The following is a 55,887-nucleotide window of genomic DNA, read 5'->3' on the forward strand; positions in this document are numbered from 1 at the left end:
TCAAAACTAGAAAAAGGATAAGATCTTAAACCGACCTTATCCCTTTTTCATGAGTTGAAGCTTTTTGTCTCAGCCTCTTTTCCCAACTATAGAGCAGCAGGCTGCTTCTTAGTAAAGCAATTCGTAGATTTCCATGGCAATCAGGTCAATGCTGTCAAAAGTATAGGTTTCACGCGCTTCGACATCCCGCAGAGTAAAGACTGAGCCATTCTCTTCATCGTAACTGTAGGCAACTTCTGCTACAACTACTCCTTCACGTTCAAAATTACGTTTCAAATTTCCGCCGTCCTTAGCCATAGCCTCTAAGCGGTTAATAATTCTAACTAAATGTGATTCCATTTTGTTTCTCCTATTTACTTAGTTCCTTATCATTTTACCATAAATAGGAGCCGAAATACCACTAAAAGGGTATTTTTTGTAATTTTTCAAAGATTTATTTTCATCAGAATCGGTCTCAGGAATGATTTTGTAGCAAATTCTTGCAATGTTTGAGAATACTGATATAATGTAAGTATAAAATTTTGACTATTTTTGACCAATGCAAAAACAGTCAGATTCCACATGAAAGGAAAGAGGTAACTGCATGCTTTGCCAAAATTGTAAAATCAATGAATCAACCATCCATCTCTATACAAATGTCAATGGCCATAAACAGCAGGTGGATTTGTGTCAAAACTGCTATCAAATCATGAAAACCGACCCTGATCATTCTTTGTTTAACGGAATGGCCAACGCTAACAACCACGGAATTGACCCCATCGATGATTTCTTTAACAGCCTCAGCAATTTCCAGCAGCCGCAGGAACCGACTCCTCCACCGACTCAGTCGGGCGGAGCTTACGGGGGCGGCGGAGGCTATGGCTCCAATCAGCATAAAAACGACCAGCGTCAGCAAGCTCCGCAGAAACCCAAAGGACTCTTGGAAGAGTTCGGTATCAATGTGACGGAGTCTGCCCGCCGCGGTGACATCGACCCTGTGATCGGCCGTGATGAAGAAATTATCCGCGTCATTGAAATTCTCAATCGCCGAACCAAGAACAATCCTGTCCTCATCGGCGAGCCCGGTGTCGGTAAGACTGCCGTTGTGGAAGGACTGGCTCAAAAGATTGTTGACGGAGATGTGCCCCACAAACTCCAAGGCAAGGAAGTCATCCGTCTGGATGTGGTCAGCTTAGTTCAGGGCACCGGTATCCGCGGTCAGTTTGAAGAGCGCATGCAAAAGCTGATGGACGAAATCCGCTCCCGTCAGGACGTCATCCTCTTCATTGACGAAATCCATGAAATTGTCGGTGCCGGATCTGCCGGTGACGGCAATATGGATGCCGGTAATATTCTCAAACCGGCTCTGGCAAGAGGGGAGCTGCAGCTGGTCGGAGCAACCACCCTCAATGAATACCGCATCATCGAAAAAGATGCTGCTTTGGAGCGCCGCATGCAGCCCGTCAAGGTAGATGAGCCAACGGTAGAGGAAACGATTACGATTCTCAAAGGGATTCAAAAGAAATACGAAGACTACCATCATGTCAAGTATACAGATGCGGCCATCACAGCGGCCGCACTTCTCTCCAATCGCTACATCCAAGACCGCTTTCTGCCTGACAAGGCCATTGACCTCTTGGACGAGGCCGGCTCCAAGATGAACCTGACTCTCAACTTTGTTGATCCAAAGGTCATTGACCAGCGGCTGATTGAGGCGGAGAATCTCAAGGCTCAGGCCACCCGTGATGAAGACTACGAAAAGGCGGCCTACTTCCGCGACCAGATTGCCAAATACAAGGAACTGCAACAAACCAGCGTGCTGGATAAGGATACGCCTATTATCAGCGAAAAGACCATTGAGCATATCGTAGAGCAAAAAACCAATATTCCTGTCGGCGATCTCAAGGAAAAGGAACAATCTCAGCTGGTCAACCTAGCCAATGACTTGAAAGCCCATGTCATCGGCCAAGATGATGCAGTAGATAAGATTGCCAAAGCTATCCGCCGCAATCGGGTCGGACTGGGAAGTCCCAACCGCCCAATCGGCAGCTTCCTCTTTGTCGGACCGACCGGAGTCGGCAAGACCGAGCTGTCCAAACAGCTGGCTATTGAGCTCTTTGGCTCGGCTGACAGTATGATTCGCTTTGACATGAGTGAATACATGGAAAAGCACAGCGTGGCTAAATTGGTCGGAGCTCCTCCGGGCTATGTCGGCTATGATGAAGCCGGCCAGCTGACTGAGCGCGTCCGCCGCAATCCTTATTCTCTCATTCTGCTGGATGAGGTAGAAAAAGCCCATCCCGATGTCATGCACACCTTCCTGCAGGTACTGGATGACGGGCGTCTGACAGACGGTCAGGGCCGAACCGTCAGCTTCAAAGATACCATTATCATCATGACTTCCAATGCCGGAACCGGCAAGGCAGAAGCCAGTGTCGGCTTTGGAGCAGCGCGTGAAGGCCGGACCAACTCCGTCCTGGGAGAGCTGAGCAACTTCTTCAGCCCTGAGTTTATGAACCGCTTTGACGGTATTGTTGAATTCCAAGCCCTCAGCAAAGAAAATCTGCTGCAGATTGTAGATCTGATGCTGGACGATGTCAATGAACGCCTGTCCGGCAATGGCATTCATCTGGATGTCACTGACAAGGTCAAGGAAAAACTGGTTGACTTGGGCTATGATCCTAAGATGGGAGCCCGCCCGCTCCGCCGGACAATTCAAGAACAGATCGAAGACGCCATTACCGACTTTTATCTTGAAAACCCAAGCGAGAAGCACCTCAAGGCTGTCATGACCAGCAAGGGAAAAATTCTCATCAAGCCGGCCAAAAGAATGGAGGCTCAGACTGATAAAACAGTCCGTACGCTTGCGGATGACAAGGACGAATGAAAACCAAGAAACTGGGATTCCACCCAGTTTCTTTTTTTTGAGTATAAATATTAAAATTTTCAGAAAATTTTAATAAAACTATTTTCATTTTTCTTTTTTCGTGTTATAATAGCTTCAAGAAAAATAAAAAGGAGCTGAGCCATGTTATTATTGATTATCATTTTGTCCATTTCGACCAGTATGGATATACAGGCGCAGCTGTTGACGAATGAGAAGTCCGGAGGAACTCCATCCCTCTTTCTTGCTTGAGGGATGGACTCTTACTATCTTTTTTCTATTGTCGCCTGAACTTTGCAGCAGGTGATTTTTTATTTTTCAAAAAACAAAGGAGCTTACTGATGACTACAGAAAACACCAAACCACTGACCCCAAAAAGCTTTCTCCACAAGATTCTGAACGGAACGGCTATCGGGGTTATCGTTTCCCTCCTGCCCAATTCCATGTTCTCGGTCCTTTTTTCCTTGGACTTCTTTGCCAACAACGCTTTTTTCGCCACTTGGAACACAGCCAACGTCCTCTTTCAAAGCGCCTTGGCCGCCATTATCGGAACCCTGATTGCTTTTGAGTTTGGCTTCAAGGGAATGAAGGCTGCTCTGCTGACAGCTGTTGCCTTTGTTAGCTCCGGAGCCACCAGCCGGCTGGCAGGTGCTGGACAGATTCTGGCCGAGCTGCAAAAACAGCAGGCGCCCAAGGAGTTGATTGCTGCAGCCAAACAAATCAGCACTGGCTTTTACACCAGCGGGACCGGCGACATTATCAATGTGATGCTGATTTGCGCTGTCAGCGCTCTGGTCCTGCTCTGGCTGGAAGGAAAATTTGATTCCTTCAGCTTTGTCCTCATCCCTGTAATCGGTACTCTTCTGGCTAGTCTGGGCCTCTTCACCCTGCCTTATGTCAAAATGATTTCCACCTCTATCGGGCAAATCATTATGTACTTTACCGAGCTCCAGCCCTACCTCATGAGTGTCCTCATTTGCGTCACCTTTGCTATTATGATTGTAGCACCTATTTCCACCGTGGCCATCGGCCTTGCAATCGGTCTTAACGGCCTGTCTGCCGGAGCAGCAGCTATGGGGGTCGGTACGACCTGTATCGTCCTTGTCGTTCACTCCTTCTTTATCAATAAACCCGGTGTCACCACTGCTATTGCTCTGGGATCTATGAAGATGATGATGCCCAATGTTTTTGAACACCCTATTTCCTATCTGCCCATTGTTTCCACCTCTATCCTGACCGGGCTTCTGGTACCCTTCTTTGCCATTAGCGGAACGCCCGCCTCTGCCGGTTTCGGGCTGGTCGGTCTGACCGGTCTCTTTGCCTCCGTCACCGGCGGCCTCTCTGTCCCAACCGCTATTTTGGCCTGGCTCCTTCTGCCGACAGCAGCCGCTCTTCTTCTGCGCTTCCTTTGGGAAAAAATCCTCAAACTCTATCCCGTCAGCATTTTCAAATTTGAAGAATAGCTGCATCGGGGCGGAACAGCAGCATTGTTTTCAAGAAATTTTCAAAACCCTTGGTAAATCCTTGACAGCAGGTCTTTAGTTTTTTATGATAATAGTAGACTGACTAGAGATTGAGGAAAATAACATGACCCATCCAACTTTTGGAGAAAAAGAAGAAAATGTAGAATATGTGACCCGCTATGGAGTCTATGCTGTCATCCCCGATGAAGAGAAAGAGAAAATCATTCTCGTTCAGGCACCGAATGGAGCTTGGTTTCTGCCCGGCGGCCAGATTGAAGAGGGAGAAGACCATCAGACCGCTCTCGAACGCGAACTGATAGAAGAACTGGGCTTTACCGCTCAGATTGGCGCCTACTTCGGCCAGGCTGATGAATATTTTTACTCCCGCCACCGTGATACTTACTTCTACAACCCAGCCTATATTTATGAAGTAACGTCCTTCAAAAAAAGCCAGCAGCCGCTGGAAGATTTTAACAATTTAGCCTGGTTTCCCATTGATGAAGCGCTTGAAAAGCTCAAACGCGGCAGCCACAAATGGGGCATCGAAAAGTGGAGAAGTGTCCATAAAAACTAAAGAAATGTTTCACAATTAACTCCAAACATGTTATAATAATAGCAGGTAAAAAGCAGGAGGAAATCGCATGAAGCTTATCAATACAACAAACAGTCACGCTGAACTGGTCAAGAGTCAGCTGGCAAGCACCGACGCGATACTGGTAGAAGTCTATTCAGCAGGAAACAGCGATGTTGTTTTCACACAGGCTCCTCTGCACTATGAAATCCTGATTTCAAACAAGCACCGCGCCGTCCGTGAACAGGAAATCGAAAAGATTAGAGAGTTCTTTTTAAAAAGAAAAATCAATCCCAAATTGATTGATTCATCTGCTATCCGCACAATTTATGCCAATAATCTAATCGAAATCTCCATTCCAGTAAAACCATAAAAAATAAGGCGCCGGCCTTATTTTTTATTGGGGTTTAAAAATCATGGTGATGTGGGGCAGCACAGATATAAAGGATTGGCTGACTGGCTTACTTCCATATTTTATTTTTTATCGGCGGTGGGACAGATTATTGTAGACTCTGTCCTGCTCCACCACAAAGGTTTTCAGGCGCAGCCTTAGAAATTTATAAAATTCTAAGGCCGTTAATTGCTCAAAACTTTTTACCTGCCGCATACTTGTTTCCTCTCGATTTTTTCTGTATAATAAATGCAAATGCAACTAACAAGGAGTTCCTATGGATTACCGCCAACTTTTCCGACAGATGGGCCTGATTTCCAGACAAGCCATGCTGAAGATGAACCAGCAAGCCCATTCCTGCGGTCTGGACAATAATTTATTTTTACTGCTGACTCGCATTGTCGAAAATGAAGGCCTCAGTCAATCGCGATTGGCAGAAATGGTTCAGATTGACAAAACCACCCTTAGCCGCTCCCTCGGGAAGCTAGAGGAAAGAGGCTTGATTGTCAAAAAAACCAACGCTCAAAACAAGAAGTTCAAGGAACTCTATCCCAGCAGCCAAGCGCTCAAACTTTATGATCAGCTGATTGGTTTTGAAAATACCTGCGCCAGCCAAGCCTTGCAGCAGCTGACCTCCTCTGAGCTCTTTCAGCTGCAAAGCATTCTCGCTAAAATAGAAACAGCTAAGTTATAGTTTTTTAGTACGAGGCAGTGAGCCCGCAGACAGCTCAAAGCACTGCTTTGAGGTTGCGGATAGAGCTTCCGTGAGGAAGTCTCAAAAGCAGGGCAAGACGAGCTAACAAAGTAATAAAAGAGAAACTAAATGACGATATAAAAAGGCTCGCCATCAAGGGCAGAGCTTTTTTTATATTTTTGAAAATCAACCCTTACTTGCTTTCAAAGCCCTCTGCTACTGCCTGAGCAAAGTTTTCTTCCACAATTGCTGCACAGTTGTCACAGATCTGAGCGTGATAACTGCGCTCTCTGACCGTCTCGTCAACACGGCGGCAGCGGTCGCAGACCTGACCAGAGGCATGCTCCACTGTAAAGGCCACATCCTCAAAGGCCAGAGCAGTTTCCGGAGCAGGATCGTCCGCAATGGTCAGCTGAGACACGATAAGCAGCTGAGCGACATCGCTGTTGACTGCTTCCAGTAAGGTTTTGACAACTTCATTTGGATAAACCGTCAGGTGAGCTTCCAGAGACTTCCCGATGACTTTTTCATTGCGGGCTTCCTCCAGAGCTTTCTGGGCCTGGCTGCGGAAGTCCATGAAAGCAGACCAAGTATCCAAAATCTCCTCCTGATTAGGGAAACTTTGATGCTCTGGCAACTCAGCCAGCTGGACATAGTCTTCTTCCTCATGCTCCAGATAGGACCAGATTTCCTCGGCCGTATGCGGCAGGATTGGAGTCAAAAGCTTGGTAATTTTAACCAAAATATCATAGAAGACAGTCTGCATCTGGCGGCGTTCCAGCGATTTAGCCCCTTCGATGTAGACCACATCCTTGGCAAAGTCCAGATAGAAGGCAGACAGATCCACGGTGACAAAGTTGACAATGGCCTTGTAAATCGTCAGAAATTCAAAGTCAGCATAGGCTTTGCGGATGGTTGCTACCAGCTGATTGAAGCGGATGGTCATGTACTTATCAACCGAGCGGAGCTCTTCATAAGAAAGAGCATCTTGAGTCGGGTTAAAGTCAGAAGTATTGGCCAGCAGGAAGCGCAGGGTATTGCGGATCTTGCGGTAGGTTTCAGAGACTTGGCTGAGGATATCCATGGAAATGCGGACATCATTGCTGGAGTCCACACTGGTCACCCAAAGTCGGAGAATTTCTGCCCCGAACTGCTTTTCCACATCACTAGGCGCAATGGTATTGCCCAGAGACTTGGACATCTTCTCTCCCTTACCGTCCAAGGCAAAGCCCTGAGACAGGATTTGCTTGTAGGGAGCTACTCCATGATTGGCTACGGAGGTGATTAGAGAAGAGTTAAACCAGCCCCGGTATTGGTCGGAGCCTTCCAGATAGAGATCAGCTGGATAGGTCAGCTCAGGACGGTTGACCACCACACCATTCCAGGATGAACCTGAGTCAAACCACACGTCCATGATGTCTGTTTCCTTGGTAAATTCACCATTTGGAGATCCTGGGTGGGTAAAGCCGGCAGGAAGCAAATCTTTAGCGTCACGCTGCCACCAGATGATTGAGCCATGCTCCGCAAAGAGCTGTGCTACATGCTCGACAGTCTCTTCTGTCATGATTGGCGTGCCGTCTTCTGCATAGAAGATTGGCAGGGGCACACCCCAAGCCCTCTGACGGGAGATGACCCAATCGCCGCGATCGCGGATCATATTGTAGAGACGGACCTTGCCCCATTCGGAATGAAATTTGACCTTTTCAATCTCATCTAAAATTTCCTGACGGAATTTCGAGACGGAAGCAAACCACTGCGGTACTGCCCGCCAGATGATGGGCTTCTTGGTCCGCCAGTCAAAAGGATAGGAGTGAGAGATTTCTTCCTTGGCTAAGAGCAGATGGCCTAACTTTTCAATAACAGTCGGCACGACTTTGTCATAGAACTGGCCTGCAAAGTCTGGGCCGGCATTGTCCATCATGATGCCGCGTTCATTGACCGTCACGGCTACTTCCAGCCCGTTGGCTACACCGACACGGTAGTCATCCTCACCAAAGCCGGGCGCCGTATGGACGATACCCGTACCAGAATCCAGAGTCACGTGCTCCCCTAGGATGACCAATTCATCTACATCCGAATCCCAAGGATGCTCTGTCACGATATGATTGAGCTCAGCTCCGCGGTGACTGGCCACAACTTCCGCATCTTCCCAGCCAAATTTTTCAGAGAGAGTGTTCAGGAGATCAGCAGCCACGACAAATTTTCGGCTTTCTCCGGCCGGTCTCACCACCAAATAGTCAAAGTCCGCACCAACCGTCAGACCGCGAGAGGCTGTAATGGTAAAGGGCGTGGTCGTCCAGACGGTAATATAAGTATCTGTGTCCAGCACTCCCTTGCCGTCCTTGACCCGATTGGCATAGTAAAGAGAGGTAGAAACCAAATCATGGTATTCAATTTCGGCTTCTGCCAAGGCTGACTCAGAAGACCAAGACCAGTAGACCGGCTTAGCACCGCGGTAGATATAGCCCTTTTTGGCCATCTGGCCAAAGACACGGATTTGGGCCGCTTCATAGTCAGGGGTCAGTGTGATATAAGGATGGTCCCAGTCACCAGAAACGCCCAGCCGTTTGAAATCTTCCTTCTGCTTGTCTACCTGACTGAGAGCATAGTCCCGGCACATTCTCAGATACTCTGCCAAATCCAGCTCCTTACGCTTGACGCCCTTCTTGGCCAAAACCTGCTCAATGGGCAGACCGTGGGTATCCCAGCCTGGGATGTAGGGAGCCAAGTAGCCAGACATAGATTTAGAGCGAACGATGATGTCCTTGGAAATCTTATTCATAGCATGGCCGACATGGATATTGCCATTGGCATAGGGAGGCCCGTCATGCAGGATAAAATGCGGCTTGCCTGCATTCAGCTCCTGCCGGCGCTGATAAAGCTTAGCCTCATCCCATTCTTTCTGCCAGATTGGCTCCTTATTGGGCAGACCGGCCCGCATCGGAAAGGCTGTTTTCCCAAGATTGAGTGTTTCTTTGAGTTTCATTTTTTCTCCTCATGAATGATTGATTACAAAATAAAAGACCACAAATTTCTCCTAAGGACGAAAATTCGTGGTACCACCTTTGTTCAGACAGAAAAAGCTCCTGTCCCTCTTCGAATCTGCATCACAGATAAGCCTGCTAGACGAAGGCTTCTTTATAGACACAGAATCTTAGTCTGTAACGAAGACTGGCCGTCAAATCCTACTGATTTCAGATTTGAATCTGCAAAATGATAAGCCTGACAAAAGGGACTGCAGGTCTCTCACCCTCACCTGCTCGCTTTCAGTATTCTGTCAGCCTCGTGTTTCTGCAATCTTATAAAATATTTACTGGAATTTTTTGCTCGCCGTTTGAGTCATCCTGGTCATCTCCGCCCTCTGTGTCCTTTTCTGCTGCCTGATGCGCTTCTAAGTCTTCATCACTGAGCGGTGAAAAAGCCTGCGTCGCAGCCAGCTCACGGTTCGCTGCCTCGATGCGCTCCTGCAGCTCCGCCATTTCTTCCGGAGAGAACTGACGGGTCACATCCACTTCTTCCTCACGGATAAGGGCTTCCTCTCCAAGAACTTCGGCTACGACTTCCTTGAAAGCATCATCACTGGTCTGCAGATAAGTAGCTGTCGGACGCAAAATTTCTTCCCATTCCGATGAGTCGACAATGCTGAGCTGGCTTTCGATAGTGGACTTGAGGCGCTGATGGAAAACACGGGTTTTGTTTTTTAGTTCCTCTGTCTCAATCGCCACCTTCTTGGCATTGTCTGTCGCCTGACGCAGAATTTCATCTGCCTTGTACTTAGCTCCGTCCAAGAGATGCTGAGCATCTTGCTCAGCCTGACGAACAATATTGGTCGAACGCTCATTGGCCGCTACCTTGACCCGCTCAGCAGTATCCTGAGCAATCAGAACGGACTGGCTGAGAGAGTCTTTCATCTCATCGAAATAAGTCAGACGCTCTTCCAGATTGCGGATTTTTGCTTCCTTTTCATGATTTTCGCGGACCAAATCTTCATAATCCCGGACGATAATATCAAGAAACTCATCTACTTCCTCAACATCATAGCCTCTAAATTTGGTTCCGAACGATTTATCTTTAATTTCTAATGCTGTAAGTGCCATACTTCCTCCTCATTTACTAGCGAATAGTTCAACAGTTAACTTATATTTTCCGTTTTTGGAAAAGCCGTTTTCTCTTAAAACCTTAAATCTTCCAAATCTTCTAACACTGATTAAATCATCCAGCCCGACTTGCCGACTGGGATTGTCAGTAACAGCATAATTCATTTTCACATGCTTTCCTGAAATCAGCTGAGCAGCCTGACTCCGGGACAATCTGAAGGTGCTGGCCACCAGCTTATCCAGACGAAGGCTTGATGCCAAGATGTCTTTGGTGACAGCCTCCTGCTCAACCCTGAGCTGTTCGCCGGCAGCAACTTTTTTCAGTCTGACAGGTACTTTGGCAATTTTTGAAACATTGTCCATAAAGTACTGCGCCAAGCGGCTGTCCACAAATAACTGAGCCCGTTCTCCAACAACCAGAATATCGCCAAAAGTCCGCCTCTCAATGCCCAGCTGATTAAGCAGGGTTCCCATGATTTGGGCATGGCTGATTTTGCAAAATTTACTGGCATAGGAAATCTCCAGCAAGGTCAGTCCAAAATCCTCCCGGTCCAGCTCATAGTAAGAAGGGGCAACAAGCACCTTGGCCCATTCACTGGGATAATAATCCGAACTGGCGAAGACCTGTACATCATAGCCTTTGCCAATATTTTTCAGAATCAGTACCTGATGCGGATTCAGAAAAGAAGTTGCTTCAAAAGCATAGGTATTTTCTACCCTTTGAAAAAGCTCCAAGCTCCTGTCAATAAAGTCCCGATCCTCATGTGAAAAATGCTGATAGATGTCTTTTATCATAGTATCAAAACAAGAGAGCTACTAATAAGCTGAAAGACAAGCGATTTAAAAGGTGTAAAGCCAGAATAGCAATCCAAACTGTGAAATCAAGCCCTGCAAACTGCAAGGGCAGCTTCCGGAAAAGTTTTAAATAGGGTTCCGAAAGAGCCGTTATTAGCTGGCCAAACTTGGTCTGATAGGCCCCTGGAAACCAGGACAACAGCGCATAGATAAGCAAGACCGCTGAATAAAGGTTAAACAGATTCGATACGGCTTGAAGAATAAAAAATATCATATCTCTGTCTCTTATCTGCTGCGCTTCATGTCAAAGTCAAATTCGCTCAGCTCAACATCATTTGGCAGGCGAATATCTTCTACATTGACCACTACATTGATTGGAGTCAGCAAGTACATGGTACTGGCAACTTTTTTCAGGTTGCCGGCCAAGACATAGCGTGCACCGTCAAGGTAGTCCAAACAGCGTCGTGCCTGCACCTCTGTCATATACTGGAAATCAATCAGGATGCTTTCATTCGCCAAGAGCAAATCGACAATCTCTGTTGCTTCTTCGTATTTCCTCGGATAGCGCACATCAATGGTAATTTTCTCATCCGCATTGGCACGGTGCTGAGCCAGTTCCTGCTGGCGCGCATGCAGGCGCGTAATGTTTTCTGTCGGAGATTTCTGCTGCGGCGGCTGCGACGAGGCAGCTGAAGCAGCTGGACGGGCCGGCCGGTTTTCTTTGGCAGGCTTGGACTGTACCAGTGCAGGCTTCTGCTGCTGCTTGACAGGAGCAACAGGAGCAGCTGCGGTCCGTTCCTGTACGTCCGTCTCCTCTCCATCTTCCGTAAAGTAATCTATAAATTTATCAAATCTATCTTTTAATGACATAGTTCTTTCCTATTTAAAAAACGCGGTACCGATTCTGACATAGGTTGAGCCGTTGGCAATAGCCTGAGGATAGTCCCGGCTCATTCCCATGCTTAATTCAGAAAAAGGCATGTTTTTTAACTGTTTCTTTTTTAATTCTTTTTGAAGTTGGCGGGCTGTATCAAATATCTGATTCAGCTCCTCGTGACTAGCCTCAAATGGAGCCATTGTCATTAAGCCTACAATGCAAATATTTTTCAAGGATTCAAGCTGAGGCAGGACAGCATCCAGCTCTTCCAGTCGAAAACCGTGCTTGCTTTCTTCTTGAGAAATGTTTACCTGCAGGAAACATTTAATCACACGCTGAGCCCTTTTGTCAATCTCCTGAGCCAATTTGACAGAATCCAAAGCATGGAAGTAATCGACAAGATGAATCACATCTTTTACTTTTCTTCTCTGCAGGCTGCCGATTAGATGCCAAGTAAGATTTTCATCTTTCAGAGCTTCATATTTTTCCAGAAACTGATCCACCCGATTTTCGCCGATATGCGTCACTCCGGTGCGGACGAGTTCCTGAGCCGTTTGACAGTCAACATACTTGGTCACGGCAATAATCTTTACTGAATCTTTTGAACGATTGGCCCTTTCAGCCGCTTCTTCAACGGCCTGAAAAACGGCTTCCTTATTATTCTGCAAATCCATGGCTTAGATTAACGGTTTCTGAAAAATGGCGGTGTTTCAAGCTCATCATCATCTTCATTGGTCTCTGCATAGCGTTCAACACGAGCCGAAGAAGCCGGTTCTGCCTGACGGACAATCGCTTCGCGGCGCAGGTCCCAGTCGCCAAAGGCTGAGCCTTTGGGCGTATCCGTTCTTTGACGGTTCGGAGTCGGAACATCCACCGTTTCTGTCAAGTCAAAGTTCCGGTCAAAATGCGCTGAATGAGACTCGCGGTGGGCATCGGCCTGTGAGCGGCTGGCACTGCTGCCGGAAGCTGTTTGGCCAATTCCGCTGACGCGGTCTACCTTCTCCTGACGCACGCCGGTAGCTACAACCGTCACGCGGATTTCATCCTTCATGGACTCATCAATCGCTGTACCGAGCCAGATATTGACACCATGGCCGGCAGCCTGATTGACGATTTCTGAAGCTTCTTCCGCTTCAATCAGCGTCATGTCCAATCCGCCGGTGACATTGACAATCACATCTTCTGCACCGTCAATAGTTGTTTCCAGAAGCGGAGAGTAGATAGCCTTGCGGGCTGCTTCAATCACGCGCTCTTCACCGCTGCCGATACCGATTCCCATCAGGGCATTGCCCTTATCAGCCATAACGGTCTTCACATCCGCAAAGTCGAGATTGATCAGACCAGGACTGGTGATGAGGTCCGTAATCCCCTGCACCCCTTGGCGAAGGACATTATCCGCTTCGCTCAGCGCTTCTAAGAGCGGAGTCTTTTTATCAACGATTTCAAGCAGGTTGTTGTTGGAGATAATCAGCAGTGTATCCACATGCTCGCGGAGCTCGTTGATTCCTTCCACTGCAAAGTTGCCGCGCTTGCTGCCTTCAAAGCCGAAAGGCCGGGTTACAACCGCAACCGTCAGGGCACCGACAGCCTTGGCAATGCGCGCGATAACCGGTGCAGCACCAGTACCAGAGCCGCCGCCCATTCCTGCTGTGATGAAGACCATGTCCGCACCCTGGAGGGCTTCCGTCAGGACTTCTTCGCTTTCTTCCGCAGCCTTACGGCCAACCTCAGGCTGCCCTCCGGCACCCAGTCCGCGGGTCAGCTTAGGACCGAGCTGAATCACCGTTTCTGCCTTGGCGCTGCTCAGTGCTTGAACATCCGTATTTGCTGCGATAAATTCAACACCGGCAACACCTTCATCAATCATTCGGTTGATGGCGTTGCCGCCGCCTCCACCGACACCAATAACTTTAATGACTGCGCCTTGTGCGGCGGCAGCGTCAAATGAAAATGTCATAGTCTCTTTATTCTCCTTAATCAAACATATTACCAATCAGATTGCGCATGCGATCTGTAATACTTGGTTTTGCTTCTTGGTTTGGCACATCGCTGCTGGCTGCCGGAACCTCTTGAATCGGTTCTTCGGCCGGCTGTTCAGCAGGCTGACTGTTGAAACGCGGCACTGACTGAGCAGGACGTTCAAAGGACACCGGCTGATGGCGCAGCTGTTCATCGCCGCGAACAGCAATCTGAGCCAGCATGTCGACATCTGTTAAGTTTCCGGCATACTCTGACAGGCTGATGACGTGAGCAAAGGCTGGATTGCGGATCCCAATTTGATTTGGCACATAGAGTTTAACCGGTACGCCGAATACCTCCTGAGCCAGCTCAACAACCCCCGGAAGAATCGCTGCACCGCCGATAATAACAATGCCGCCCGGCAGTTCAAGAAGATGTCTTCTGTCTAAATCCCGTTTGATCTGATCAAAAATATGCCGGATGCGGGCGGAGATGATTTCAGCCAAATAGCTTTCTGTGATTTCAACTGGCTCTATCTCCCCAATTACTTCTACTTGGAAAGATTCTGAGCCGGCAGACGGTACATAGGCTTCTCCGTAGTTAAATTTAAGGCTTTCGGCTAATTTCTGCGATGTTTTCAGGACTTTTGAGATATCCTTGGTGACATAATCGCCGCCTTCTTGGTAGATATTTGTAAACTGCAGTTCCTGACCTTTGACAGAGGCTACCGTTGTTTGGCCGCCGCCCATATCAATGATGCTGGCACCAAATTCTCTTTCGCCTTCGTTCAGAATGGACTTGGTCATAGCCAAAGGTGAGATGATAACATTCTCCAGCTGCACTCCCGCCCGCTCTACAGTCTTGCGCAGATTGTGCAGGATGGTCCGCGGACCTGTGTAAAGAAGGCCGCGCATCTCCAGCCGGATGCCCATCATACCGCGCGGATCACGGATTCCCTGGAAGCCATCCACTACGAATTCTTCCGGTATAAAGGTAATGACTTCACGGTCAGGTGTCATACTCTTGGTCAGAGCCGATCTGACAACATTTTCAACATCCTCATCTGTAATCTCTTTGGAATCGCTGGTAACAGGAATCATCCCCTGTGTCGGTTCGATCTGCAGCAAGTTGGCAGGAAGACCGACATTGACTAAACCAATCGAAATCCCGGCCTTTTCTTCTGCTTGGGAAATAGCGGTTTTAATCGCAGTTGCAGCCGCTTCAATATCGACGATAATCCCATCTTTAACGCCAGCGCTTTTAGCATTGCTGACTCCAATAACATTCATTTCACCGTTGATGTGCTCTGCCACCAACACTTTAATTGAGCTAGTTCCTATATCTAATCCAGTAAAAAAGCCGTCTCTAGCCATTACACCAGTCCTCTCTATCTTCCATCTTTCCGGTCTATACTAATAACTCCCAAAAATAGAGTTACCCAAGCTTTATTATAACATAAAGAAAGTGAAAATGTGCAGTTTTTCTCCATATAATTTAGCGATTTTCGGTATTTCCCGTATTTTCTGCCGAATTTTGAGCTGCAGCTGCACCGTCTTCCTGACTTTCTTCTGCTGGCTGCTCCTCGCCCGCCGGCTGCTCCGTACCAGTATCAGTTGCACTGTCGGATGCCGTCTCTTCTCCCTGAGCTTCCGCACCTTCTGCATAGCTGAAGATTCCGGCCTCCATATCAACAACGCTCGGCGCCTCTAACTGCGGCTGAATCCCCTTATAATAAGGCAGTTTCTTGCTGATATGAGCAATAGGAACCAAGATTTTATTGCCATCGTACATGGTCAGCGTCAGCAAGTCGGATGTCACCTTGCTTGGAGTCAGCTGGACCGTCTTAATATTCTTCTTAATGACGTCCGAAATTTTTGCCATCTGCTGGGCAAATTCTTTTATCAGACCGCGGTCAGTAAACTCAACTGCAAGGTAAGTCTCAGGCAGCGAATCAGCTGCTGCTGCCTGCTCAATCACCTGACCGTTGGTCAGAATCGGATAATACTGGCCGCCGTCGTGGAGATAGGCTAAGACAGCATATTCCTTGACGGTCACCTGAAAGGTAACCGGAAACTGATAGGTCATGTCCACCTGTTCAATCCAAGGACTTGACGCCTTCATATTGCGGGCATAATTGGACTGATTGAGCAGGGTCGTCAAGGTATAATCCCGATCATCTATCCGGCTGCTCTGCAGCAAAGTCTCCTGATCAACGGCCTGATTGCCTGAAAATTCAAGAGTTTTCATCGTTGCCAGAGGTGTCAGAAAGTAAAGCGAGAGCAGAAAGAGGAGGGTGCTGCCCAAGAGGACCGGCAGGGCCCGATAGAGGTGAACCCTTGCTATCGGTGCCTTTGCTGTCGCTTTTTCTGCCTTTTTCTGCAGCTTTTCCAGCTTTTTGCGTTCTTTTTCGGTCAGCTCCGGTTCGGCCTCTGCTGCTTGAACAGCTTCATCAAACAGCTCTTCTATTTCCGCCTCTTCAGCAGCCGCTTCTGATTCTGCCTCATCCTCTTCCGCTTCCCGGTCAGCTTTTTCCATGCCTTCTTCCGCTTGAGCGGCAGCTTCTTCTCCTTCTTCGGCGGCAGCTTCTTCCGCTTCTTTCTGTTTTTCTGCTTCTGCCTGAGCTTTTTTCTCCAAATATTCTTTATTGCGTTTCTGCCATTCGGAGAGGTGTTCTGTCACCTCTTCCTTTGGCTCATCATGATTGTTTTTGCTCATTTCTTTCCTTTGTCAATATCTGCTCTCAGTAGGCTGTAAAATTCCTCCAAAGACTTGATTTCATGAGATTCTTCCATCGCCTGATGGTAAGCCTGCTGCTGCTCCAGTACATCCTCGACTGCCGCCTGCAGCTGTTCTAAATCCAGCTGACTTTCCTCCAGTTTCTTGGCATAGCCTTTTTTTACAAAGTAGTCTGCATTTTCAATCTGGTCGCCGCGGCTGGCTTCGCGCCCAAGGGGCACGATAATCTGAAGCTTCTTCATGGCCAGCAGTTCAAAAATCGTATTGGATCCGCCCCGGGTCACCACGACATCGGCCAATTCCAGCAAGGGCTGGTAAAGGTCCGTCGCATAGGCCTTTCGGTAGAGATGGGGAGCTGCTTCGTCCAGACTGGCATCGCCGGTCAGATTGATAATGTTATAGCGCTCTGTCAGAGCCGCCCGATGGCTGCTCACAAAGTCATTAAAGACCTTGGCGCCGGCTGAGCCCCCGACAAAGAGGAGGGTGGGCAGATCTTGATCAAACTGGCTGCGGATGTCTTCTAACTCCGCCGGATTTTCCACGGATTGACTGCCGACCTTGGTCACTGCTCCGACATGCTCTGCCTTGGTCAGGGCAGGCGCCTGCTCAAAAGTGGTATACATCTTGCTTGCGCACTTATAGGCGATTTTATTGGCCAGGCCAATCGATAAATCCGACTCATGCACATAAACCGGCACCCCGGACAGGCGGGCCGCAATGACCGGCGGCACCGATACAAAGCCCCCCTTAGAAAAGAGGGCCTGCGGCCGCAGTTTGATGAGGATACCCAGCGATTGGAAAACTCCCCAAACGACCTTAAAGCCGTCCAGCAGATTCTGCCAGGAAAAATAACGGCGGAGCTTGCCGGTGGCCACCGAGTGAAAGGTCACGTCCAAACCAGACTTTTGAATCTCTTGATACTCGATACCATGCTGATCACCGATATAGTGAACCTGCCAGCCTTCTTCGATAAACTTAGGAATCAGCAGCAGATTGAGGGTCACATGCCCTACCGTTCCGCCGCCTGTAAATACGATTTTTTTCATCTTACCCTTTTAATTCTTCAACTGTTGCCAAAAATTCCTCTCCGCGCACTTCAAAATTACTGTACATATCCCAGCTGGCATTGGCTGGACTGAGCAGAACAACGTCCCCAGGTGCTGCTTGGGCAAAGGCCTTACGGGCCGCATCTCGGACATCCGTCGCATCCAGATAAGGCACGCCTGCCTGATCCGCCGCTCTCTTCATACGTGCAGCCGACTGGCCCAGGATGACCATTTTTTTCAGCCCTTTCATGTCCGGCACCAGCTCATCAAATTCATTGCCCCGGTCCAGCCCGCCGGCAATCAGCACCACCTTGCTGTTGTCAAAGCCCGACAGCGCTTTCTGGGTCGCTAAAATATTGGTTGATTTGCTGTCATTGTAAAAAGCGACACCGTTGATTGTTCCTGCATACTGCAGCCGATGTTTGACCCCGCCAAAAGCGGACAGCGTTTCCCTGATGATAGGAGAAGCAATCCCGCTCAGCTTGGCCACAGCAATAGCTGCCAGAGCATTTTCGATATTGTGGCTGCCCGGAACCCCGATTTCATCTGCTTTCATGACAGCCTCGCCGCGGAAGTAAAGAGTGTCTCCTTCCAAGTATGCGCCGTCTACCTTTTCAGCCGTTGAAAAAGGCACAACCTGGGCTTCAGTCTGACCAGCCATCTCTTTGGCCCAGTCTTGATTGAAATTCAGGACCAAATAATCAGCAGCGGTCATATTTTTCTGGATGTTCCACTTGGCCGCCGCATAGTCTTCAAAAGAGCCATGATAGTCTAAATGGGTCGGCATCAGATTTGTGATGACAGCGATGTGCGGGTGAAAGGTCTCAATGCCCATCAGCTGAAAGGAGGACAGCTCCATCACCAAAGTATCGCTGCTGCTGGCTGTCTGGGCTACCTGACTGGCCGGAAAACCGATATTGCCGGACAAAAGGCCCTTGCGGCCGCCAGCCGTCAGCACTTGGGCAATCATCGTCGTCGTCGTGGTTTTGCCATTGGAACCTGTAATCCCAATAATCGGCGCTTCTGAGATCAGATAGGCCAGCTCCACCTCTGTCACAACCGGAATTTTTTTCTCCAAAGCCCGCACCACCATCGGGTTGTCATAGGGAATGCCGGGATTTTTCACCATCAACTCAAAGTCTTCATCCAAAAGCTCCAGAGGATGCCCTCCGGTCACTACCTTGATGCCTTCTTCCAGCAGAGACTGAGCTGCAGGATTTTCCTCGAAAGGCTTGCCGTCATTGACTGTCACAATGGCCCCCAAGCTGTCTAAGAGGCGGGCAGCCGACTCACCTGACTTGGCCAATCCCAAGACCAAGACTTTTTTATTGGCAAAATTTGCAATATGTTTCATAAACAACCTCTTCCATTCATACTTCACTCTATTTTACCCTTTTTTGCGGAAATAAAAAAGCCATAGCAGACTTTTATTTTCGACTGTTAAGAAGTTTTGAAAAAAATGAGATGTTTTCATCTGTTTGAAACACTTTGTAACATAAGTCTATTCTTTCTGTAAAGACAAAAACAGAAAAGGCTGCAGGCTTTTTCTTGTCTTTCCCTGGCCAAAGTGCTACAATAAAATTAGAAGAAAGTTACCAGTGGTAACATGAGAGAGCAAGAAAAAGATGGCACAAAAAGAACGGAATTTAAAGACTGAACTGGTCAGACTAGGAGCCCAGCAGATTGAAAAAGAGGGCTGGCAGAGCCTGTCTCTCCGCAAACTGACCGCACAATGCCAGGTCAGCCATGCAGCCAGCTACCGCCATTTCGAGAACAAGAACGCTCTCTTAAATGCTCTGATTCCAGTGATTTCAGACCATTTCGCAGCCTATCTTAAGAGCGGCAAGCAAGGGGATCAGACTCCCAGAGAAGAGCTGGTTCATCTGGGCTATCAGTTCATTGGCTATTGCCAAGACTATCCGCATCTCTTTGACTTTCTCTTCTTCAGCCCCTATGCCCTGACTACCCAGTTTGATGAAGCGGGCCATCTGCAGCTGGAGATGGATGTCGCCTCCTTTCGTTACAATCGGGAAGTCATCCAGCGCTTCATTGATTCTCTGAATGGACATTATGATTTTAACCTTGCCTTTATGCACCTGTGGAGCTTCATCTTGGGAATCAGCACGCTGATACGCCAGGGCATTTACTCGTCCCAAACGGCCGGTTTGTCTCACATTATCGAGACAACTTTTGCATTTTATCAATAGGAGGTATACTATGACAACCGCTATTATCTATGCGCATCCTTATGACAAGAGCTTCAACCACGCTATTTTAAATACGGTTCTTGACTCTCTTCGGAGCCAAAAGCAAGAGTATGAACTCTTAGACCTCTATGCCGACGGTTTCAATCCGGTTTACACAAAAGAAGAGCTGGCTCTCTTCAGCCAGGGTCAGGCGCTGGATCCGCTGGTTCAGCACTATCAGGAAGTGATGAAAAAGAGCAGCCGGCTCATCTTCATCTACCCTATCTGGTGGAATGATGTCCCCGCCATCGTCAAGGGCTTTTTTGATAAGGTCTTTCTGAAAGAATTTGCCTATCGGGATAAGCCGTCCGGTCTCCTAGAAGGTCTGCTGCCCAACCTGCAGGAAGCCATCATCTTTTCCACATCTGCCGGGCCCACTTGGTATGAGCGCTTCATTGCCGGCAACGCTTCTAAAAAAATCGTCCTCAGCAACACTTTGAAATCTGTCGGCGTCCAAAAGAAAAAATGGTTTAATGTCGGCCGGGTCAATAAAATCTCCGACCCAGAACGGCAGGCCGCACTGAAAAAAATTGCCGAACTTGTCTAAAAAAAGAATGGAAATTCAGAAAATCAATGATTTTCGCTTTCCATTCTTTTCTTTTTTATTCCAACTCTTGGTCAGCCTGTTTCTTTGATTTATTAGGCGGCTTCAGGCGGCTGATGTCGCGCAGGGCCAAGATAGCAATCACTGACAGGCCGAAGCCCACAAAGTACTCAGCCGGCAGCCGAAAGACCTGAAAAAGACCCAGACCAAATAAAATAATCAGAGCCACAATCAAGAGAACCAAGGTGACCGCATTGAGCGTCCCCTTGATACTGGCTGGAACAGCAAAAATATAGAAAAGCAGAATCAAGATTCCGATGATTAAATAGACCATTTTGCTGCTCCTTTCCCAGCATTTATTCAGCTGCTTTTTTCTTTTTATTTTTATTGGCTTTTTCGCGCTCTGCCTTGTTGAGAATCTGCTTGCGCAGGCGGATAGATTCAGGAGTGACTTCCATGTATTCGTCATCATTGAGGAATTCCAGTGATTCTTCCAGCGTCAGAATCCGCGGTGTCTTGATAACCGCTGTCTGATCCTTGGTCGCAGAGCGGACATTGGTCATCTGTTTCGCCTTGGTAATATTGACAGTCAGGTCATTTTCGCGGGAATTTTCCCCGATAATCATGCCTTCGTAAACTTCCGTACCTGGATTGACAAAGATGGTGCCCCGCTCCTCGATAGACATGATAGAGTAGGTCGTTGCCTTGCCGGCATCAATGGAAACCAGTGCACCGCGGTGGCGGCCGCCGATTTCACCCGGGATGAGGGGCAGATACTGATCAAAGGTATGGTTCATAATCCCATAACCGCGGGTCATGGAAAGGAACTCCGTAGAATAGCCAATCAGACCGCGGGCAGGAACCAGAAAGACAAGACGGGTTTGGCCGTTGCCGGCTGCCACCATATCCAGCATTTCGCCCTTGCGCTCAGACAGGCTTTGAATGACGGAACCTTGGTATTCTTCCGGTGTGTCAATCTGCACGCGCTCGAATGGTTCGCATTTAACACCATCTATTTCTTTGACGATGACTTCCGGACGGGACACCTGCAGCTCATAGCCTTCACGGCGCATGGTTTCAATCAGGATAGAGAGATGCAGTTCCCCGCGGCCGGAAACAATCCATTTATCCGGCGAATCGGTCGGGTCTACACGGAGAGAAACGTCAGTCTGCAGTTCTGCCTGCAGGCGTTCTTCCACCTTGCGAGAAGTTACCCATTTTCCTTCACGGCCGGCAAATGGTGAGTTATTGACCAAGAAGGTCATCTGCAGGGTCGGCTCATCGATGTGCAGGACCGGCAGGGCCTCCACTGCATCTGTCGGTGTGATAGTCTCTCCGACAAAGATGTCTTCCATACCGGATACCGCAATCAAATCCCCCGCCTTGGCATCAGTGATTTCCCGCCGTTCCAAACCGAAGAAACCAAAGAGCTTGGTCACCCGGAAGTTTTTCGTAGTGCCGTCCAGCTTAGAGAGAGTCACCTGATCGCCGACCTTGACTGAGCCGCGGAAGACACGGCCGATACCGATACGGCCGACAAAGTCATTATAGTCCAAAAGGGACACCTGAAATTGGAATGGCTCGTCAGAATTATCCACCGGCGCCGGGATATGATCGATAATGGTGTCAAAAATCGGCGCCATGGTATGCTCTTGGTCTGCCGGATCATCTGACAGGGAGGAAGTCCCATTAATAGCAGAAGCGTAGACAACTGGGAAATCCAGCTGATCATCATCCGCTCCCAGCTCAATAAAGAGCTCCAGAACTTCGTCCACTACTTCTGCCGGGCGGGCAGACGGCTTATCGATTTTATTGACTACAACAATCGGCACCAGATCCTGCTCCAAGGCTTTTTTCAGCACAAAGCGGGTCTGGGGCATGGTGCCTTCATAGGCATCGACAACCAGCACTACACCGTCAACCATCTTCATAATCCGCTCGACTTCGCCGCCGAAGTCCGCGTGGCCCGGTGTATCCATGATATTAATCCGAGTGCCCTCATAGGCAACGGCCGTATTTTTAGCAAGGATGGTAATGCCGCGTTCTTTTTCCAGGTCATTCGAGTCCATGGCCCGCTCCTGCAGCTCCTTGCGCTCATCCAGTGTATGAGACTGCTTGAGCAATTCATCGACCAAGGTTGTCTTCCCGTGGTCAACGTGAGCGATAATAGCGATATTCCGAATATCTTCTCTTAATTTTGTCATGATTTCCTCTGAATTTTTAAATTTTATTTCTAACTGAACAATTATACCACAGACCGGCTCAAAAAACACGGTTCAGCTAAGTGTAAATGTTTTCAGCAAGCATTTCTCCCTCCTCCATAAAAAAATCAGGCAGCTCTCAGGAAAATGTGCTATGATAAAGAAAAAGGAAAAGGAGGGAGCCATGCGACTAGACCACCTGCTGGCTGAGCAGAATATCAGCCGCAAAAGAATGAAGCAGCTGCTGCAGCGAGGCCAAATCCTTGTTGACGGCAGAGCAGCCCGCCGACTGAGCCAGAATGTTGACTGCGGTCTTCAGACTATCTGCCTAGAGGGCAAAGCTGTCCAGGGCCAGCCTCACCGTTACTGGATACTCCACAAACCGGCCGGCTATGTGACTGCCAACCGTGACACCGAGAAAGCAACCGTACTGGATTTGATAGAGGAAGACTGCAAGGAGCAGCTTTACTCAGTCGGTCGGCTGGATCGGGACACTGAAGGACTGCTGCTGCTAACAGACAACGGCCCTCTGGGATTTCAGCTGCTCCATCCTCAATACCATGTGGACAAAACCTACTATGTGGAGGTCAACGGTCCTTTAAGCCCAGATGATGTTGCCGCTTTTGCCAAAGGCATTGTTTTTTTGGACGGTACCGTCTGTCAGCCGGCACAGCTGATGATTCACTCCTCTGCCCCCTTTTTTAGCAGAGCTGCGGTCACTCTTTCTGAGGGCAAGTTTCATCAAATCAAAAAAATGTTTCTGGCTGTCGGTGTCAAAGTCATCTATCTCAAACGCACGCATTTTGCCGGCTTTAGATTGGATACAGACTTAGCCAAAGGAAATTACCGCCCTTTGAATCAAGAAGAATTCCAGACTATTAAAAGATTTTTGGAGGAAAGTTGGTAAAAAAAGAGTAGGAAAGAACTCCAAACAAATCAAAAGAGTTCGCCTCCCCACCCCAGCACAGCTGCTTTAGTTATCTTTGGAGCTGAAAAAAGCCAACGAAGATGGCAATCAGCCACAGTGGCTTGCAAATCAAACAACAGAAACACAGAAAGCTGGGTACGCTTGTCCCAGCTTCCTTTTTAGGGGATTAGTACCCCAATGCATTCATAGCCATCATAAACCCTGCAACCATGTTAATTGCAGAAACAGCAATGCCGACGATATTCAGAATTTTTTCTGTATTATAATTCAAATTAGCCTCTTTTTGGTGTGAACTAGCCAGAACCAGTCCAATGATTCCTAAAACAAGTCCAATCAAAGCGAACAAAAGGCTAAAAATAACAGATAGGATACCTAAAACCAAAGAAGATTTTTTCTTTCCCTACATGTTGTAAAAACTCCTTAAATATTAATATTGGTTTATTATAACACATGAAATCTATTTTGCCTATATCCTACGATATTTTTTTTCACATTTTCTCTCCATCAGCTTGTTTTTACCTTGCCATTCCAAGAATCCAGTCCATAGGAAAGAATGTAGATTTCTTTAAAACCTTGTTTTTTCAGATACAAAGCCGCATTGGTCACGCGCTGGCCGCGGCTGTTTTCATATAAAAGAACGGCCTTATCCTTGCGAAGCGCACCGATACTATCCTTCAGCTGCTGGGAGGGAATATTGCGAGCACCCAGAATATGCTTGCGGTGATAATCCGACGGATCGCGCAGGTCAACCAGCTGCCCCTGACGAATCAGGCCTTCAAATTCCCCATTGTCCACGACTTTCGCCGCCCGACGCAGGCGGAGATAGTTAAAGCCCATCCAGCCCAGCATTCCCAAAAGCAAAGCCCACAAAATCCAAGTTACCATCTCAAGTCTCCTTTTTCTTCTCTAAATATTCTAACTCTAGCTGATGTTCTCGGCGCAGCACAGATTCCGCTGCCAGATAATCCAGCTTATCCATCAGCCCGGCATCGTAAATTCTCTCCAGCTCAATTTTCATCATTTCGATATCGTAGAGGCGCTTGCCCATGTAGATGATAATGCCAAAACTTTTGAGAAATTGCTGAACATCATACAGTGTTTTCATGAGCCTTATTTTATCAAATTTTCAGCCTCTTTTCAAGACAGAAAGAAAGGAGGTATGCGTCTCAGGTTTTGCCTCATTTTTTGAGAAGAATGAAGCAGAATGGTTAAGAAATGAAAGAACAGAGATTATCGCTCCCCGCTGGTTCGGCCGTCCCCAACATCCTAAACTCAACGGCATCCTACGGACTGGCTTCGTTAAGGAAGCTTCAGTACGGACTTCTCGCTGGCTCCAACTGCACCAACAGCCTAAACTCAACGGCATCCTGCGGACTGGGTTCCTTAAGGGCTATAGAAAAACAGAAAGGAAGACCTGCTCCTTTCTGCTTTGCATGGATATAAGCTGTTTATAAGCCTGGTGCTTGGCCGATTTCTGCCGTCAGCATCCAGATGGTCTTTTCAAGGTCGGCTTTGGCTCCGACAAAGATATCATTGGTCACATCATCACCCTCTTCATCCGTTACATCCAGAGCCTTTTGGTAGAGGCCGGTCAGATAGCGGAAAATCTCAATGACACGTGTCAGGCTTTCTTCAACACTCTTGCTGAATGTCCCCTCTTTTTCTTCGATATTGCTGTGTTGGATAAACTCCGTCAGAGTTGAGTAAGGCTTGCCGCCCAGTGTAATCAAGCGTTCGCTGACTTCGTCCAAAGTTTCATCCAAGGTTTCCATGTATTCGTCCATCTTTGGATGCCAAACCATAAAACCAGCCCCGCGCATATACCAATGCACCTGATGCAGGGCGATGTGAGCCGTATAGAGATCGGCGACAACTTGGTTGAGAATCGCCTTGGTTTTAGGTAGAGCCTTTTGGCTGCTGAAAGTTGCTACGTCCGTCACTGCTTCATTTTTTACTTGCGTCATATTTTTACCTCGCTTATTTATAATGATTCTAATCTTTATGATTATGAGTTAATTATAACCTTTCTAAATAAGAAATTCAAGTCTTTTGACTCAGAAAGTATCTTTATGAGAAAAGTTGCAAAATTTCAGAATATTCAGCGAAAAATGCGAATAAATAAGTATGATTCATCTATATTTTTTCTTCGTCGGCAGCAGTATCGCTTCTTTTCTGGGGCTGGTGATTGACCGCTTCCCGGAGCGTTCAGTCATCAGACCAGCCAGTCACTGCAACCGCTGCGGGCAAAGACTGGCCCCCCGAGATTTAATCCCTATCCTCTCCCAGCTCATCAACTGCCTGCGCTGTCGTTTCTGCAGCGGCAGGATTCCCTTGCGCTACTTGCTTTTTGAATGTGTCTTGGGCAGTCTTTTTCTGACAGCTTCATTCGGGATCCTCTCCGCCAGCCAGCTTCTGCTGCTCACTATGGGTCTGACTCTGGCAATTTACGATCAGCGGGAGCAGCAGTACCCCTTGATGATTTGGCTGATGTTTCACCTCATCTTGACTCTGACGGCCGGCTTCAGCTGGCTGATGCTCGGCTTTTTGCTGCTGGGCCTGCTGGCCTATGTCTGGAATATGGGGATTGGCGCTGGCGACTTTCTCTTTCTGGCTTCCTGCGCTGCTATTTTCAGCCTGACAGAAATTCTCATTCTCATCCAGATTGCCTCTTTCTCCGGCCTCGCCTGCTTCTGCTTTAAACAGAAAAAAGACAGGCTGGCATTTGTGCCCTGTCTTTTGCTCGGCGTGGCGGTGCTTATTTCTTATAAGCTGCTGCTGCTTGGATAAAGGCTGCGATACTGGCGTCCTTTTCATGAAGAGCTTTGACAATCTTGGATCCGACAATGACACCGTCTGAGACTTGATTGAAACGGGCAACATCCTCCAGGGTCGAAACGCCAAAGCCCGTCAGTACTGGAATCTCAGCAATATCATGGAGCTTGCTCAAGTGCTGGTCCAAATCATTGCGGTAATCACCGCTTTTTCCTGTCACACCATTGATGGCAACAGCATAGATAAAACCTTGAGCATTCTTAATCAGCTCCTGCTGGCGTGCCAGACCAGTCGTCAGACTGACCAGCGGAATCAGAGCAATGTCAGTGCCGGCAAGCTGCGGCTGGATAAAATCTTCATGCTCATGGGGCAGGTCCGGGATAATCAGCCCCTTGACCGGTGTCCCAGCCAAGTCAGCAACAAAATCCTTGAGACCGTACTGAAAAATGGGATTGAAGTAAGTCATGATAATCAAGGGCAGCTGAGTATCCACTTGCTGCAGAGCTGCGACCAGTGTCTTGGCGGAAGTATGGCGGCCTAGGCTGCGCAGGCCCGCCGCCTCAATAACTGGCCCGTCTGCAACAGGGTCTGAAAAAGGCAGGCCGATTTCAATGGCTGACACGCCCAAATCTTCCAAAAATGAAATCGTCTCTGACAAACCTGCTAAGCCTTTCTCGTGGTCGCCGGCCATGATATAGGGAACAAAAATCCCCTTGCCTGCTTTTTTGATAGCTTCTAAATGCTGAGTGAGTGTTTTAGTCATGGGCACCTCCTTTTTGGGCTGCATCTGCTTCTAAACGCTCCTTAACCTGAACCACATCCTTGTCGCCGCGGCCGGATAAGCAGACAATCATAGACTTGTCCGGTCCCAGTTCCTTAGCCAATTGCACCGCATAGGCAATGGCATGGCTGGATTCCAGAGCTGGTATGATGCCTTCGATACGGGACAGAAGCTGAAAGGCTTCCAGGGCTTCCTCATCCGTTACAGGGACATAGGTAGCCCGCTTGATCGCATTAAAGTGGGAATGTTCCGGACCGATACCCGGATAGTCCAGGCCGGCTGAGATAGAGAAGGCTTCCAGAATCTGGCCCTGCTCATCCTGGAGAACATCCATGAGAGCACCGTGGAGAACGCCCGGCCGGCCCTTGGTCAGGGTCGCAGCATGCTCGTCAGTATCCAAGCCACGGCCAGCTGCCTCTGTCCCATACATGGCAACTGATGCATCGTTGACAAAGGGATAAAAGAGACCGATAGCGTTAGAGCCGCCGCCGACACAGGCTACTAAAGCATCCGGAAGAGCACCGGCATTCTGCTCGGCAAATTGCCGCTTGGCTTCTCTGCCAATCACACTCTGATAGTCGCGGACAATTTCTGGGAAAGGATGGGGACCCAGCGCGGACCCCATGATATAGTGGGTATCGTCCACATGAGCTACCCATGCCCGCAGGGCGGCATTGACAGCATCTTTGAGCACCCGCGACCCGTCCGTCACCGACTCGACCTTGGCTCCCAAGAGCTCCATGCGAAAAACATTGAGAGCCTGACGCTTGACATCTTCCTCGCCCATATAGATGGTGCAGTCCATGTTAAAGAGAGCTGCTGCCGTGGCCGTAGCTACACCATGCTGGCCCGCTCCGGTCTCTGCGATGATTTTCTTCTTGCCCATGCGCTTGGCCAAAAGCACTTGGCCAAGGGCGTTGTTAATCTTATGAGCTCCGGTATGGTTGAGATCTTCTCTTTTGAGGTAGATTTTGGCTCCGCCGGCGTAGGCTGTCAGATTTTTAGCAAAGTAAAGGGGATTCTCCCGGCCGACATACTGCCTGAGCAGCTCGTCCAGCTCTGCCTGAAAAGCCGGGTCTTTTTTGCTGTCCTGATAAGCCTGCTCCAGCTCTAAAACAGCTGTCATCAGGGTTTCGGGAACAAAGCGCCCGCCAAAATCACCGTAGAATCCTTCTTGATTGGGTTGATTATATGCCATGTTTCACTCTTTCTATAAATGCTTGGATTTTTGCTTTATCCTTTCGCCCGTCTGTTTCTACACCGCTGGAAACATCCACTGCATAGGGGGAAAAGTGCTCAATTGCTGCTCCAACATTGTCTGCTGTCAGACCTCCGGCGATAAAGAAAGGCTGCTCAATCCTGCTGGTATCTGCTGTCTGCCAGTCAAAAGTCTGACCGCTGCCGGCAAGCGGAGCATCAAAGAGAATGTAGTCCGCTGCACGGCTGACCTGCCCCAGTCCCTGCTTGACCTGATAGGCCCGAATGACCGGGCGGCCAAGCTGAGGCAGCAGCGCTTCATCAAACTCCCCATGAATCTGCAGCAAATCAAGATCTGCAGCCGCCATAACAGCCTGCAGCTCTTCCAGACAGGGGGAGACAAAGACACCGACTGTTTTGACAGTTGGGGGGATGAGCTTGGACAGCTGAGCTGCCTTTTCAGGGCTGATCTGTCTGCGGCTCTCCGCAAAGACAAAGCCGATATAGTCAGCTCCGGCAGCCACAGCAGCCTGTACTGCTTCAGGACTTGACAGGCCGCAGATTTTAACTTTTGTCAACTTTCAGCTCCTTCATTCTCGCAGCTACATCTTCCGCCTGCATGAGGGCTGTTCCGACCAGAACAGCATCAAAATAAGGGGCCACCAGCTCGGCATCTGCTTTCTCAAAAATGGCTGACTCAGAAATATAAACCCTGTCAGCTTTGAAATGAGCAGACAGACCAAGGCTGGTATTGATGTCCGTTTCAAAGGTTACTAAATTGCGGTTATTGACTCCGATGATGCGGGCTCCCAAGCGGTGGGCAGCTTCCAACTCCGTCAGATTGTGAGTCTCAACTAAGACTTCCAGACCCAGACCGACCGCAAAGTCATAGAGCTCTTTCAGCCGCTTTTCCGTTAAAGCCGCCACAATGAGAAGAATCACTGTCGCCCCAGCATTTCTGGCCCTTACAATCTGCTTTTCATCAATGATAAAGTCCTTATTGAGGGTAGGAATGCTGACCTGATCCGAGATGTCCCGCAGATAGTCCAGACTGCCTTTGAAAAAAATTTCATCGGTCAGGACCGAAATCATAGCTGCACCGTTCTCCTCATAGATCCGGGCCTGCTGGACAATCTCCACATCAAGATTAATATTGCCCAAGCTGGGACTGGCTTTTTTGACCTCGGCAATCAGCTGCAGCTCCTGAGGCCGGCTTTTAAGGAAATCGTAGAAAGAATAGGTTTGGCGCAGGGGCTGCAGCTCTTCATAGGCCATGGCAGCCACTTCTGCTTCCTTCTGTCTGAGAATGGTCGGGAGAAATTCTTTGTTCATTTTTGATACTCCTGCAGTTTTTTCAGCTTTTCATAGGCAGCGCCGCTGGCAAGAACCTCACGCGCCAGAGCAATCCCTTCTTTGATAGAGGCCGTTTTGCCATTGGCATAAAAACCCAGACCGGCATTGAGGACGGTCATTTCCAGGCAGGGTCCTGCCTGATTCTGCAGAACAGAGAGCAGAATGGCTGCATTTTCCTGAGCGTCTCCGCCGCGAACAGCTTCCAGCGGAAGGCGGGCCATGCCCACATCTTCCGGAGTAAAACTGGCCAGCTGGATCCTCCCCTTTTCCAGCAGGGCATACTGGGTCGGACCACTCAGACCGGCTTCGTCCAGTCCATCCGGCCCTGATACGACCAGAGCCCGCTTGCGGCCCATATTTTTCAATACCTGAGACGTGCTTTCCAGCATATCCGGCCGGCTGGTTCCCAAGAGCTGGGTTTCCAAATCCATGGGATGAATCAGCGGGCCGGTCAGGTTCATGATAGTCGGGATGCCGAGGCTGAGGCGGGCCGGCATGATATACTTCATGGCTGGATGCATATTTTTGGCAAAGAGAAAGACAATCCCGGCCTCTTCCAGCACCTGAGCCAGCTGATTCGGCGCCAAATCCAGATTGATGCCCAGAGCCTCCAGCACATCGGCCGAACCTGACTTGGAAGAAATGGAGCGGTTGCCGTGCTTAGCCATAGGGATACCGCCTCCTGCCAAAACAAAGGCTGCCGTTGTCGAAACATTAAAGGAAAAAGACCTGTCACCGCCGGTGCCGCAGTTATCCATAGCATTAGCAATCGAGGCCGGAATATGCTGGGCATGCTCCCGCATAACCTGAGCCAGAGCGGTCCTTTCCTCCACCGTCTCCCCTTTCATTTTCAAGCCCAAAAGAAAGGCTGCAATCTGCGCTTCCGACACCTGACCAGTCACGATATCCTCAATCACTCCGGCCATCTCCTGGCCGGTCAGATCTTTAAAATCTGCTATTTTGGCAATTATTTCTTTCATCGTTTTTCCCCCTCTTTGACCAAATCAATAAAATTCTTAATCGACAAGAGTCCATCGGGCGTGCCGATACTTTCCGGATGATACTGAAAACCGTAAATCGGCCGGCTCCTGTGCTGAATAGCCATAACAGCCCCATCATCTGCTGCCCTAGCAGTCACTTCAAAGTCCTCCGGCATTTCCTCAATCAGAATCGAATGATAGCGCATAATCGGCCGGCCCTTGTCAACTCCCCTGTAAAGCGGAGAGGGCTTTTCAAAATGCAGCTGACTCTGCTTGCCGTGCATGACCTTGGGCGCCAGCCCCAAGGTTCCTCCGAAAACCTCAGCAATAGCCTGATGGCCCAAACAAATCCCTAATATCGGCTTCTGATCTGCAAAATCACGGATGATGTCTTCCGTTCTGCCCGCGTCAGCCGGCCAGCCGGGACCGGGAGACAGGACCAGCGCCTGGGCTTTTTCCGCCGCCTGATAGAGATTTGCATCATCATTGCGCAGTACCTGAACTTCCGCATAGGTCCCGATATACTGGGCCAGATTATAGGTAAAGGAATCATAATTATCAATCAGTAAAATCATTGAGTATCTCCTATCTTGGTCATGGACTTGGCCTTGTTGATGGTCTCCTGGTATTCTTTAGCTGGGACAGAATCATAGACAATGCCTGCTCCCGCCTGCACATAAGCTCTGCCATTTTTCAAAATCATGGTCCGAATGGCAATGGCAAAATCCATGTCCCCTGTCGCAGACAGGTAGCCAATCGCTCCTGCATAGACACCCCGCTTTTCCTGCTCCAGCTGGTAGATCCGCTTCATAGCCCGAATCTTGGGCGCGCCTGAAACGGTGCCGGCCGGCAGGGTAGACTTGAGGGCATCCATGGCCGTCAGATGCGGCAGCAGCCGCCCCTTGACGACACTGGTCAGGTGCATGACATAGCGGAAATGCTCCACTTCCATGTACTTGGTCAGCTGCACACTGCCAATCTGAGCAATCTTTCCGATGTCATTGCGGCCCAGATCCACCAGCATGCGGTGCTCAGCGACCTCCTTTTCATCCGCCAGCAAATCGGCTGCCAATTCCTTGTCCGCCAGCTCATCAGCCCCGCGGGGACGGGTACCGGCAATCGGATTGGTCGTCACACGCCCTTCCTTGACAGACACCAGACTTTCTGGGCTGGCCCCGATAATCTGATAGTCCCCAAAATCATAGAAATAAAGATAATTGGACGGATTGGTCACCCGCAGATTGCGGTAATAGTCCAGAGGATTGCCTGAAAAAGCAGCTGAGAAACGCTGGCTGAGCACGCACTGGAACATATCGCCCTGCCGAATCAAGCTCCGGGCTTCTTCCACCATTTTTTCGAAGCTATCCTGCTCCAAATGGCTCTGAAAATGCAGGCTGGACAGCTCTAAGGGCGAAAATTCATTTGCTGCCGGCTGCTGCAGCTCGGTCAGGATTCGGTCCAGACTGTCCGCCAGATCCGCCTCTGTCCGCTGACTGTAGAGCGCTTCTTCCACCAGATGAATCTTTTCCTTTTTATGGTCAAAAATCATGCAGCTTTCATAGACAAAAAAGTGCATATCCGGCGTTCCAATCAGGTCAGCTGGAATCTGACCAATCTCTTCATAAAGGGAAATCATATCATATCCGACAAAACCGATAGCCCCGCCGCCAAAAGGCAGCTCGCTGTCATGGTCTTTCTTGACTGTCAGCCGGTGAAGGTAGTCCAGTGGATCTTCATCCACAAAACGGCCATTTTCCAGCAGCCGGCCTTCTTCATACTTGACTTCAAAGACAGGATTGTAGGCCACAATGGAAAAGCGGGCCGTTTCCGTATCGCGGGGAATGCTCTCCAAAATGACCTTATGGTCTCCCCTTATCCTCATATAAGCAAGAATGGGGGATAAAATATCAGCTGGTAAAACTTTTTCCATCATCTTTCCTTTCTAGATTCAGAAGATCTCTTTTCTGAGAGGATTGTCCTATCTGACATTTGCCTTTCAGCTCATGTCCTACTCAAGTAAAGCAGGCAGCCGCAGACAGCTCAAAGCACTGCTTTGAGGTTGCGAATAGAGCTTCCGTGAGGAAGTCTCAAAAGTAGGGCAAGGCAAGCTAACAAAGTAATAAAAGATCAACTAAATGACGATATTATCTGCGCTTCTCCAAATAGTCCGCAATCGCCGCCACATCTTTATCACCACGACCAGAGACATTGATAATCAGAATCTCCTCCGGAGAAAGCTTGGGAGCTAATTTGACAGCCTCTGCCACAGCATGTGAGCTTTCAATAGCTGGCAAAATCCCTTCTTTCTGTGTCAGCAAGAGCAAAGCATCCACCGCTTCATCATCACTGGCAGCCACATATTGAACGCGGCCAGAGTCCTTAAAGAAAGCATGTTCCGGTCCGACTCCTGGATAGTCCAGCCCCGCCGAAATCGAGTACACTGGTGCAACCGAACCATCTTCTGAAAATACGGCGTAGGTCTTCATCCCATCTACCACGCCAATCCTGCCCTTGGTCATGGTGGCAGCATGCTGATCTGTGTCCAAGCCACGGCCGGCTGCTTCCACACCAATCAAATGAACACTTTCGTCCTGTACATATTCTGAGAAAGCTCCAATAGCATTGGAACCGCCGCCAACACAGGCAATGACATAGTCAGGCAAGCGGCCTTCTTTCTCCAAAATCTGCCGGCGGGACTCCTCACTGATAACCTTTTGAAATTCGTGGACAATCGTCGGATAAGGATGCGGGCCGACGGCCGAACCCAGCACATAGAAAGCTTCTAAATCCCTCATCCAAGCACCAAAAGCCGCATCAACTGCATCTTTTAAGGTCTTGGTGCCGGTCTCAATTGCATGGACAGCTGCTCCCATCATTTCCATACGAAATACATTGAGGCGTTGGCGTTCCACATCCTCCGCCCCCATATAGACATCGCATTTCATGCCAAATTTTGCGGCAGCTGCGGCTGTAGCCACCCCATGCTGTCCAGCACCTGTCTCTGCAATGACACGGGTCTTTCCCATTCGCTTGGCTAATAAAATCTGACCCAAAACATTGTTAAGCTTATGCGAACCCAGATGATTGAGATCCTCACGCTTGAGATAAATTTTAGCGCCGCCCAGATGCTGAGTCAGGCTCTCTGCAAAGTAGAGCGGGGTCTCCCGACCAGAGTAATCTGCCAAATAATGCCGGTATTCCGCTAAAAATTCCGGGTCATTCTTATACTTTTCAAATGCCGCTTCCAACTCATACAGCAAAGCCTGAATCGGCTCCGGAACGAAAGAGCCGCCAAATTGTCCAAAATAACCGTTTGTATCTGCCATGTTTATTACCTTATTCTATTATTTTTGAAAAAACAAAAACCCCACGCAGAAAAATCTGCGTGAGGGCGTAAAATCGCGGTGCCACCTCAGTTATGGAGAAAAAGCATAAACCGTCCCCATCTCTCTGCCTTGTCCAACAACAAGCTGCACTGTAAGGTGTGCGTACCGAATTTTTATTGTTTCAAATTCCTATTCTTCCATCAGCCCACTTCATAAACTGCTGCTGCCTGTTTGCACCAACCACAGGCTCCCTGAAAGCAGACCATCTACTACTTTTCTGACGATTGATTACATTATAGGATTTTCCTTGTCTCTTGTCAAGAAAAAATGGAGAACTTCTTTCAATTCCGAACTTTTCTGTCATACAAAACGTTGAAAAGGTCATTTGCTTGACTGCTGCAGCTTTTTCTGACAAAAGCGAAAGAACAGCCAGGCCAGATAACCGCCCAAGGTATTGGTCCATAAATCATCTATTTCAAAGACCCGCTGGGCATTGATCAGAATATCCAGCAAAATCTGGCTGCATTCAATCGTCAGACTGACCGCAAAGCTGAGCCAGACAATTCTCTTGGTGCTGCGCAGCTTGGGAAAGAGCCAGAGCAGCTGCATCATCAAGGGGGACAGCAGCAGGATATTGGCCAGATTCTGCAGGAAAACCTTGACCAGCTGCAGCCAAGAGGTAATTTCGCCGATGTTGACAAAGGAATTAAAAGGGACCAGAAGGACCACGATGCGGCCGAAATACTGAATCCCCGGTGTCTCCATACCTTCTTCCGGTACCTGCGGCAGAAAGCACATCAGGCAAAGCAGGAAAATATAGCTAGCTGTCCCCCAAAACAGGGTCTTTCTTCCTTTTTCAGTCAGCTCCCCCTCTGCTGTGAAGTAACTTTTAAGGTTGAGCATTTTCCACAAGAGCCTTCTCCCTGTCTTTTTTCATAGTGTTAGAGCGCAGCTGGCCGCAGGCTGCATCAATGTCTGTCCCATGCTCCTGACGGACCACGCAGTTGACCCCATTTTTCTTGAGCGTATCATAGAAGGCCAAGACCCGCTCTTTGGGACTGCGGCTGTACTGATCATGCTCACTGACCGGATTATAGGGAATGAGGTTGACATAGGACAGCTTTTTGATTTTTTGCAGCAGAGCAGCCAGCTCTCTAGCCTGCTCCACTCCATCATTGACTTCATTGAGCATGATGTACTCGAAGGTCACCCGGCGGTTGGTAGTCTCAATGTAGTATTCAATGGCTGCAAAAAGTTTCTCGATAGGAAAAGAGCGGTTAATCCGCATGATACTGGTCCGCAGCTCGTTATTGGGAGCATGGAGGGAGACCGCTAGATTGACCTGTACTCCTTCATTGGCAAAGTCCCGAATCTTATGAGCCAGACCGGAGGTCGACACGGTAATATGGCGGGCCCCGATTGCCAGCCCCTTGTCATCATTCACTGTCCGGACAAAGCGGAGGACATTGTCGTAATTGTCAAAAGGCTCACCGATGCCCATGACCACAATATGGCTGACCCGCTCGTCCTGACCGCGCTCATCAAAATACTTCTGCACCAGCATAATCTGGGCCATGATTTCGCCGCTGTTGAGGTCGCGCTGCTTTTTAATCAGGCCGCTGGCACAGAAAGTACAGCCGATATTGCAGCCGACCTGAGTGGTCACACAGACTGACAGGCCATAGTGCTGGCGCATGAGCACCGTCTCAATCAGCATGCCGTCCGGCAGTTCAAAAAGATATTTGACTGTTCCGTCGGCAGACTCCTGCACGATGCGCTGCTTGAGCGGATTGACGACGAAAGCATCCTCAAGCTTCTCAATCAGCTCCCTAGACAGGTTGGTCATCTCTTCAAAAGACTGGACCCGCTTGCGGTAGAGCCATTCCCAAATCTGGGCGGCCCGATATTTCTTTTCTCCCTTTTCCTCTGCCCAGTCCTGCAAGTCCTGACGGGTCAAACTGTAAATCGATGGTTTCATAGTGCTCCTTTATTTCTGGCGAATGACAAAATGACGGCTGCTGTCCTTCTGCTTCTGCTGCGGATGTTGTTTATTCTGCCGATTCTGTTTATTGCTGCGGCGGGAAGACCGCTTAAAATCTCTGTCAAAACGGTCCCGCTCATTTCTGCGGTCGCGGCTGCTATTTGAGCGGTTGCTGCGGGAGCGTTTGGATTTTCCGTCTCCCTCTTTTTTCCCGTGGGATTTTTTGTCAAAGGAAGCCCGCTGAGGATGCGGATTTTCCAGCACAAAATAAGCACAGCCATAACTGCAGTATTCCAGCAGGTAGTCTTCCAGACGGCTGATTTTCTCGCTGCTTTCCTGAGCCCGCTCATCCTTATAAAAACCGCGCAGACGCAGCTGCTCATTGCCCCAGTCGCCGACGATATAGTCAAACTTTGTCAGAATTTCCGAAAAACGCTGATGAAAGGCCGTCAGATCAAAGCCGCCCTTATGATTCTCAACCAAGTCAAATTCAAACTGATCCGCGGCAATTTTGCTGCCGATCTGCCTAAATTCCGGCCCCGGAAATCTATTATAATTGTATAATTCAGGTGAAATTTCTTTACGCATGCTCTTCCTTTTCATTCCGAATATCATTTATCTGCAATACCTTATTTTATCATAAATCAGCCAATATTTGGCGGACTTTTCATCAAAAACATCTTTCTAAAAAAAGTCAGACGATTTAATACTCTTTGACCATTTCTTCCTGCTCATACTCAAACGTTGGGAGCGGCTGAAGAAGAGTGGACAGGCCCGTGTTTTGCTCAAAAACAAAAGAAAACGAAAACCCGTATTCGTGATACTCTTTGAAAATCAACACCAACCGTCCGTTCGTTTGATCTGGCAAGCTCAAGTGACATCTGGGTCTCACTGCCTGGTCTGATGTTGATTTTAGTGGAGTATGAATACCGGTTCTAAGATTTTACTGATTCGTTTTAAGATAGTCAATGGCATCCTGCAGGGTTTTGACCGGAACAATTTTCATATCGGTTTTGATTTCCTTGGCTGCTGCCAGTGCCGTTTCATAGTTATTTTTGGCCTTGGGATCAGCCTTTTTCTCTTCCTCGCTGAGCTCATTATTGGGAGCAAAGAAGATATCCGCCCCATTCTGGGCAGCAGAAACTACTTTTTTATCAATCCCGCCGATTTCGCCGACATTTCCTTCTCTGTCAATGCTGCCAGTACCGGCAATATCCCTGCCGTTACGCAGACCAGGCTCTGCAATCTGGGTATAAATAGCCAAGCTGAACATCAGGCCCGCACTGGGACCGCCAATCCCTTCAGTTGAAAATTCAATAGGAATCGTGCTGCTGACTTCCGTACGGTCCGTCAGGCCGATGCCGATACCATTTTTGCCATTTTCCAGCTTGATAATTTTCCCGCTGGCCGTCTTGGTTTCCCCATCTTCCTCATAAGTAACCTTGACTGTATCGCCCAGCTTCTGCGAAGAGACATACTTCACCAAATCTTCTGAGCTTTCAAAGGTCTGGTCATTGACTCCGGTAACCGTGTCCGCAATGTTGAGGACACCCTTAAAGGTCGAATCATCCGTCACATCCAAAACATAGACCCCCAGATAGTTCATGGTAATTTCCTTACCGGCTGTTTTTAACCCCTGATATTTAGCCATATTTTGCGACGTTTCCATGTAAAACTGATTGATGCGGTTAAACTCCTGATCCGTAGAACCGCCGGTCATATCCTGAGCGGAATAAATATCCGTAAAAGGCGTCAGCCAGGCATAGACCAAATGGGCAAAGGTCGCCTGCTCTACTCCAACGGTCACAAAATTGTAAGAGCCCGCCTCTTTATCGCTCTTATCATCTACCCGCAGCACCTGCCGAACATCCTCCGAGGTCCCCGGCACTTCGATATAGTAGGGCAGGCGGATAAAAAGAGCCGCCAGAAAAAGCAAAATGAAAGTGATTAAGAAAGCAGCACCAGCATAGGCGGCACAGCCCGACAGCCTGAGGCCAGAGCGCTTTTCCTTGCTGATTTGGGGATTATTGGTTGGTTCATTCTTCATCTTTTGTCTCTAACTCCTTGATAACACTTTGAGGCACATAGGCAGCAATGTCCTGCTGAAAAGCGATTAGCTCACGTATTCGTGAGGAACTGACATACTGGTAAGAAGGCTTGCTGAGCAGAAAGACCGTCTCAATTTCACCTGCCAGTTCCTGATTGAAAAAGTTCATATTGGCTTCATAGTCCAAGTCCCCTGCATTGCGCAGGCCGCGCACGAAAGCAGTCACTCCCAGCCTTCTCGCTGCATCAACAGCCAGTTCATCATGGGAAGTGATAACCTGAACATTTTCTACATGCTGCAGGGCCGCCTTGACCATTCGTTCTTTCGATGCAATCGTGAAAAAACCTTCTTTTTCGCGATTGTAGAAAATTCCCACATAAAGCCGGTCGAAGAGCCGGCTGGCACGCTCAATCAAGTCTACATGCCCCTTGGTAATAGGGTCAAAAGACCCTGTAAATAATCCGATTCTATCTGACATACACCGTCACCTTTGAAATACCATAGTTTTTCTGCTTCCAGATACCCAGACCCGCTATTTCCTCCGGCAGCCTGACAGACTTGTCCGTTTCACAGACTACGAGGACCTCCTCAGAAAGGAGCTGGCGCTCTGCCATTTTCTCCAAGTCTGCCGCAATCTGCTCCTTGGCATAAGGCGGATCCAGCAGGACCAAGTCAAAAGGGTCTGACAGCAGGTCCAGCGCCCGGCCAGAGTCCATTTTCAGAAGCTGAAAGCACTGCTCTTCCTTGGTCATTTTGATATTCTGACTGATAACAGCCTGAGCCCGGCGGTCTTTCTCCACCAAAACGGCTGCTTCCATGCCCCGCGAGACTGCCTCAATCGCCAGACTACCGCTGCCGGCATAAAGGTCCAGCACCCGGCCGCTGTCAAAATAGGGCCCGATCATATTAAAAATGGCCCCCTTGACCTTATCTGTCGTAGGCCGGGTCGTCCGCCCCTCCAGCGTTTTGAGGGGCCGCCCCCCATATTTCCCTGCAACAACTCTCATAAAGAACATTATAACAAATTTTTGAGCTGTCAGCGGTTTTTAGCCGGCAAAAATACAGAATTTTTCAGATTTTCCTCTTGCCTTGCTCTTTCATTTCTGCTATACTGTAGGTAACGTTTAAAAAGTTACACAGGAGGTTCTTTATGTTCTCACATGAAAAATTAAAACAGCGCCGCTCAGAACTTCATCTGACGCAGGCAGACATCTACCAGCCTCTGGAAGTTTCCCGTAAGACCTACTCCTCTTGGGAAAACGGCCTAGCCGAGCCCCACGCAAAAAATCTCAGGAGGTTGGCCAAGCGTCTCAAAGTCCCGGAGAGCTATTTTGTGGATGAAAACAGCGCACTCTACACCTACCCTCTACTGACCCCGCCGCACCAAAAGGAGGTCGATCAGCTGGCCAGTCAGCTGCTGGATCGGCAGCACAAAGTCACTGCTCTCACTGCCTATCAAGTTCTTTCCATTGAGCTGGCCGCCGGCCTCGGTCACACCTATTATGACAATGAGACGGACTATGAAACCGTCTATTTCGATCAGGATATCCAGCATGACTTTGCCTCTTGGGTAGCCGGGGATTCCATGGAGCCCAAATATCCCAACGGCTCTGTCGCTCTCATGAAACAGACCGGCTTTGACTATGACGGAGCCGTCTATGCCCTCCTCTGGAATGGCAAAACTTACATCAAGAAAGTCTACCGTGAAACCGAAGGCCTCCGCCTTGAGTCCATCAATCCCGACTACGACGACCTCTTTGCCCCCTACGAGGACCAGCCTCAGATCGTCGGTATTGTGGTCGGGCATTTCCTGCCGATTGAGGTATGAGATGGCCCTATTTGACTATTCACGCGAGCCCCGGTCAGACATTGCTTTTGTGGATATGAAAAGCTTCTATGCTTCCTGCGAGTGTCTGGCCCTGGGGCTGGACCCTTTGAAAACCTCCCTCTGCGTTCTGAGCCGGGCTGACAATGCTGGCGGGCTCATTCTGTCCTGCACCCCAAAGTTCAAGAAAATTTTCGGCAGCCAGAATGTCAGCCGCAGCTACATGCTGCCCTTTGACATTAAGACCCGGAAGTTTCATTACAATGCCGCCCGCAGACAAGGCCTGCCCATCACAGCAGATTATGTCCGTTTTGTGGAGAAGGCGGCTCTGGCAACGGTCATCGTCCCGCCCAGAATGAATGATTACATTGAGAAAAATCTGGAAATCCAAAAAGTTTTTCAGGATTTTGCAGCTCCCGATGACATCTTTCCCTACTCGATTGACGAGGGCTTTTTGGATTTGACCAGCTCACTCAACTACTTTATCCCAGATAAGGGAATGGGCCGCAGGGTCAAACTGGACCTGCTGGCAGCCCGCATTCAGCAGGCCATTTGGAAAAAGACCGGCATCTATGCCTCTATCGGCATGAGCAATGCCAACCCTTTGCTGGCCAAGCTGGCTCTGGATGTTGAGGCCAAGCATTGTCGGACCATGCGAGTCAACTGGTCCTATGAAGATGTCCCCAGCAAGGTCTGGACGATTCCAAGGCTGACTGATTTCTGGGGCATCGGCCGCCGGACAGCTCTGAGACTCCAGCAGCTGGGGATCCAGTCCATCTACGATCTGGCTCATTTTAACCCGGACATTCTCCAAAAGGAGATGGGAGTCATGGGCCTGCAGCTTTGGTTTCACGCCCACGGCATCGATGAGAGCAATGTCCACCATCCTTATCAGGCCAAGTCACAGGGACTGGGCAATTCACAGATACTGCCCTGCGATTACAGACAGCAGGCGGATATTGAGCTGGTATTTAAGGAAATGGCCGAGCAGGTCGCCGTCCGGCTGCGCCGGGCGGGCAAAAAAACCCAGCGAGTGGCTATCCATGCCCGCTACTCTAAGTTAGAGAACCGCGCTTCTATCCATACACAGCGCAAGATTGAAGCATGCAATAACAGCGACCGGCTGGCCCAGACTGTCACTCAGCTCTTTCGTTCTAAGTATCAGGGCGGGGCTATCCGCCAGATCGGCGTTTACTACAGTGACTTGGTTGATCAAAGCTTCAGTCTGATTTCCCTCTTTGACGATCCTCTGCAACAGCAGAAAGAGGAGGAACTGCAGCTGGCTATTGACCGGATTCGCGATCAGTTTGGCTTCACCTCCCTGCTCAAGGGCTCTGCCCTCCTCCAGACTTCCCGCATGATAGCCCGCAGCAAGCTGGCCGGAGGTCATTCTGCCGGAGGTCTGGAGGGACTGTCATGACCGATCGCTCCTATCTCCCCTATCAGTCTGCCCGTGATTTCCAAGATCGGGGCATGGCCAAGTGGGCCGGTTTCTTTCTGTCTGAGCACAGCAGCGCCCTAACCCGCAAGGCAGCAGAGCCCCGCCGCTTGGCTGAGCTCAGTCTTAGAGATAAGCTGCAGCTGCTCAGCCAAGCCTACAGCCAGCAGATTCCCATCTGCATTACCATTCTGGATCAGGCCGAATGCAGCAGCATGCAAGGCACTGTCTTTCATCTTGACAGCCGACAGGTCCTCCTGCAGGAGAAAGACCGCTGCAGGGCTATCAGCCTGAGCCAGATTCTTTCCATTCAAGCCAAAGGAGGAACAGATGACGGCTCAGTTTTCGTCTAATGAGCTGCAGTTCGATTACTTTTCTGACAATTACCGGCAGTTCCAACAGGACTTTTACCGCTTTTCCAACCTCTCTCAGCCTCTGTCTTTCATGGAAGAAGACCTCCTGCTCCATATGGCCGGCCGCCAAAGCAGCTACTTTAAACTTTCCAAAAGCAAAAGTCTGGACCAGAAGGATCACTACTTCCATTTCAGCATCAGCAGTCCCGCAGACACTCCCTGCCTGAAAATCTACCACTATCAAGGGCAGAGCGAACAGATAGCAAAATAACCTCCCAGACTCAGTTTGGGAGGTTTAAAAATATAGGGAAAGTCAATGTCAAAATAGACTCAACGACAATCATCAGTAAACTAGGCAGCCAGCTGCAGGCTGCTCAAATAGTCTGGGGGACTATCTGAGGCTGTGAATGGAGCTTCCATAGACAGCAGCAAAAGCACTGCTTCTGTCTCAGCTGTAAAACTTGATATAGGGGTCAGAGAGATTCCGTGGAACTCCTTGCAGGTCAATGAGCCGATGGATTACCCATTGTTCTGACTCTTATCACTTGCCGTCTTTGATTTTCACTGAGTGCAAAAGCCCATCTAACTGCAGCTGGGACAGGACTTCGCTGACCAGACTAGGGCTCTCTAGGCGGAGGAGACTGGACCCTTCCCCGCCTGCATTGCCTATCTCCGGCAAAGTTCCATACCAGACAAGGGAGTAGTCAACCACCAGCATATTCATGATAACTTTTCGATCAATCGGTAAAACTTTCAAGTACTCATCTTCCAGCCTTTTTAAAAAATGAAGATTTTTGGCTCCTTTTGGCACTACCAGTTTTATGTTAAGTTTTGGATAGTTTCCCTTGAGCTGAAGCAGCTTATCAACTGAGATATGAGTGCAGAGCAGGACAATCTCCCCTCTGGCCTGCAGCAGATCTGCCTTCAAAACAGATTGATAGATCTTCTCATTATAAAGAGCCTGTTTACTGCTGCCATTTCTAGTTTAAAAATTGGGAAGATAAAAGTTCCAGATAATCAATCTATCCTGCAATTTTATTCGGCTTATGATATGATAGTTTAAAGGAGAAAATCATGTCGAAAAAAATCATCCAGGTCGTCGCGGCAGCTATTGAGAAGGACGGAAAATTTTTTTGCGCTCAAAGACCGGAAGGCAAAAGCCTAGGTGGCTACTGGGAATTTCCAGGTGGAAAATTAGAAGAAGGCGAGTCATCCGAAAGGGCTCTGGTCCGAGAAATTCAAGAGGAACTCAACTCTACCATCGAAATTCTTTCCTATATCAATGAGGCCGCTTATGACTATGACTTCGGGACGGTCATCATGAAAACCTACCATGCTCGTCTCATTTCAGGAAATCTTGAACTTTTGGAACACCAAAATTCTACCTGGCTAGCCCCTAACGAACTAAAAACTCTCAACTGGGCCCCTGTAGACCGACCGGCAGTGGAAATACTATCTAAAAAAACGAGGCTGTGATGCAAAGATTCCAGCCTCTTTTTTATTAATATCGTCATTTAGTTTATCTTTTATTCCGTCGTTAACTCGCCTTGCCGTACCCCAGTACAGCCTGCGGCTCGTTGCCTAGTACTAAAAGCAAACTAAAAGACTATAATAACCTTGAACAAACTCACAGGGCTGAATTACGAAATCGAGACTTCGTCTACCGATTTCTGTTTCATGCCTTATTTTTTTGTGAGATAATCATAAAGTGTAGCAGAAACCTCGTTGGCCAATTCAAAATTCATCGTGACCACAGGGGTCTTGCCATCCTGCATTTTAGTCTCAAGAGTGCTATCTTCCAAATAGTGAATCGGACCCAGATAATAGAAGTCGCTTCCCTCACCATCTTCCTTCTTGATAAAGAGATGAAGAGCTAGACCGGTTTGATTAGACCGCATAATCTCAGCTACTTCTCTGGACTTGAAACTCCGATTACTCCGAGAATACCAATGAAAGACCTTGTTTGATAAGAATCCGTCCTGGTACTGGGTTGTTTCCGTGATGTCTTCCTCTTTGTGATAGGTGACAAAGACGGGACACGTTCCATGCTTGACCTTGTAGCCATAAACGGTAGAACTCTCGTCCTTGTCCCACTTGAGTAGTCTCACAGCATCTTTCCGAGAATATTTCTCCCCGATGGTCAAAGGCTCCTGCGGGTATTTCTCTGATCGATCCAAGCCAGTTTGAATGATATCTAAGATAAAATTCCGATAGTCCTCTGTTAGAAATTGAGAGAAATTTAGATTCAGTTGATAAATGTTATTTTCAATTTTTAAGGCGGGTAAATCATACTTTTCTTGGTCTCTTTTAATGAAAAAGTCATAGGTTAAGCAGGCCTCAATCGACCTCAAAAGCGCATCAGAAACGTGCAAGCCTGCTTCTTTTAAAAATTGTTCAAAATCCGACTGGGAAATCTGTCCTTTTTCCAGCAAGACTTTCAACAGATAAAGGTCCTCTTTTCGCTTACCGTTGGACAACTCCTTACAAAGAAAAGTCAGAAAACCATTTAATTCAGGAATTTTAACAAATCGATCGTCCTTGTCAAAGGAAGCGATAACCTCTCCATAATGGTTAAAATTATCAAAAAAGACATAGGGATCCAGGGTGTCCAGTTTCCAAAAATCACTCAAGTTTGGAGTACGGCCCAAGCGATTCTTGGTTTCCATATAGGCCTCTTTTAGAATGACCCGATTGGACAGATTGGTAATAGAAATTGATTTAAAAATCTGCTCCTTAGCGACTTCCTCAAAATTGATGGTGGTCAAACCATTGAGAATATTGGGTTCCCGGAGCTCCCGACGGTAATTATCCTTATTCATGGACTTATCGCCAAAAAGGGCAATGGGGATCAGGTAGTTATTCTTGTAATTTCCGATAAAGTCGATAATGGTCACATACTCTTTGCTCTCGTGCTTACGTAGGCCTCGGCCCAGCTGCTGGACAAAGACAATGCTGGACTGGGTATTCCGCAACATAACCACCTGGTTGACAGATGGGATATCGATTCCTTCGTTGAAAATATCCACCGTTAGGATATAATCCAAGTCTCCATTTTCCAACTGGGCAACCACATCATTTCGTGTATCCATACTATCGTCACCGGTCAAGGCCCGACAACGTTTACCCTCTTGATTGAGTTTAACCGCCAGCTCACGCGCTTCTTTCTTAGAAGAGCAGAATATCAAGCCCTTGACCTTGGTCCCACTCACGCCATAAAAATCAAGCTTATTGATAATGTGCTTGACCCGCTCGTCTGAGGTCAGATTGGCAATCGTGGTCTTTTCATTAACCAACAGTCCTTCGACTTCAATCTCCTTGACGGCATAGTAGATAAAAGGACAGAGCATATCATTATCCAAGGCATCCTGCAGACGAATTTCATAGGGAACATTGTAATCAAAGAGCTCATAGATATTTTGCCCATCAGTCCGCTCCGGCGTCGCTGTCATGCCCAGGTAAAATTCCGGCTGAAAATAATTCATGACCTTTTTATAAGAAGCCGCCCCAGCCTTGTGCACTTCGTCAATCAGAATATAATCAAAGAAGTCCTCAGGAAATAGCTGGAGATTAGCATCTCGCGATAGGGTTTGAATAGTCGCAAAGATATATTTCTTGCCAGCCAAGTCAGCACCAAAATGGTAAATCATAGCTTCCGAATCAGAAAACTGCAGAACCTTTTGAAAATCCTTGAGGGACTTTTGCAGAATCTGCTCCCGGTGGACGATAAAAAGCATCCGCTCGGGCTCAAACTGTTGGACATCAAAGGCTGACAAGAAGGTTTTCCCAGTCCCCGTTGCACTGATGACCAGGGCTCGATCCTTACCCGACTCACGAATAGCAGCCAAGCCTTTCAGGGCCTCCTGCTGCATTTTATTGGGCTTGATTTCTCTCAGCTGATATTCCGAAGTGCCTTCATCCTGGATCTGATCCGGCCGAATCGTCGGCCGACGTTTTTTAGCATAGGAGGCAATCCGCTCCTCCGTCAAGAGGTCTGATTTAGCCCAAATCTTCTCAAACTCTGCCTTGGTAGCCTGAATCAAGTCCCCATTATGGGTAGAGGTTAGCTTGATATTCCACTCATAGTTAATCTTGAGCGCATGGTGGGTCAGATTGGAACTACCAGAAATCAACACCTGTTTGCCCTCATGCTCAAAAAGATAAAACTTGGCATGCATCTGCATACTCTCAGGAGTCAAACGAACCTCGACATTCCTCAGCTTGAGCAATTCCCGCATGGCAATCGGGTCATTAAAATCCAGATAAGGGGAAATCAGAATCTTCCCCTCAATCCCCTTATCCATCAAATCAGACAACTGCGACTTAATCAAGGCAATACCCGACTGGGTGATAAAAGCCACCGAAATGTAGAAGGCCTGACACTTGCCCAACTCCTCCTGCAAATCCGCCAAAACATAGCGTTTAGCTTCCTGGTCATTAATCAAAATCTGCGGCGAATACCCGCCCTCTTGATACCTGACATTATCCACAAAACCAAACTTCAAGGACTTAATCAGCGTATCCTGAAACAAACTCACACCATCTGGCATAGAAAGACTCTTTTCTAAAATTGTTGCTATGTAAAATAAAAATTGGGAATTCTAAAATTTAACTAAATTCTTTCAGTAAATCATTCGAACTATTAGTTATAGGAAAATTATTAACACTTTCATATTTTTTTATCATTTCCGATATAATATATTTAAAATTACTTACATATTCAACGAATTGTTCATTTTCAATTGAAAAATGGAAATTTTCATGAGCTATACTATTTCTTATGTCTCTGTACTTCGAGATAAAATTTGCTGCAGAGTATTTTTGAACCTGATTAACATTGGATATTGTTTCAAAAGTTGATAATTCAATATGTTCTAAAAGTTCTGAATCGTTAAATATCTGCGCAAAAATATCTGGATAATGTTCTTTCAATTTATTATCATGAAGAAACTCGAATCTAAGATACTTGGACAGCTCCTCTTGATCTATTTTATTATATAAAATAGATTTTATGCTATCATATGTTTTTGTTTTTGGATCTTTTAACAACTGCTCTAATTTTTTGCTATTTTTATTAGTGTTAATAAAATATTTCATTGCAATTGATCCTTTAAGACCTTCAAGTTTTATTCCTTTATCAGATTCAGTAATTGACCTAACATAACTTTGAATCAGATTTTCTAAGAAATATTCAAATGTAGTATAAACTGAAAGATATAATGAATTAAGTAGTAAATTACTTGCGTTCGAATCCAATTTATTGAGTTCATGCTGATAGATATTTATATAATTATCGTAGCTTTCAAAAATTCTTTCAATATCCATATGATTATACTCCTAACTTTTCAAATAATTTTTTCCCCCATTTATACCGTTTAGCAAAATTAGTAGTATTATTGGTTCCTCTAACAAATAAATCGGCATTTTCTTGTTTCAAAAATTCTTTAAAAGAAGCTCGAATCTGTTCTTTTTTCTCCTCAATTATTGCTAGAGGGATTCTAGATAGTGTGATTAATTGCACTTCGGCAACCGTTTTATTAATGCTAGTTGCCAACTCCTTGTCATCTATCCGTTTAAATGCTTCATTACCAAAAACTAATCTAACTTTCTTTATAGCATCTAAAGCAAATTTTTCTAAATCGTTAGATTTTTTCTCATCGTTTCTGAACTCTTTCAAAAACTCAATGATAGCAGTATTTAATCTTCCACCATATGTCCTAACTTTTTTTCCTCCCAGATGTTCCGGATACTTAACTTCAACTTGTTTTATATTCCAACTTACATCATCCACAAACTCCCTTAAAACAAAAGCACGTAGCAATATCTCGTTATAGCCATACCTTTTTTTCAAAACAGCTCTTTTCCCAAAAATTTCATCAACTTCTTCTAATTCACAAACCTTGTTTAATGCAGATAAAAACTTACCCCTATACATTACATTTAATAACTCTTGACCATTTAACTTAATAGAACCCTGGTTTATCCTTGAAAAAATATCATATTTAATATCTTCAGAAGAATCTTTTTGGATGATCACAATAGATAATGAGACGTTTTTAAATTTACGCTGCATTTTTTCATCCAGTTCAAGTAAAGTTTTTCTATTGAAATCTGATAGTGTATTTAAACCTCCTAATTTCAAAGGTTCTAATTCTAATAACTGTTGATTAGCATCACTAAAACTAGATAACTCTTCTTGTGATAAAATTGATTTAAAGAAAGCAAAGACAGTAGTGAGACGTTGTTGTCCATCAATTACTTCTAATGTCTCATCCTCATTTTCAGCAAGAAAAATTGTAGGGATAGGAATTGAAAGTAACAAAGATTCAATAAACTGTGACATTGTTTTCTGGTTCCAGACAAATTTTCTTTGATACTCCGGCTGTAAAATCAGTTCCCCTTCTTTTATCATACGAATCAAATCAGAAGTAGATTTATCAACCTTATCTATATACAATTTCCTATTTGAAGGGGTCTCATCAACTTCTCCCTCTTCTTCAGAATCAATATCAATTTGTTCATTATCAATGTTATCTAATAAAACATTCTCTGAATATATATCTAAAAGATTTGCCATCTAAAATTCCTCCTTTATGTTTCATATTATACCAAAAAAACACAGTTTTTACACCGTGTTTTCCGTTCTCTGTATGCAACATTCGCGCACTGGCAGATTGCCTGAAATTCTACTTTCACTCCTCCCCTTTAAACTGATAAACCTCCGAACGCTTGGCCACATGGAGATTGAGAATTACAAAATCTTCATCGTCAACTTTAGCAATAATCCGATAAGTTCCGACACGAAAGCGCACATAGCCCGAGAGCCTGCCGGTCAGGTATTTCCCTGGCGCTTTAGGAAAGTCCACGTTCACCAAATGTTTGTCAATCCACTTGGCAATGACCCGTTGCGTCCCCCTGTCCAATTTGTCCATAGCCTTGAAAAAAGTTGAGGCATAACGAACCTGATATCTAGCCATAGCGCTTCTTCATCTCGTCGTGAGAGTGGATCGTCTGTCCATCGTCCAGCCACTCCTGCATGGCCAAGTCAGCTTCTTGAATGTCATAAAGATCCTCTAACTTTTCTGCCAAAACCTGGGCAATAAATTCTGACTTAGAAATATTGTGGGAACTCGTCCACAAAGTCAGCTTTTCATTTAATTCATCCGACAAACGGACCGAAGTTGGTACAGCCATCAAATCACTCCTTTTACTTTTTATTCTGTAGTTACATTCTACTACAGTTGAAGCCAAAAAACAAATTAAACAGGACTTTCACTATAATATTCGGAAAAATGCTCAGAAAATAGGAAAACACGGATAATTCACCGTGTTCAGAACGTAGACAAATTCCATTTTCTTTGTAAAAATTTTATAAATTCTTACAAAGAATTAAGAAAAAGCTCATTGCTATAATTAAAACAAAGATCAACCAAGTCTTTCCGCTGTGAGAAAAGCGCCTGAAACTCTTTAGTTTCAGGCGCTCGGAAGATTTGAGACTTTAGGCTCAAATCTTAGGTATGGAATTCCGAAGGAAGTCGCTACCGTCCGCACTCACTTAAGGAAAGACTTTGGATAACTTTGTCTTCAGTCTCAACACGGATAATTCACCGTGTTTTCTGTTCTCATTGTTCAAAATTAGTGAGGCATCCCGATACTTTTCGCTTGTTATCGTATCCTTAGGTCTAGCGCGGCTAAAAGCAGCTTCAGCCTAGGCAGCGAGGTGCAGGTAGCTCAAAAGCTCTGGGGGAGCTTTTGAGGTTGGAGATAAAACTTCCTATAGGAAGTGTCAAAAGTACGGCAAGCAGAGCTAACGACGGATCAAGCGATTTTAGACCGCTAGACAAGTTTCCTCATCTCCGCAATCCGCTCCTCTGTCGCATCATACTTGGCCTGGTAGTCGGCTTGTTTTTGCCGCTCTTTCTCGACGACTTCTGCTTTGGCGTTGGCGACGAAGCGTTCGTTGCTGAGTTTTTTGCCGACCAGGTCCAGTTCCTTCTGCCATTTGGCCAATTCTTTTTCCAGACGGGCCAACTCTTCCTCGACATTGAGGAGGTCAGCCAGGGGCAGGTAGATTTCAGCGCCGGTGATGATGCTGGACATGACCAGCTCTGGCACTTCTAGATCCGCTCCGATTTCCAGATGTTCTGGGTTGGTGAAACGCTTGATATAGTTGACATTGGCCTTGAAAAATTCTTCCAGCGCGCCGTCTGTCGTCTTAATCAAGATGCTAATCGGCTTGCTTGGAGCCACATTGACTTCAGCCCTGCTATTGCGCACCGAACGGATCAGATCCTTAAGGGCTTCCACGCCAGCTGCTGCCTCAGCATCGTCAAACTCTGGACGAACCACTGGATAAGCCGCTGTCACAATGCTGCCTTCTGAGATCTGACCAAAGATTTCCTCAGTCACAAAAGGCATGATGGGGTGAAGCAGGCGCAGGATTTGGTCCAGCGTGTAGAGGAGGACAGAGCGGGTGATGACCTTTTCGTCTTCATTGTCGCTGTAAAGCACCTCCTTGGTCAGCTCCACATACCAGTCAGCAAACTCGTCCCAGATGAAGTTGTAGAGGATATGGCCAGCCACACCAAACTCAAACTTATCAAAGTTTTCAGTGACCTTGCCAATGGTTTCATTGAGATTGTGGAGGATCCAGCGGTCGGTGACATTGCCAGCCTGGCCAGCCGCCACCTGGGCCACATGCTCACGCGCCGCATCCAGCGTCAAGCCCTCATTATTCATGAGGATATAGCGGGAAATGTTCCAGATTTTGTTAATGAAATTCCAGGAAGCATCCATCTTTTCATAGCTGAAGCGGACATCCTGACCTGGGGCAGAACCGTTTGACAGGAACCAGCGCAAAGCATCGGCACCGTACTTGTCAATAACATCCATCGGATCAATCCCGTTGCCCAGAGACTTGGACATCTTGCGCCCCTGCTCATCACGAATAAGCCCATGAATGAGGACATTTTGGAAAGGCTGACGGCCGGTGAATTCCAGAGATTGGAAAATCATCCGAGATACCCAGAAAAAGATGATGTCATAACCCGTTACCAAGGTTGAGGTCGGGAAGTAACGCTTGAAGTCTGCTGAGTCTACATCCGGCCAGCCCATGGTTGAGAAGGGCCAAAGAGCCGAGCTGAACCAAGTATCCAGCACGTCTTCGTCCTGGGTCCAGCCGTCCCCTTCCGGTGCCTCTTCGCCCACATAAATCTCGCCTTGAGCATTGTACCAGGCCGGGATTTGGTGCCCCCACCAGAGCTGGCGGGAAATGACCCAGTCGTGGACATTTTCCATCCACTGGAGGAAGGTATCATTAAAGCGCGGCGGGTAAAATTCTACCTTATCGTCGGTAGCTTGGTTGGCAATGGCATTCTTGGCCAGCTGGTCCATCTTGACAAACCACTGGGTAGACAGGCGTGGCTCAACGACTACACCGGTCCGCTCTGAGTGGCCGACGGAGTGGACCCGCTTGTCAATCTTGACTAGGGCACCGATTTCTTCCAGCTTCTTGACAACTGCCTTACGAGCTTCAAAGCGGTCCAGACCGGCAAATTCAAAGGCTAAGTCATTCATCGTTCCGTCGTCGTTCATGACATTGACTTGCGGCAGCTTGTGGCGCTGACCGACCTCAAAGTCGTTGGGGTCATGGGCCGGAGTAATTTTCACGACACCTGTACCAAACTCGGGATCTGCATGTTCGTCAGCCACGATGGGAATCAATTTATTGGCAATCGGCAGGACGACATTTTGGCCAATCAAGTCCTTGTAGCGGGGATCTTCCGGATTGACCGCAACGGCTACGTCCCCAAACATGGTCTCCGGACGGGTGGTCGCCACTTCCAGAGCACGAGAACCGTCTTCCAGCACATAGTTCATGTGGTAGAAGGCCCCTTCCACATCCTTGTGGATGACCTCGATGTCAGACAAGGCTGTGCGGGCCGCCGGATCCCAGTTGATGATAAATTCCCCGCGGTAGATCCAGCCTTTTTTGTAGAGTTCGACAAAGACCTTGCGGACAGCTTTTGACAGGCCCTCATCCAGAGTAAAACGCTCACGAGAGTAGTCGACAGACAGGCCCATCTTGCCCCACTGCTCCTTGATAGTGGTTGCGTATTCGTCCTTCCATTCCCAGACCTTATCCAGGAATTTCTCCCGGCCTAGATCATAGCGGGATACGCCCTGCTCCCGCAGGCGCTCCTCAACCTTGGCCTGAGTCGCAATCCCTGCATGGTCCATGCCTGGCAGCCAGAGGGTATCAAAGCCCTGCATGCGCTTCTGACGGATGATAATATCCTGCAAAGTCGTGTCCCAAGCGTGACCAAGATGCAATTTCCCTGTCACATTCGGCGGCGGAATCACGATAGAGTAAGGGTGTGCCTTCTTGTCGCCTGACGGCTTGAAAACATCCGCCTCCAGCCATTTCGCGTAGCGGCCAGCCTCAACCTCGGCTGGATTGTATTTTGGTGAAAGTTGTTTAGACATGTGTGATCTCCTTTAATTACTTTTATTGATAATATTAACCAAACCAATTTTTGAAAGTTCAATATAAATCTCTTCAATTTCAGCAAATGATGCAAGTGGTGACATAGTATAATTTCCAGGATTATATTTGAGATCGTACTTGCTTATCTTTGAAATATAATACCTAGAGTGTTTCAATTTTAATGATTCCAACTTTGATTTAATATCTACTAATGTATTATGGTTTAACTTTAAAAACAACTTATTATAATTAGCATAGAGCTCTGTGAGAGCATTAGAGTATTCTTTCACTAGAGCTATAGCATCAATCTTAGATGTTTCTTGATTTAGTTTTATCAACTCCACTTTCAATTTTTTCCATTTAAAGTTGGAATTTAAAAGATAATCTAAATCAATATAGAAATCAATTATAACAGTTTCATCATCTGGGCTAACAGCTTTTACTTTATTTATTGGTAAGTCAATATGTTGTGAATAATTCCTCAATGAATGACAAAATCGATAAGCAAAATTGGTATCATACTGATAGCTTGCAAAACCATGTATACAATCAAACTCCTCACTATCCTTGGAATATTTTTGTTTAATTTGGTTTTCATTAAAATCGACAAACAATTTTCCACTGGATAATAAATGAATCATGAAACGATTCACGTCTGCCTCTTCAATTTCTAATTCCTTTGACTCAAGTTTATTCTTAATACTTAAAAAATCCGAGACATCTGAAATAAACAATTCGAACATATTCTTGATTTTTTGAAAATCCTTTTGAATCTCAAGAATTTGGTTCGAGACTGACATTATTTCCTTGGTTGGTTCAATATTAGAGATGACAATACGTTTTTCATTGTTGTTAATTTCTAAATAAGCTAATCGCTCGATAATATCACTATCATTTAATTCAGCGTACTCCACATCAATTTGACGTAACTGTTCCTCAGATAAAGAGCTTACTTCCTCTTTTACATCGCTCATCTTATTCCCTCCCACTCCCTCTTCAGCAATCCATATCTCATCTCGTCGCAGCGATTGCCCTGAGTATCCTTACGATCCCTTATACGAGTTTCGACAGTAAAGTCAATCTTCTCTATGATTCGTCTGCTTTAGCGATTGTAATTAAAGCAAGCCCGCTTCATCCCTTTCAATAAACGATTAATTCGCTTTGTTAAACTTTATACCATTTTCTTTTAGTTTTTTAACCGTAACAGGACCAATGCCTTTTAAAGCTAGGACTTCTTTTTCTGTCCAATCTTTGAAATCAGCTGAGGTACTAATGCCATTGTCTAAGAAAATTCGAGCGTAATCCATTCGAATCCCCTTCATTTCGGGTTCCCCCATTAAAGAAAATAAGTCAGCGAGCTCAGCCAAACCTTCTTCTAGTCCATAAGGAATGGTAATATGCTCCTTGCCTCCTAATTTTTTAGCTTCATTAGACAAAAATTCCGTTAGGATAATGTTTTTCTCTAAAAAATCAAAAAGCGGATAGAGACTCGCCATCAGCGACTCGTTTGAGTTAGGATAGTAGAATTCTTGCTCTTCTATTTCAAACACTTGGAAATACCAGTCTTTTGCAGCAAAGAAGGCAATCGCTTCAGTATTCATCTCCGCTAACTTTGCAAATAATTTTCTTGCTTCCTCTAGTTTTCCTCGCAAGAAAGCAGCAATAACAGCATGTACCAATACAGTATCATCGCATTTTCCTTTATTCAGTGCCTCTTGATAGAAGCGCTCAACCTTTATCTCCTGACCAGTCATATGATACAGGGAAAGCATACAGAAAACAAAATTGGGCGGGAAGCGTTCTGGTCGCTTACTTAGGTACAAATCAACCAATTCCAAGGCTTTATGGTAACAGCCTTCTCCCATATAATATTCAATCAGAAACAGCAGTGCAGTTAAAACTGGACGAGACTCAAAATAATTCCAATCGTTGTATCTATTTGTTTTCCATTTTGATAACACAAGGGCTTCAAATTCTAAGACTTTTTCAAAGGTCGGCAAATCAAAGTCTTCAACTTCTGATGCAAATAGATGAAACTCCGCCGCGAAATAATCTGGATTGAGCTCTAACACTTGTTTCAGCAAGTTGTTTCGTTTATATTTGTTGGGCGTATGCATCGCTTTTCTAAAAAGTTCATGATCTGGATTCCAAATAAAAGTCCCGTTTCTTAATTGATGACTGATTTCCTGAACATCTGGATAATCGCCATGCTCATCAGCGTATTGGATTATTGCGGTGTGTTGCTCATCAAAGTTTTGAATACGGCGCCGCTCTACGAATACTGGCTTGTGAGCTAATGCTTCTGTCCATGCAGCTTCTTCTTCAGAAATGACTTTGATATTCAATTTCTGCTGACGTTTTAATTCTTTTTTACGATTTTTCTTTTTTGCCATGTTCTTTCTCCTTCCACTCACTCTTCAGCAGTCCATACCTCAGCTCTGCGCAGCGCTTGCCTTGGGTATCTTTGCGATCACGGATACGTCCTTCCAGACTAAAGCCCAGTTTCTCCGCCACGCGCTGGCTCTGCCTGTTGTAATCATAGCAGACGATTTCAACCTTATGAAGGTTCAAAATAGTAAAAGCCACTTCAATCAAGGCACTGACCGCCTCAGCCATATAGCCCTGCCCCCAGTAGTCCGGATGCAGCAGGTAGCCAATCTCAAAGACATCATCCGCATGGCGGTGATTGAAATCACAGGAGCCAATGACTTGATCGCTTCCTTTGACCGTAATCCCATAGCCCGACGGCAGGCCTTTCTTTTCAAGATTTTGATAGTAATGATTTTCAAAATAATCATACTCATCTTGCAGAGTTTCAATCAGGGGAACGGCCGCAGGATAGCAAACCTCAGGCAGGCTGACATAGTCAAACATAGCGGGCACGTCCTCCGACGTCCGCTGGCGCAGAATCAAGCGCTCTGTTTCAAGCCTCGGCAATTCTTTGCCATTGTACTTTTCTAAGATTTTCATGTGCCGCCTCCTTTTATAAAATAAAAATATCCCTGCCATATCCATGACAGGGACGAATGTGTTTATCCGCGGTACCACCCAATTTCGGGCAGAGCCCGCAACTCTCGTCTTCTTGTTTTTCTTTTATGACGTCGTTAGCTCGCTTTGACGTACTTCAGTACAGCCTGCAACTCGCTGCCTAGTCCTAAAAGGAAACAAAAAGACTATTCTAATATTTTAATTTTTCATCCATCAGCAACCAGCTTTGACGCATTTGTGGACTTCTCAGCACCGCCACTTTCTGTAAAATGCGGGATTCAAAACACCTCTGATGAACCTATTCTATCACCTTTCCAGCGAAAAATCAATAATTTCTCTCACCCAAAAGTCCGTCTGGCAGGTCGTGAAATCCCTTGCCTGCCTGATAATTGGCAAACTTACCCAAGAGAAACTGATAGGCATCTAGACGGCTTTCATAGCGGATAGCGGCCTCTCGGGCCCGCTCGTCCTGATCTGCCTCATAGACAGCCTGACTCTCCTTGAGCGCCATTTCATTGATCATAACCTGGGTCTTGACCCAAGCCTCAAACTCCTGCAAAAATTCCTGTTCGTAGCTCATTTTTCTCACTTTCTAGCTGCAGATACTTAGTCCAAATCTCGGTAAAAATCACTGTCAATGTCACGGAAGGGCTGAATGTCCTGCACATACTCCAGCACCCCCTGAAATTCCCCAGCTTCATCCCGCACCGCCGCATAGGTCACATGGACAAACTTGCCCCGCGATTCCGACCTGAACCACATCTCAAACTTGTCCCGCTGCCCCTCGCGCAGAGCCTTGAAAATCCGCCGCACCTTGTCCAAAAACTTAGGCGGATGGCAAAGCTCGACATGGCGCCCTATCTGGGACGGCGTCCGTTTGAAAATCATCTCGTCCGCCGGCACACTGTCATTGTAATACTGGAAAATATCCTCCTTATTGACAAAGGTAATC

59 protein-coding genes, 1 pseudogene and 1 other annotated feature (1 of these 61 only partly in view) are annotated in these 55,887 nt (G+C 47.3%); of the genes and pseudogenes, 14 read left to right on the top strand and 46 right to left on the bottom strand.

The window, feature by feature from the left end; all coding sequences use genetic code 11:
• Positions 1 to 108: 108 nt before the first annotated feature.
• Positions 109 to 339 (bottom strand): DUF1797 family protein, encoded by a 231-nt coding sequence (locus tag DHL47_RS08930; protein ID WP_128837053.1) that lies wholly within the window; start codon positions 337 to 339, stop codon positions 109 to 111.
• A 244-nt stretch (positions 340 to 583) separates the two neighbouring features.
• Here DHL47_RS08930 and DHL47_RS08935 point away from each other — a divergent pair, with 244 nt between their 5' ends.
• From DHL47_RS08935 to DHL47_RS08950, 4 genes are all read left to right on the top strand, one after another.
• Entirely contained in the window at positions 584 to 2,866 is a 2,283-nt protein-coding gene (locus DHL47_RS08935) for an ATP-dependent Clp protease ATP-binding subunit (protein WP_209551622.1), read from the top strand.
• Positions 2,867 to 3,204: 338 nt separating this feature from the next.
• Positions 3,205 to 4,326, top strand: coding sequence for a PTS sugar transporter subunit IIC (locus tag DHL47_RS08940; protein ID WP_209551623.1), 1,122 nt, complete (start codon positions 3,205 to 3,207; stop codon positions 4,324 to 4,326).
• A 124-nt stretch (positions 4,327 to 4,450) separates the two neighbouring features.
• Positions 4,451 to 4,900, top strand: a complete 450-nt coding sequence (locus tag DHL47_RS08945) for an NUDIX hydrolase (protein ID WP_128837056.1) — start codon at positions 4,451 to 4,453, stop codon at positions 4,898 to 4,900.
• 67 nt (positions 4,901 to 4,967) lie between these two features.
• Entirely contained in the window at positions 4,968 to 5,270 is a 303-nt protein-coding gene (locus DHL47_RS08950; protein WP_209551624.1) for a DUF1827 family protein, read from the top strand.
• 108 nt (positions 5,271 to 5,378) lie between these two features.
• On the opposite strand, the gene DHL47_RS13525 is transcribed toward DHL47_RS08950, so the two are convergent.
• Positions 5,379 to 5,504 (bottom strand): hypothetical protein, encoded by a 126-nt coding sequence (locus tag DHL47_RS13525; RefSeq protein WP_275946006.1) that lies wholly within the window; start codon positions 5,502 to 5,504, stop codon positions 5,379 to 5,381.
• Positions 5,505 to 5,565: 61 nt separating this feature from the next.
• On the opposite strand from DHL47_RS13525, the gene DHL47_RS08960 reads away from it, so the two are divergent.
• On the top strand, positions 5,566 to 5,982 hold the full coding sequence (locus DHL47_RS08960; RefSeq protein ID WP_209551625.1) for a MarR family winged helix-turn-helix transcriptional regulator: 417 nt from the start codon (positions 5,566 to 5,568) through the stop codon (positions 5,980 to 5,982).
• Positions 5,983 to 6,175: 193 nt separating this feature from the next.
• On the opposite strand, the gene ileS is transcribed toward DHL47_RS08960, so the two are convergent.
• The 11 genes from ileS to murD form a co-directional block, all read right to left on the bottom strand.
• Entirely contained in the window at positions 6,176 to 8,968 is a 2,793-nt protein-coding gene (ileS, locus tag DHL47_RS08965; protein WP_209551626.1) for an isoleucine--tRNA ligase, read from the bottom strand.
• Positions 8,969 to 9,281: 313 nt separating this feature from the next.
• Complete coding sequence (locus DHL47_RS08970) at positions 9,282 to 10,079, bottom strand: DivIVA domain-containing protein (RefSeq protein WP_128837058.1); 798 nt, start codon at positions 10,077 to 10,079, stop codon at positions 9,282 to 9,284.
• Positions 10,080 to 10,088: 9 nt separating this feature from the next.
• The gene (locus DHL47_RS08975) at positions 10,089 to 10,874 is read right to left on the bottom strand and encodes a YlmH family RNA-binding protein (RefSeq protein WP_128837059.1); all 786 of its coding nucleotides are present in this window, start codon (positions 10,872 to 10,874) and stop codon (positions 10,089 to 10,091) included.
• Between the two features lie 4 nt (positions 10,875 to 10,878).
• The gene (locus DHL47_RS08980) at positions 10,879 to 11,148 is read right to left on the bottom strand and encodes a YggT family protein (protein WP_128837060.1); all 270 of its coding nucleotides are present in this window, start codon (positions 11,146 to 11,148) and stop codon (positions 10,879 to 10,881) included.
• 11 nt (positions 11,149 to 11,159) lie between these two features.
• Positions 11,160 to 11,744: a cell division protein SepF gene (locus DHL47_RS08985; protein ID WP_128837061.1), complete on the bottom strand. Its 585-nt coding sequence runs from the start codon at positions 11,742 to 11,744 to the stop codon at positions 11,160 to 11,162.
• A 9-nt stretch (positions 11,745 to 11,753) separates the two neighbouring features.
• Positions 11,754 to 12,425 (bottom strand): YggS family pyridoxal phosphate-dependent enzyme, encoded by a 672-nt coding sequence (locus DHL47_RS08990; RefSeq protein WP_209551627.1) that lies wholly within the window; start codon positions 12,423 to 12,425, stop codon positions 11,754 to 11,756.
• An 8-nt stretch (positions 12,426 to 12,433) separates the two neighbouring features.
• Positions 12,434 to 13,708 (bottom strand): cell division protein FtsZ, encoded by a 1,275-nt coding sequence (gene ftsZ, locus DHL47_RS08995; RefSeq protein ID WP_209551628.1) that lies wholly within the window; start codon positions 13,706 to 13,708, stop codon positions 12,434 to 12,436.
• A 16-nt stretch (positions 13,709 to 13,724) separates the two neighbouring features.
• Positions 13,725 to 15,083 (bottom strand): cell division protein FtsA, encoded by a 1,359-nt coding sequence (gene ftsA, locus DHL47_RS09000; protein ID WP_128837062.1) that lies wholly within the window; start codon positions 15,081 to 15,083, stop codon positions 13,725 to 13,727.
• 121 nt (positions 15,084 to 15,204) lie between these two features.
• Positions 15,205 to 16,425: a cell division protein FtsQ/DivIB gene (locus DHL47_RS09005; RefSeq protein WP_209551629.1), complete on the bottom strand. Its 1,221-nt coding sequence runs from the start codon at positions 16,423 to 16,425 to the stop codon at positions 15,205 to 15,207.
• On the bottom strand, positions 16,422 to 17,492 hold the full coding sequence (locus DHL47_RS09010; RefSeq protein WP_209551630.1) for a UDP-N-acetylglucosamine--N-acetylmuramyl-(pentapeptide) pyrophosphoryl-undecaprenol N-acetylglucosamine transferase: 1,071 nt from the start codon (positions 17,490 to 17,492) through the stop codon (positions 16,422 to 16,424). Before DHL47_RS09010 ends, DHL47_RS09005 begins: the two co-directional genes overlap by 4 nt.
• Before the next feature lies 1 nt (position 17,493).
• The gene (gene murD, locus DHL47_RS09015; RefSeq protein WP_209551631.1) at positions 17,494 to 18,846 is read right to left on the bottom strand and encodes a UDP-N-acetylmuramoyl-L-alanine--D-glutamate ligase; all 1,353 of its coding nucleotides are present in this window, start codon (positions 18,844 to 18,846) and stop codon (positions 17,494 to 17,496) included.
• A 271-nt stretch (positions 18,847 to 19,117) separates the two neighbouring features.
• Here murD and DHL47_RS09020 point away from each other — a divergent pair, with 271 nt between their 5' ends.
• Positions 19,118 to 19,699 carry a TetR/AcrR family transcriptional regulator gene (locus DHL47_RS09020; RefSeq protein WP_209551632.1) on the top strand — a complete coding sequence of 194 codons (582 nt, stop codon included), beginning with the start codon at positions 19,118 to 19,120 and terminating at the stop codon, positions 19,697 to 19,699.
• A gap of 10 nt (positions 19,700 to 19,709) precedes the next feature.
• Entirely contained in the window at positions 19,710 to 20,285 is a 576-nt protein-coding gene (locus DHL47_RS09025) for an NAD(P)H-dependent oxidoreductase (protein ID WP_128837066.1), read from the top strand.
• Between the two features lie 55 nt (positions 20,286 to 20,340).
• On the opposite strand, the gene DHL47_RS09030 is transcribed toward DHL47_RS09025, so the two are convergent.
• Both DHL47_RS09030 and typA read right to left on the bottom strand, forming a co-directional pair.
• A complete protein-coding gene (locus DHL47_RS09030; RefSeq protein WP_128837067.1) occupies positions 20,341 to 20,616 on the bottom strand; it encodes a DUF3165 family protein in 276 nt (91 codons plus the stop codon).
• A 22-nt stretch (positions 20,617 to 20,638) separates the two neighbouring features.
• Positions 20,639 to 22,486 carry a translational GTPase TypA gene (gene typA / locus DHL47_RS09035; RefSeq protein WP_128837068.1) on the bottom strand — a complete coding sequence of 616 codons (1,848 nt, stop codon included), beginning with the start codon at positions 22,484 to 22,486 and terminating at the stop codon, positions 20,639 to 20,641.
• Between the two features lie 181 nt (positions 22,487 to 22,667).
• On the opposite strand from typA, the gene DHL47_RS09040 reads away from it, so the two are divergent.
• Positions 22,668 to 23,390 carry a pseudouridine synthase gene (locus tag DHL47_RS09040; RefSeq protein ID WP_209551659.1) on the top strand — a complete coding sequence of 241 codons (723 nt, stop codon included), beginning with the start codon at positions 22,668 to 22,670 and terminating at the stop codon, positions 23,388 to 23,390.
• Positions 23,391 to 23,577: 187 nt separating this feature from the next.
• Here the strand turns inward: DHL47_RS09040 and DHL47_RS09045 are convergent, their stop codons facing one another.
• The 4 genes from DHL47_RS09045 to DHL47_RS09060 all read right to left on the bottom strand — a co-directional run bounded on the left by DHL47_RS09045 (position 23,578) and on the right by DHL47_RS09060 (position 25,375).
• A complete protein-coding gene (locus tag DHL47_RS09045; RefSeq protein WP_206512692.1) occupies positions 23,578 to 23,793 on the bottom strand; it encodes a DUF4190 domain-containing protein in 216 nt (71 codons plus the stop codon).
• Between the two features lie 122 nt (positions 23,794 to 23,915).
• A complete protein-coding gene (locus DHL47_RS09050; RefSeq protein ID WP_128837069.1) occupies positions 23,916 to 24,296 on the bottom strand; it encodes a rhodanese-like domain-containing protein in 381 nt (126 codons plus the stop codon).
• Position 24,297: 1 nt separating this feature from the next.
• Positions 24,298 to 24,516 carry a YqgQ family protein gene (locus DHL47_RS09055; RefSeq protein ID WP_128837070.1) on the bottom strand — a complete coding sequence of 73 codons (219 nt, stop codon included), beginning with the start codon at positions 24,514 to 24,516 and terminating at the stop codon, positions 24,298 to 24,300.
• A 343-nt stretch (positions 24,517 to 24,859) separates the two neighbouring features.
• A complete protein-coding gene (locus DHL47_RS09060; protein WP_128837071.1) occupies positions 24,860 to 25,375 on the bottom strand; it encodes a Dps family protein in 516 nt (171 codons plus the stop codon).
• A 160-nt stretch (positions 25,376 to 25,535) separates the two neighbouring features.
• On the opposite strand from DHL47_RS09060, the gene DHL47_RS09065 reads away from it, so the two are divergent.
• On the top strand, positions 25,536 to 26,198 hold the full coding sequence (locus tag DHL47_RS09065) for a prepilin peptidase (RefSeq protein ID WP_209551633.1): 663 nt from the start codon (positions 25,536 to 25,538) through the stop codon (positions 26,196 to 26,198).
• Here the strand turns inward: DHL47_RS09065 and trpA are convergent.
• The 14 genes from trpA to rsmD all read right to left on the bottom strand — a co-directional run bounded on the left by trpA (position 26,167) and on the right by rsmD (position 38,864).
• Positions 26,167 to 26,946 carry a tryptophan synthase subunit alpha gene (gene trpA / locus DHL47_RS09070; protein WP_209551634.1) on the bottom strand — a complete coding sequence of 260 codons (780 nt, stop codon included), beginning with the start codon at positions 26,944 to 26,946 and terminating at the stop codon, positions 26,167 to 26,169. The two genes, DHL47_RS09065 and trpA, sit on opposite strands and share 32 nt — an antisense overlap.
• Entirely contained in the window at positions 26,939 to 28,162 is a 1,224-nt protein-coding gene (gene trpB / locus DHL47_RS09075; RefSeq protein ID WP_128837073.1) for a tryptophan synthase subunit beta, read from the bottom strand. The genes trpA and trpB (DHL47_RS09075) overlap by 8 nt, the downstream gene beginning before the upstream one ends.
• Positions 28,152 to 28,739: a phosphoribosylanthranilate isomerase gene (locus DHL47_RS09080; protein ID WP_128837074.1), complete on the bottom strand. Its 588-nt coding sequence runs from the start codon at positions 28,737 to 28,739 to the stop codon at positions 28,152 to 28,154. Before DHL47_RS09080 ends, trpB (DHL47_RS09075) begins: the two co-directional genes overlap by 11 nt.
• Positions 28,726 to 29,493: an indole-3-glycerol phosphate synthase TrpC gene (gene trpC, locus DHL47_RS09085; protein ID WP_209551635.1), complete on the bottom strand. Its 768-nt coding sequence runs from the start codon at positions 29,491 to 29,493 to the stop codon at positions 28,726 to 28,728. Before trpC ends, DHL47_RS09080 begins: the two co-directional genes overlap by 14 nt.
• Positions 29,490 to 30,494 (bottom strand): anthranilate phosphoribosyltransferase, encoded by a 1,005-nt coding sequence (trpD, locus tag DHL47_RS09090; protein WP_209551636.1) that lies wholly within the window; start codon positions 30,492 to 30,494, stop codon positions 29,490 to 29,492. The genes trpC and trpD overlap by 4 nt, the downstream gene beginning before the upstream one ends.
• On the bottom strand, positions 30,491 to 31,069 hold the full coding sequence (locus DHL47_RS09095; protein WP_209551637.1) for an aminodeoxychorismate/anthranilate synthase component II: 579 nt from the start codon (positions 31,067 to 31,069) through the stop codon (positions 30,491 to 30,493). Before DHL47_RS09095 ends, trpD begins: the two co-directional genes overlap by 4 nt.
• The gene (gene trpE / locus DHL47_RS09100) at positions 31,066 to 32,424 is read right to left on the bottom strand and encodes an anthranilate synthase component I (protein ID WP_209551660.1); all 1,359 of its coding nucleotides are present in this window, start codon (positions 32,422 to 32,424) and stop codon (positions 31,066 to 31,068) included. The genes DHL47_RS09095 and trpE overlap by 4 nt, the downstream gene beginning before the upstream one ends.
• Positions 32,425 to 32,638: 214 nt before the next feature.
• Positions 32,639 to 33,820 (bottom strand): tryptophan synthase subunit beta, encoded by a 1,182-nt coding sequence (gene trpB, locus DHL47_RS09105; RefSeq protein WP_209551638.1) that lies wholly within the window; start codon positions 33,818 to 33,820, stop codon positions 32,639 to 32,641.
• A 58-nt stretch (positions 33,821 to 33,878) separates the two neighbouring features.
• Positions 33,879 to 34,110 (bottom strand) — a binding site (T-box leader).
• 91 nt (positions 34,111 to 34,201) lie between these two features.
• Positions 34,202 to 34,723 (bottom strand): VanZ family protein, encoded by a 522-nt coding sequence (locus tag DHL47_RS09110; protein WP_128837078.1) that lies wholly within the window; start codon positions 34,721 to 34,723, stop codon positions 34,202 to 34,204.
• Positions 34,710 to 35,798 (bottom strand): dual-specificity RNA methyltransferase RlmN, encoded by a 1,089-nt coding sequence (gene rlmN, locus DHL47_RS09115; protein ID WP_209551639.1) that lies wholly within the window; start codon positions 35,796 to 35,798, stop codon positions 34,710 to 34,712. Before rlmN ends, DHL47_RS09110 begins: the two co-directional genes overlap by 14 nt.
• A 9-nt stretch (positions 35,799 to 35,807) precedes the next feature.
• On the bottom strand, positions 35,808 to 36,389 hold the full coding sequence (locus DHL47_RS09120) for a YutD family protein (protein ID WP_128837080.1): 582 nt from the start codon (positions 36,387 to 36,389) through the stop codon (positions 35,808 to 35,810).
• Between the two features lie 355 nt (positions 36,390 to 36,744).
• Positions 36,745 to 37,848, bottom strand: coding sequence for a SepM family pheromone-processing serine protease (locus DHL47_RS09125; RefSeq protein WP_128837082.1), 1,104 nt, complete (start codon positions 37,846 to 37,848; stop codon positions 36,745 to 36,747).
• The gene (coaD, locus tag DHL47_RS09130) at positions 37,838 to 38,326 is read right to left on the bottom strand and encodes a pantetheine-phosphate adenylyltransferase (RefSeq protein WP_128837083.1); all 489 of its coding nucleotides are present in this window, start codon (positions 38,324 to 38,326) and stop codon (positions 37,838 to 37,840) included. Before coaD ends, DHL47_RS09125 begins: the two co-directional genes overlap by 11 nt.
• Positions 38,316 to 38,864, bottom strand: coding sequence for a 16S rRNA (guanine(966)-N(2))-methyltransferase RsmD (gene rsmD / locus DHL47_RS09135; protein WP_209551640.1), 549 nt, complete (start codon positions 38,862 to 38,864; stop codon positions 38,316 to 38,318). The genes coaD and rsmD overlap by 11 nt, the downstream gene beginning before the upstream one ends.
• 134 nt (positions 38,865 to 38,998) lie before the next feature.
• Between rsmD and DHL47_RS09140 the strand changes: the two genes are divergently transcribed.
• From DHL47_RS09140 to DHL47_RS09155, 4 genes are read left to right on the top strand one after another with little or no spacing between them, the layout of a single operon-like run.
• Positions 38,999 to 39,676 carry a helix-turn-helix domain-containing protein gene (locus tag DHL47_RS09140; RefSeq protein WP_209551641.1) on the top strand — a complete coding sequence of 226 codons (678 nt, stop codon included), beginning with the start codon at positions 38,999 to 39,001 and terminating at the stop codon, positions 39,674 to 39,676.
• Position 39,677: 1 nt separating this feature from the next.
• Positions 39,678 to 41,093 (top strand): Y-family DNA polymerase, encoded by a 1,416-nt coding sequence (locus DHL47_RS09145; RefSeq protein ID WP_209551642.1) that lies wholly within the window; start codon positions 39,678 to 39,680, stop codon positions 41,091 to 41,093.
• Positions 41,090 to 41,464: a hypothetical protein gene (locus DHL47_RS09150; protein WP_209551643.1), complete on the top strand. Its 375-nt coding sequence runs from the start codon at positions 41,090 to 41,092 to the stop codon at positions 41,462 to 41,464. Before DHL47_RS09145 ends, DHL47_RS09150 begins: the two co-directional genes overlap by 4 nt.
• Positions 41,442 to 41,735, top strand: coding sequence for a DUF5960 family protein (locus tag DHL47_RS09155; protein WP_128837087.1), 294 nt, complete (start codon positions 41,442 to 41,444; stop codon positions 41,733 to 41,735). The genes DHL47_RS09150 and DHL47_RS09155 overlap by 23 nt, the downstream gene beginning before the upstream one ends.
• A gap of 270 nt (positions 41,736 to 42,005) precedes the next feature.
• Here the strand turns inward: DHL47_RS09155 and DHL47_RS09160 are convergent, their stop codons facing one another.
• Entirely contained in the window at positions 42,006 to 42,392 is a 387-nt protein-coding gene (locus tag DHL47_RS09160) for a phospholipase D-like domain-containing protein (RefSeq protein WP_209551644.1), read from the bottom strand.
• A gap of 146 nt (positions 42,393 to 42,538) precedes the next feature.
• Here DHL47_RS09160 and DHL47_RS09165 point away from each other — a divergent pair, with 146 nt between their 5' ends.
• A complete protein-coding gene (locus DHL47_RS09165) occupies positions 42,539 to 42,940 on the top strand; it encodes a (deoxy)nucleoside triphosphate pyrophosphohydrolase (protein ID WP_209551645.1) in 402 nt (133 codons plus the stop codon).
• Between the two features lie 206 nt (positions 42,941 to 43,146).
• On the opposite strand, the gene DHL47_RS09170 is transcribed toward DHL47_RS09165, so the two are convergent.
• From DHL47_RS09170 to DHL47_RS09220, 12 genes and pseudogenes are all read right to left on the bottom strand, one after another.
• On the bottom strand, positions 43,147 to 46,011 hold the full coding sequence (locus tag DHL47_RS09170) for a DEAD/DEAH box helicase (RefSeq protein ID WP_209551646.1): 2,865 nt from the start codon (positions 46,009 to 46,011) through the stop codon (positions 43,147 to 43,149).
• Positions 46,012 to 46,069: 58 nt separating this feature from the next.
• Positions 46,070 to 46,786: a HEPN domain-containing protein gene (locus DHL47_RS09175; RefSeq protein ID WP_209551647.1), complete on the bottom strand. Its 717-nt coding sequence runs from the start codon at positions 46,784 to 46,786 to the stop codon at positions 46,070 to 46,072.
• A gap of 4 nt (positions 46,787 to 46,790) precedes the next feature.
• A complete protein-coding gene (locus DHL47_RS09180) occupies positions 46,791 to 48,038 on the bottom strand; it encodes a DUF262 domain-containing protein (RefSeq protein WP_209551648.1) in 1,248 nt (415 codons plus the stop codon).
• A 115-nt stretch (positions 48,039 to 48,153) separates the two neighbouring features.
• Positions 48,154 to 48,438, bottom strand: coding sequence for a type II toxin-antitoxin system RelE family toxin (locus DHL47_RS09185; RefSeq protein WP_209551649.1), 285 nt, complete (start codon positions 48,436 to 48,438; stop codon positions 48,154 to 48,156).
• Positions 48,431 to 48,655 (bottom strand): type II toxin-antitoxin system RelB family antitoxin, encoded by a 225-nt coding sequence (gene relB, locus DHL47_RS09190; protein ID WP_209551650.1) that lies wholly within the window; start codon positions 48,653 to 48,655, stop codon positions 48,431 to 48,433. The genes DHL47_RS09185 and relB overlap by 8 nt, the downstream gene beginning before the upstream one ends.
• A 642-nt stretch (positions 48,656 to 49,297) precedes the next feature.
• The gene (locus DHL47_RS09195) at positions 49,298 to 51,946 is read right to left on the bottom strand and encodes a valine--tRNA ligase (protein ID WP_209551651.1); all 2,649 of its coding nucleotides are present in this window, start codon (positions 51,944 to 51,946) and stop codon (positions 49,298 to 49,300) included.
• A gap of 12 nt (positions 51,947 to 51,958) precedes the next feature.
• Complete coding sequence (locus tag DHL47_RS09200) at positions 51,959 to 52,921, bottom strand: ribosome-binding factor A (RefSeq protein WP_209551652.1); 963 nt, start codon at positions 52,919 to 52,921, stop codon at positions 51,959 to 51,961.
• Positions 52,918 to 53,070: pseudogene (locus DHL47_RS13400) on the bottom strand (GNAT family N-acetyltransferase); the annotation flags it as partial. The gene DHL47_RS09200 and the pseudogene DHL47_RS13400, both read right to left, overlap by 4 nt.
• 28 nt (positions 53,071 to 53,098) lie before the next feature.
• A complete protein-coding gene (locus DHL47_RS09205; RefSeq protein ID WP_209551653.1) occupies positions 53,099 to 54,340 on the bottom strand; it encodes a helix-hairpin-helix domain-containing protein in 1,242 nt (413 codons plus the stop codon).
• Positions 54,318 to 54,917: a GNAT family N-acetyltransferase gene (locus tag DHL47_RS09210; protein ID WP_128837096.1), complete on the bottom strand. Its 600-nt coding sequence runs from the start codon at positions 54,915 to 54,917 to the stop codon at positions 54,318 to 54,320. Before DHL47_RS09210 ends, DHL47_RS09205 begins: the two co-directional genes overlap by 23 nt.
• A gap of 343 nt (positions 54,918 to 55,260) precedes the next feature.
• Positions 55,261 to 55,515, bottom strand: coding sequence for a DUF1912 family protein (locus DHL47_RS09215; RefSeq protein ID WP_209551654.1), 255 nt, complete (start codon positions 55,513 to 55,515; stop codon positions 55,261 to 55,263).
• A gap of 26 nt (positions 55,516 to 55,541) precedes the next feature.
• Positions 55,542 to 55,887, bottom strand: the 3' portion of a protein-coding gene (locus tag DHL47_RS09220) for a DUF438 domain-containing protein (protein ID WP_209551655.1). 1,016 nt of this gene lie beyond the right edge of the window; 346 of the gene's 1,362 nt are visible here — the last part of the coding sequence; the start codon falls outside the window, past its right edge; the stop codon is at positions 55,542 to 55,544.

It is taken from the genome of Streptococcus panodentis (genome assembly GCF_017884005.1).
GTDB lineage: Bacteria > Bacillota > Bacilli > Lactobacillales > Streptococcaceae > Streptococcus > Streptococcus panodentis.

Bases quoted from the DNA above. Each gene is read 5' to 3' on its own strand.
- DHL47_RS09005 (WP_209551629.1), bottom strand. From the start codon at position 16,425: ATGAGCAAAAACAATCATGATGAGCCAAAGGAAGAGGTGACAGAACAC.
- DHL47_RS09170 (WP_209551646.1), bottom strand. From the start codon at position 46,011: ATGCCAGATGGTGTGAGTTTGTTTCAGGATACGCTGATTAAGTCCTTG.
- trpB (WP_209551638.1), bottom strand. From the start codon at position 33,820: ATGGCAGATACAAACGGTTATTTTGGACAATTTGGCGGCTCTTTCGTT.
- DHL47_RS09175 (WP_209551647.1), bottom strand. From the start codon at position 46,786: ATGGATATTGAAAGAATTTTTGAAAGCTACGATAATTATATAAATATC.
- DHL47_RS08990 (WP_209551627.1), bottom strand. From the start codon at position 12,425: ATGGATTTGCAGAATAATAAGGAAGCCGTTTTTCAGGCCGTTGAAGAA.
- trpC (WP_209551635.1), bottom strand. From the start codon at position 29,493: ATGAACAAAGAATTTCTCCCGACCATTCTCAGACAGAAGGAAGCAGAA.
- rlmN (WP_209551639.1), bottom strand. From the start codon at position 35,798: ATGAAACCATCGATTTACAGTTTGACCCGTCAGGACTTGCAGGACTGG.
- DHL47_RS09120 (WP_128837080.1), bottom strand. From the start codon at position 36,389: ATGCGTAAAGAAATTTCACCTGAATTATACAATTATAATAGATTTCCG.
- DHL47_RS09200 (WP_209551652.1), bottom strand. From the start codon at position 52,921: ATGAGCGATGTAAAAGAGGAAGTAAGCTCTTTATCTGAGGAACAGTTA.
- relB (WP_209551650.1), bottom strand. From the start codon at position 48,655: ATGGCTGTACCAACTTCGGTCCGTTTGTCGGATGAATTAAATGAAAAG.
- trpA (WP_209551634.1), bottom strand. From the start codon at position 26,946: ATGACTAAAACACTCACTCAGCATTTAGAAGCTATCAAAAAAGCAGGC.
- DHL47_RS09185 (WP_209551649.1), bottom strand. From the start codon at position 48,438: ATGGCTAGATATCAGGTTCGTTATGCCTCAACTTTTTTCAAGGCTATG.
- ftsZ (WP_209551628.1), bottom strand. From the start codon at position 13,708: ATGACATTTTCATTTGACGCTGCCGCCGCACAAGGCGCAGTCATTAAA.
- DHL47_RS09205 (WP_209551653.1), bottom strand. From the start codon at position 54,340: ATGGCAAAAAAGAAAAATCGTAAAAAAGAATTAAAACGTCAGCAGAAA.
- DHL47_RS09165 (WP_209551645.1), top strand. From the start codon at position 42,539: ATGTCGAAAAAAATCATCCAGGTCGTCGCGGCAGCTATTGAGAAGGAC.
- DHL47_RS08970 (WP_128837058.1), bottom strand. From the start codon at position 10,079: ATGGCACTTACAGCATTAGAAATTAAAGATAAATCGTTCGGAACCAAA.
- DHL47_RS08930 (WP_128837053.1), bottom strand. From the start codon at position 339: ATGGAATCACATTTAGTTAGAATTATTAACCGCTTAGAGGCTATGGCT.
- DHL47_RS09050 (WP_128837069.1), bottom strand. From the start codon at position 24,296: ATGGTAACTTGGATTTTGTGGGCTTTGCTTTTGGGAATGCTGGGCTGG.
- DHL47_RS09065 (WP_209551633.1), top strand. From the start codon at position 25,536: ATGATTCATCTATATTTTTTCTTCGTCGGCAGCAGTATCGCTTCTTTT.
- trpD (WP_209551636.1), bottom strand. From the start codon at position 30,494: ATGAAAGAAATAATTGCCAAAATAGCAGATTTTAAAGATCTGACCGGC.
- DHL47_RS08985 (WP_128837061.1), bottom strand. From the start codon at position 11,744: ATGTCATTAAAAGATAGATTTGATAAATTTATAGATTACTTTACGGAA.
- DHL47_RS09150 (WP_209551643.1), top strand. From the start codon at position 41,090: ATGACCGATCGCTCCTATCTCCCCTATCAGTCTGCCCGTGATTTCCAA.
- DHL47_RS09210 (WP_128837096.1), bottom strand. From the start codon at position 54,917: ATGAAAATCTTAGAAAAGTACAATGGCAAAGAATTGCCGAGGCTTGAA.
- DHL47_RS09145 (WP_209551642.1), top strand. From the start codon at position 39,678: ATGGCCCTATTTGACTATTCACGCGAGCCCCGGTCAGACATTGCTTTT.
- DHL47_RS09025 (WP_128837066.1), top strand. From the start codon at position 19,710: ATGACAACCGCTATTATCTATGCGCATCCTTATGACAAGAGCTTCAAC.
- ileS (WP_209551626.1), bottom strand. From the start codon at position 8,968: ATGAAACTCAAAGAAACACTCAATCTTGGGAAAACAGCCTTTCCGATG.
- DHL47_RS09125 (WP_128837082.1), bottom strand. From the start codon at position 37,848: ATGAAGAATGAACCAACCAATAATCCCCAAATCAGCAAGGAAAAGCGC.
- murD (WP_209551631.1), bottom strand. From the start codon at position 18,846: ATGAAACATATTGCAAATTTTGCCAATAAAAAAGTCTTGGTCTTGGGA.
- DHL47_RS09180 (WP_209551648.1), bottom strand. From the start codon at position 48,038: ATGGCAAATCTTTTAGATATATATTCAGAGAATGTTTTATTAGATAAC.
- rsmD (WP_209551640.1), bottom strand. From the start codon at position 38,864: ATGTTCTTTATGAGAGTTGTTGCAGGGAAATATGGGGGGCGGCCCCTC.
- DHL47_RS09010 (WP_209551630.1), bottom strand. From the start codon at position 17,492: ATGAAAAAAATCGTATTTACAGGCGGCGGAACGGTAGGGCATGTGACC.
- DHL47_RS09030 (WP_128837067.1), bottom strand. From the start codon at position 20,616: ATGGTCTATTTAATCATCGGAATCTTGATTCTGCTTTTCTATATTTTT.
- DHL47_RS08940 (WP_209551623.1), top strand. From the start codon at position 3,205: ATGACTACAGAAAACACCAAACCACTGACCCCAAAAAGCTTTCTCCAC.
- coaD (WP_128837083.1), bottom strand. From the start codon at position 38,326: ATGTCAGATAGAATCGGATTATTTACAGGGTCTTTTGACCCTATTACC.
- DHL47_RS09040 (WP_209551659.1), top strand. From the start codon at position 22,668: ATGCGACTAGACCACCTGCTGGCTGAGCAGAATATCAGCCGCAAAAGA.
- DHL47_RS09060 (WP_128837071.1), bottom strand. From the start codon at position 25,375: ATGACGCAAGTAAAAAATGAAGCAGTGACGGACGTAGCAACTTTCAGC.
- DHL47_RS08975 (WP_128837059.1), bottom strand. From the start codon at position 10,874: ATGATAAAAGACATCTATCAGCATTTTTCACATGAGGATCGGGACTTT.
- DHL47_RS08950 (WP_209551624.1), top strand. From the start codon at position 4,968: ATGAAGCTTATCAATACAACAAACAGTCACGCTGAACTGGTCAAGAGT.
- DHL47_RS09155 (WP_128837087.1), top strand. From the start codon at position 41,442: ATGACGGCTCAGTTTTCGTCTAATGAGCTGCAGTTCGATTACTTTTCT.
- DHL47_RS09140 (WP_209551641.1), top strand. From the start codon at position 38,999: ATGTTCTCACATGAAAAATTAAAACAGCGCCGCTCAGAACTTCATCTG.
- DHL47_RS09055 (WP_128837070.1), bottom strand. From the start codon at position 24,516: ATGAAAACACTGTATGATGTTCAGCAATTTCTCAAAAGTTTTGGCATT.
- DHL47_RS09215 (WP_209551654.1), bottom strand. From the start codon at position 55,515: ATGAGCTACGAACAGGAATTTTTGCAGGAGTTTGAGGCTTGGGTCAAG.
- DHL47_RS09195 (WP_209551651.1), bottom strand. From the start codon at position 51,946: ATGTCTAAACAACTTTCACCAAAATACAATCCAGCCGAGGTTGAGGCT.
- DHL47_RS13525 (WP_275946006.1), bottom strand. From the start codon at position 5,504: ATGCGGCAGGTAAAAAGTTTTGAGCAATTAACGGCCTTAGAATTTTAT.
- DHL47_RS08945 (WP_128837056.1), top strand. From the start codon at position 4,451: ATGACCCATCCAACTTTTGGAGAAAAAGAAGAAAATGTAGAATATGTG.
- DHL47_RS08935 (WP_209551622.1), top strand. From the start codon at position 584: ATGCTTTGCCAAAATTGTAAAATCAATGAATCAACCATCCATCTCTAT.
- DHL47_RS08980 (WP_128837060.1), bottom strand. From the start codon at position 11,148: ATGATATTTTTTATTCTTCAAGCCGTATCGAATCTGTTTAACCTTTAT.
- DHL47_RS09020 (WP_209551632.1), top strand. From the start codon at position 19,118: ATGGCACAAAAAGAACGGAATTTAAAGACTGAACTGGTCAGACTAGGA.
- trpB (WP_128837073.1), bottom strand. From the start codon at position 28,162: ATGGCATATAATCAACCCAATCAAGAAGGATTCTACGGTGATTTTGGC.
- ftsA (WP_128837062.1), bottom strand. From the start codon at position 15,083: ATGGCTAGAGACGGCTTTTTTACTGGATTAGATATAGGAACTAGCTCA.
- DHL47_RS09095 (WP_209551637.1), bottom strand. From the start codon at position 31,069: ATGATTTTACTGATTGATAATTATGATTCCTTTACCTATAATCTGGCC.
- typA (WP_128837068.1), bottom strand. From the start codon at position 22,486: ATGACAAAATTAAGAGAAGATATTCGGAATATCGCTATTATCGCTCAC.
- DHL47_RS09110 (WP_128837078.1), bottom strand. From the start codon at position 34,723: ATGCTCAACCTTAAAAGTTACTTCACAGCAGAGGGGGAGCTGACTGAA.
- trpE (WP_209551660.1), bottom strand. From the start codon at position 32,424: ATGGAAAAAGTTTTACCAGCTGATATTTTATCCCCCATTCTTGCTTAT.
- DHL47_RS08960 (WP_209551625.1), top strand. From the start codon at position 5,566: ATGGATTACCGCCAACTTTTCCGACAGATGGGCCTGATTTCCAGACAA.